Source organism: Arsenicicoccus bolidensis DSM 15745 (assembly GCF_000426385.1).
GTDB lineage: Bacteria > Actinomycetota > Actinomycetes > Actinomycetales > Dermatophilaceae > Arsenicicoccus > Arsenicicoccus bolidensis.
The window spans coordinates 1-49,274 of the sequence record NZ_AUFG01000028.1 but is presented as its reverse complement, the minus strand read 5'-3'; the positions used below and the strand labels follow the sequence as shown (position 1 = coordinate 49,274).

The 49,274-nt window shown below is 72.6% G+C and carries 40 protein-coding genes and 1 riboswitch; of the genes, 21 read left to right on the top strand and 19 right to left on the bottom strand.

The genetic code is table 11. The features are described from left to right. Positions 1 to 330 precede the first annotated feature (330 nt). The gene (locus tag K313_RS0114205; protein WP_029212166.1) at positions 331 to 912 is read right to left on the bottom strand and encodes an LOG family protein; all 582 of its coding nucleotides are present in this window, start codon (positions 910 to 912) and stop codon (positions 331 to 333) included. A gap of 118 nt (positions 913 to 1,030) precedes the next feature. Here K313_RS0114205 and K313_RS0114200 point away from each other — a divergent pair, with 118 nt between their 5' ends. Continuing rightward, the gene (locus K313_RS0114200; RefSeq protein ID WP_029212165.1) at positions 1,031 to 2,491 is read left to right on the top strand and encodes a cation:dicarboxylate symporter family transporter; all 1,461 of its coding nucleotides are present in this window, start codon (positions 1,031 to 1,033) and stop codon (positions 2,489 to 2,491) included. 103 nt (positions 2,492 to 2,594) lie between these two features. Next, positions 2,595 to 3,653 (top strand): Glu/Leu/Phe/Val dehydrogenase dimerization domain-containing protein, encoded by a 1,059-nt coding sequence (locus K313_RS0114195; protein ID WP_051274152.1) that lies wholly within the window; start codon positions 2,595 to 2,597, stop codon positions 3,651 to 3,653. A gap of 87 nt (positions 3,654 to 3,740) precedes the next feature. On the opposite strand, the gene K313_RS0114190 is transcribed toward K313_RS0114195, so the two are convergent. Beyond that, entirely contained in the window at positions 3,741 to 4,154 is a 414-nt protein-coding gene (locus K313_RS0114190; protein ID WP_019286662.1) for a cupin domain-containing protein, read from the bottom strand. Positions 4,155 to 4,232: 78 nt separating this feature from the next. On the opposite strand from K313_RS0114190, the gene K313_RS0114185 reads away from it, so the two are divergent. Beyond that, on the top strand, positions 4,233 to 4,838 hold the full coding sequence (locus K313_RS0114185; protein WP_019286661.1) for a class I SAM-dependent methyltransferase: 606 nt from the start codon (positions 4,233 to 4,235) through the stop codon (positions 4,836 to 4,838). Here the strand turns inward: K313_RS0114185 and K313_RS23630 are convergent. Further along, a complete protein-coding gene (locus K313_RS23630) occupies positions 4,799 to 6,007 on the bottom strand; it encodes a DUF3592 domain-containing protein (protein WP_029212163.1) in 1,209 nt (402 codons plus the stop codon). The two genes, K313_RS0114185 and K313_RS23630, sit on opposite strands and share 40 nt — an antisense overlap. Before the next feature lie 237 nt (positions 6,008 to 6,244). On the opposite strand from K313_RS23630, the gene K313_RS23625 reads away from it, so the two are divergent. Together K313_RS23625 and K313_RS0114170 are read left to right on the top strand one after the other, a co-directional pair. Beyond that, positions 6,245 to 7,264 carry an ANTAR domain-containing protein gene (locus K313_RS23625; RefSeq protein WP_029212162.1) on the top strand — a complete coding sequence of 340 codons (1,020 nt, stop codon included), beginning with the start codon at positions 6,245 to 6,247 and terminating at the stop codon, positions 7,262 to 7,264. A 68-nt stretch (positions 7,265 to 7,332) separates the two neighbouring features. Continuing rightward, positions 7,333 to 8,130 (top strand): D-hexose-6-phosphate mutarotase, encoded by a 798-nt coding sequence (locus K313_RS0114170; RefSeq protein WP_029212161.1) that lies wholly within the window; start codon positions 7,333 to 7,335, stop codon positions 8,128 to 8,130. Between the two features lie 21 nt (positions 8,131 to 8,151). On the opposite strand, the gene yczR is transcribed toward K313_RS0114170, so the two are convergent. Then, positions 8,152 to 9,561 carry a MocR-like transcription factor YczR gene (gene yczR / locus K313_RS0114165; protein WP_029212160.1) on the bottom strand — a complete coding sequence of 470 codons (1,410 nt, stop codon included), beginning with the start codon at positions 9,559 to 9,561 and terminating at the stop codon, positions 8,152 to 8,154. A gap of 62 nt (positions 9,562 to 9,623) precedes the next feature. On the opposite strand from yczR, the gene yczE reads away from it, so the two are divergent. Further along, positions 9,624 to 10,319 carry a membrane protein YczE gene (yczE, locus tag K313_RS0114160; RefSeq protein WP_029212159.1) on the top strand — a complete coding sequence of 232 codons (696 nt, stop codon included), beginning with the start codon at positions 9,624 to 9,626 and terminating at the stop codon, positions 10,317 to 10,319. 76 nt (positions 10,320 to 10,395) lie between these two features. Here the strand turns inward: yczE and K313_RS0114155 are convergent, their stop codons facing one another. The 4 genes from K313_RS0114155 to K313_RS0114140 all read right to left on the bottom strand — a co-directional run bounded on the left by K313_RS0114155 (position 10,396) and on the right by K313_RS0114140 (position 13,684). Next, positions 10,396 to 11,268 carry an amino acid ABC transporter permease gene (locus K313_RS0114155; protein WP_029212158.1) on the bottom strand — a complete coding sequence of 291 codons (873 nt, stop codon included), beginning with the start codon at positions 11,266 to 11,268 and terminating at the stop codon, positions 10,396 to 10,398. Then, positions 11,265 to 11,945, bottom strand: coding sequence for an amino acid ABC transporter permease (locus K313_RS21225; protein WP_019286656.1), 681 nt, complete (start codon positions 11,943 to 11,945; stop codon positions 11,265 to 11,267). Before K313_RS21225 ends, K313_RS0114155 begins: the two co-directional genes overlap by 4 nt. Before the next feature lie 131 nt (positions 11,946 to 12,076). Beyond that, the gene (locus tag K313_RS0114145) at positions 12,077 to 12,931 is read right to left on the bottom strand and encodes a glutamate ABC transporter substrate-binding protein (protein WP_029212157.1); all 855 of its coding nucleotides are present in this window, start codon (positions 12,929 to 12,931) and stop codon (positions 12,077 to 12,079) included. Between the two features lie 33 nt (positions 12,932 to 12,964). Next, on the bottom strand, positions 12,965 to 13,684 hold the full coding sequence (locus tag K313_RS0114140; RefSeq protein WP_420804914.1) for an amino acid ABC transporter ATP-binding protein: 720 nt from the start codon (positions 13,682 to 13,684) through the stop codon (positions 12,965 to 12,967). Positions 13,685 to 13,888: 204 nt separating this feature from the next. Between K313_RS0114140 and K313_RS0114135 the strand changes: the two genes are divergently transcribed. From K313_RS0114135 to K313_RS0114125, 3 genes are all read left to right on the top strand, one after another. Next, positions 13,889 to 14,407, top strand: a complete 519-nt coding sequence (locus tag K313_RS0114135) for a SigE family RNA polymerase sigma factor (RefSeq protein WP_029212155.1) — start codon at positions 13,889 to 13,891, stop codon at positions 14,405 to 14,407. Further along, a complete protein-coding gene (locus K313_RS22520; protein WP_029212154.1) occupies positions 14,397 to 15,347 on the top strand; it encodes a hypothetical protein in 951 nt (316 codons plus the stop codon). Before K313_RS0114135 ends, K313_RS22520 begins: the two co-directional genes overlap by 11 nt. Positions 15,348 to 15,445: 98 nt before the next feature. Further along, on the top strand, positions 15,446 to 16,252 hold the full coding sequence (locus K313_RS0114125; protein WP_029212153.1) for an alpha/beta fold hydrolase: 807 nt from the start codon (positions 15,446 to 15,448) through the stop codon (positions 16,250 to 16,252). Here the strand turns inward: K313_RS0114125 and K313_RS0114120 are convergent. From K313_RS0114120 to K313_RS0114110, 3 genes are all read right to left on the bottom strand, one after another. Next, a complete protein-coding gene (locus tag K313_RS0114120) occupies positions 16,243 to 17,478 on the bottom strand; it encodes a GNAT family N-acetyltransferase (RefSeq protein WP_029212152.1) in 1,236 nt (411 codons plus the stop codon). The genes K313_RS0114125 and K313_RS0114120 overlap by 10 nt on opposite strands. After that, positions 17,475 to 17,657 carry a hypothetical protein gene (locus K313_RS23620; protein ID WP_029212151.1) on the bottom strand — a complete coding sequence of 61 codons (183 nt, stop codon included), beginning with the start codon at positions 17,655 to 17,657 and terminating at the stop codon, positions 17,475 to 17,477. The genes K313_RS0114120 and K313_RS23620 overlap by 4 nt, the downstream gene beginning before the upstream one ends. Before the next feature lie 86 nt (positions 17,658 to 17,743). After that, the gene (locus K313_RS0114110) at positions 17,744 to 21,322 is read right to left on the bottom strand and encodes a proline dehydrogenase family protein (protein ID WP_029212150.1); all 3,579 of its coding nucleotides are present in this window, start codon (positions 21,320 to 21,322) and stop codon (positions 17,744 to 17,746) included. Between the two features lie 116 nt (positions 21,323 to 21,438). Between K313_RS0114110 and K313_RS0114105 the strand changes: the two genes are divergently transcribed. The 5 genes from K313_RS0114105 to K313_RS21215 all read left to right on the top strand — a co-directional run bounded on the left by K313_RS0114105 (position 21,439) and on the right by K313_RS21215 (position 27,560). Then, positions 21,439 to 22,281 carry a PhzF family phenazine biosynthesis protein gene (locus K313_RS0114105; RefSeq protein ID WP_029212149.1) on the top strand — a complete coding sequence of 281 codons (843 nt, stop codon included), beginning with the start codon at positions 21,439 to 21,441 and terminating at the stop codon, positions 22,279 to 22,281. A 107-nt stretch (positions 22,282 to 22,388) separates the two neighbouring features. Next, complete coding sequence (locus K313_RS0114100; protein ID WP_029212148.1) at positions 22,389 to 23,291, top strand: oxidoreductase; 903 nt, start codon at positions 22,389 to 22,391, stop codon at positions 23,289 to 23,291. A 73-nt stretch (positions 23,292 to 23,364) separates the two neighbouring features. Next, positions 23,365 to 24,303: a DMT family transporter gene (locus K313_RS0114095; RefSeq protein ID WP_019286643.1), complete on the top strand. Its 939-nt coding sequence runs from the start codon at positions 23,365 to 23,367 to the stop codon at positions 24,301 to 24,303. A gap of 104 nt (positions 24,304 to 24,407) precedes the next feature. After that, positions 24,408 to 26,021 carry a phospholipase D family protein gene (locus tag K313_RS0114090; protein ID WP_029212147.1) on the top strand — a complete coding sequence of 538 codons (1,614 nt, stop codon included), beginning with the start codon at positions 24,408 to 24,410 and terminating at the stop codon, positions 26,019 to 26,021. A 189-nt stretch (positions 26,022 to 26,210) separates the two neighbouring features. Then, positions 26,211 to 27,560 (top strand): AI-2E family transporter, encoded by a 1,350-nt coding sequence (locus K313_RS21215; protein WP_029212146.1) that lies wholly within the window; start codon positions 26,211 to 26,213, stop codon positions 27,558 to 27,560. Here K313_RS21215 and K313_RS0114080 read toward each other — a convergent pair whose 3' ends face one another. From K313_RS0114080 to K313_RS24725, 4 genes are all read right to left on the bottom strand, one after another. Further along, positions 27,561 to 27,995, bottom strand: coding sequence for an SRPBCC family protein (locus tag K313_RS0114080; RefSeq protein WP_029212145.1), 435 nt, complete (start codon positions 27,993 to 27,995; stop codon positions 27,561 to 27,563). A gap of 131 nt (positions 27,996 to 28,126) precedes the next feature. Further along, positions 28,127 to 29,287: an ATP-binding protein gene (locus K313_RS21210; protein ID WP_240483991.1), complete on the bottom strand. Its 1,161-nt coding sequence runs from the start codon at positions 29,285 to 29,287 to the stop codon at positions 28,127 to 28,129. A 119-nt stretch (positions 29,288 to 29,406) separates the two neighbouring features. Further along, positions 29,407 to 30,243, bottom strand: coding sequence for a sulfite exporter TauE/SafE family protein (locus K313_RS0114070; protein ID WP_029212144.1), 837 nt, complete (start codon positions 30,241 to 30,243; stop codon positions 29,407 to 29,409). Positions 30,244 to 30,248: 5 nt separating this feature from the next. Next, on the bottom strand, positions 30,249 to 31,817 hold the full coding sequence (locus K313_RS24725) for a CYTH and CHAD domain-containing protein (RefSeq protein WP_029212143.1): 1,569 nt from the start codon (positions 31,815 to 31,817) through the stop codon (positions 30,249 to 30,251). A 101-nt stretch (positions 31,818 to 31,918) separates the two neighbouring features. On the opposite strand from K313_RS24725, the gene K313_RS0114060 reads away from it, so the two are divergent. The 3 genes from K313_RS0114060 to K313_RS22515 all read left to right on the top strand — a co-directional run bounded on the left by K313_RS0114060 (position 31,919) and on the right by K313_RS22515 (position 35,879). Beyond that, on the top strand, positions 31,919 to 33,850 hold the full coding sequence (locus K313_RS0114060) for an amylosucrase (protein WP_029212142.1): 1,932 nt from the start codon (positions 31,919 to 31,921) through the stop codon (positions 33,848 to 33,850). A 255-nt stretch (positions 33,851 to 34,105) separates the two neighbouring features. Continuing rightward, positions 34,106 to 35,107 (top strand): type IV toxin-antitoxin system AbiEi family antitoxin, encoded by a 1,002-nt coding sequence (locus K313_RS0114055; protein ID WP_019286632.1) that lies wholly within the window; start codon positions 34,106 to 34,108, stop codon positions 35,105 to 35,107. Beyond that, positions 35,082 to 35,879 (top strand): hypothetical protein, encoded by a 798-nt coding sequence (locus tag K313_RS22515; RefSeq protein ID WP_029212141.1) that lies wholly within the window; start codon positions 35,082 to 35,084, stop codon positions 35,877 to 35,879. Before K313_RS0114055 ends, K313_RS22515 begins: the two co-directional genes overlap by 26 nt. Positions 35,880 to 35,996: 117 nt before the next feature. Here the strand turns inward: K313_RS22515 and K313_RS0114045 are convergent, their stop codons facing one another. After that, a complete protein-coding gene (locus tag K313_RS0114045; protein ID WP_029212140.1) occupies positions 35,997 to 37,745 on the bottom strand; it encodes a metallophosphoesterase family protein in 1,749 nt (582 codons plus the stop codon). Between the two features lie 141 nt (positions 37,746 to 37,886). Here K313_RS0114045 and lhgO point away from each other — a divergent pair, with 141 nt between their 5' ends. Then, positions 37,887 to 39,101, top strand: a complete 1,215-nt coding sequence (gene lhgO / locus K313_RS0114040) for an L-2-hydroxyglutarate oxidase (RefSeq protein ID WP_029212139.1) — start codon at positions 37,887 to 37,889, stop codon at positions 39,099 to 39,101. A gap of 276 nt (positions 39,102 to 39,377) precedes the next feature. Beyond that, a riboswitch (cobalamin riboswitch) is annotated at positions 39,378 to 39,602 on the top strand. 118 nt (positions 39,603 to 39,720) lie between these two features. After that, positions 39,721 to 40,161 carry a hypothetical protein gene (locus K313_RS0114035; RefSeq protein WP_029212138.1) on the top strand — a complete coding sequence of 147 codons (441 nt, stop codon included), beginning with the start codon at positions 39,721 to 39,723 and terminating at the stop codon, positions 40,159 to 40,161. A gap of 283 nt (positions 40,162 to 40,444) precedes the next feature. On the opposite strand, the gene K313_RS24820 is transcribed toward K313_RS0114035, so the two are convergent. The 3 genes from K313_RS24820 to K313_RS0114020 are packed head-to-tail and all read right to left on the bottom strand — an operon-like array spanning position 40,445 to position 46,008. Then, positions 40,445 to 42,352 carry a helix-turn-helix transcriptional regulator gene (locus K313_RS24820; RefSeq protein ID WP_029212137.1) on the bottom strand — a complete coding sequence of 636 codons (1,908 nt, stop codon included), beginning with the start codon at positions 42,350 to 42,352 and terminating at the stop codon, positions 40,445 to 40,447. Positions 42,353 to 42,382: 30 nt separating this feature from the next. Beyond that, on the bottom strand, positions 42,383 to 45,283 hold the full coding sequence (locus tag K313_RS0114025; protein WP_034253300.1) for an FtsX-like permease family protein: 2,901 nt from the start codon (positions 45,281 to 45,283) through the stop codon (positions 42,383 to 42,385). A gap of 5 nt (positions 45,284 to 45,288) precedes the next feature. Then, entirely contained in the window at positions 45,289 to 46,008 is a 720-nt protein-coding gene (locus K313_RS0114020; protein ID WP_029212135.1) for an ABC transporter ATP-binding protein, read from the bottom strand. Positions 46,009 to 46,203: 195 nt separating this feature from the next. Between K313_RS0114020 and K313_RS0114015 the strand changes: the two genes are divergently transcribed. Next, entirely contained in the window at positions 46,204 to 47,058 is an 855-nt protein-coding gene (locus K313_RS0114015) for an HAD-IIA family hydrolase (RefSeq protein ID WP_029212134.1), read from the top strand. Positions 47,059 to 47,631: 573 nt separating this feature from the next. Continuing rightward, positions 47,632 to 48,936: a M18 family aminopeptidase gene (locus K313_RS0114010; RefSeq protein ID WP_029212133.1), complete on the top strand. Its 1,305-nt coding sequence runs from the start codon at positions 47,632 to 47,634 to the stop codon at positions 48,934 to 48,936. Positions 48,937 to 49,274 lie beyond the last annotated feature (338 nt).

The window sequence follows — 49,274 nt, the reverse complement described above, 5'->3', positions numbered from 1 at the left end:
CCAACCCGCGATACTGAGACCGTCGCCCTCGAAAAGAGCGACCGGTAGGCAACGAGCATCACCTCAAAGCCCACCACTCAACGGGGCTCTATCCCGGAAGGCGTTTCGAGGGCTGTGGGCGGCGCGTCGTGAGCTGGGAGCTCAGTTCGGGTCGTCTGGCGGACGAATGGCGGGCGTGTCGCCATACGACCGGCTCGCTCCGACGGGCTCCCAGGCCCAGCGCCCCCTGACCCCAAGATCGTGAGTGCTTTCTCCAACATTCTTGGACCAAACACTCACGATGTCGGAGGTGGAGGGGCGCTTCCGGCGTCGCGGCGTCGCGGGGTGGGGTCAGTGGTCGACCCACTTGTCCGTCGCGTCGCCGTCGGCGGGCGTGTGCGCGTCCAGGGCGTCGAGCAGCTCCTCCGCCGTGGGGCGCGCGATCAGCAGCTCGCGATGGGACGGGCGCAGGAACTCCTCGTCGCGCGCGTGGTCGAGGAAGGTCAGCAGCGGCTGCCAGTAGCCGTCCACGTCGAGAGTGCCGACGGGCTTGCGGTGCAGCCCGAGCTGGGCCCACGTCAAGATCTCGGCGAGCTCCTCGAGCGTGCCCATCCCGCCGGGCAGGGCCACGAAACCGTCCGCCAGGTCGGCCATCAGCGCCTTGCGCTCGTGCATCGAGCCCACGACGTGCAGCTCGGTCAGCCCGTCGTGGCCGACCTCGTAGTCCATGAGGTGCTGCGGGATGACGCCCACCACCTCACCACCTGCCGCGAGGGTGGCCTCGGCCAGCATCCCCATGGTGCCCACGCGGGCCCCGCCATAGACGACGCGGGTCCCGCGCGCGGCGAGGGTGGCCCCGAGCTGGGCCACCGCGGCGGCATACGACGGGGACCGGCCGGGCGAGGAGCCGCAGAAGACGCACAGGGAACGCATGCCCGCAACTGTGCCACTCGATCTCGATCAGGTGACGTTCAGACATCTGATGTCGTATGCCGCCCCGCCTCCTTGCATACTGTTGCGCGCTGCCCAACGACGTGACAGGAACGCTGACATGGCCTACACCACGAGCCCGACCATCCCCGAGCCCAAGGAACGACCGCGGGATCGGTCCCACTGGCTCTACATCGCGGTGATCATCGCGGTGCTCGCCGGCATCACCTTCGGCATCGTCGCGCCCGACGCGGCCAAGGGCTGGAAGTGGGTCGGCGATGCGTTCGTCGACCTCATCAAGATGATGATCAGCCCCGTCATCTTCTGCACGATCGTCCTCGGCATCGGGTCCGTGCGGGCCGCAGCGACCGTCGGCAAGGCCGGCTCGATGGCGCTCGTCTACTTCCTCACCATGTCGACCTTCGCCCTGGCGATCGGCCTCGTCGTCGGCAACCTCATCCAGCCCGGTCACGGCATCACGGTGATCCCCGGCTCCGGAGCCAAGCTCGCCGCGGACGCCGAGCACGCCGGTGGAACCGTCGAGTTCATCCGCGGGATCATCCCCGAGACCCTCTTCAGCTCGCTGATCTCGGGCTCCGTGCTGCAGACGCTCTTCGTGGCGCTGCTCGTCGGCTTCGCGATCCAGAAGATGGGCAAGCAGGGCGAGCCTGCCCTCGCCGCCATCGCCCTCCTGCAGAAGGTCGTCTTCCGCATCCTGACGATGGTCCTGTGGCTCGCCCCGATCGGCGCGTTCGGCGCCATCGCCGCCGTCGTCGGCACCTCTGGCCCCAAGGCCGTGGGCGAGATGCTCAAGCTGATGTTCGGCTTCTACGTCACCTGCCTGCTCTTCGTCGTCGTCATCCTGGGCACCGTCCTGTGGCTGGTCGCCCGGGTCAACATCTTCAAGCTGCTGAAGTACCTCGGCCGCGAGTTCCTGCTCATCGTCGCCACCTCGTCCTCGGAGTCGGCGCTGCCGCACCTCATGGCCAAGATGACGCACGCAGGCGTCGACCGCTCCACCGTCGGCGTGGTCGTCCCCACCGGCTACTCGTTCAACCTCGACGGCACGGCGATCTACCTCACCATGGCGTCGATCTTCATCGCCGACGCGATGGGCAAGCCCATGAGCATGGGCGAGCAGATCGGTCTCCTGGTGTTCATGATCATCGCGTCCAAGGGCGCCGCCGGCGTCACGGGCGCCGGCCTCGCTACCCTCGCCGGGGGCCTGCAGGCCCACCGCCCCGAGCTGCTCGACGGCGTCGGCGTGATCGTCGGCATCGACCGCTTCATGTCGGAGGCGCGCGCCGTCACCAACTTCGCTGGCAACGCCGTCGCGACCATGGTCATCGGTCGGTGGACCGGCACGCTCGACAAGGCGCAGGCCGACGCCGTCCTCGGGGGCCACGACCCCTTCGACTACGCCACGCTGGACGAGGACCCGCACGCCACCGAGGTGCGACCGGGCCGGGTGCCCCACCCCGTCAACCCCGCCGACCGCCTGCAGCCGACGCCGCAGGTCAACCTGGACGAGTATGCCGCGCACGCGCGTCACGCCGACGGGTCGACCCGCACCGACGACTGACGGCACCCGACGGCACCCTGCAACGCCGAGTGGTCAGTTCCCGACGTCGGGAACTGACCACTCGGCGTTGGAGACGGGCGTCGCTGGTGGCAGAGTCGGGGCCATGAGCGACAGCGACGCCGCGGGCCGACGTGACCTCGTGGACCCGGTGGACCCCTGGACCAGCGAGCAGGTCATCACCTATGCCGACGAGACCACGGGGCTACGGGCGGTCATCGCGATCGACGACACGACACTCGGTCCGGGCTTCGGCGGCGTGCGGTGGCGGCCCTATCCCTCGACCGCGGCGGCCATCCGCGAGGCGCAGCGGCTCGCCCGGGCCATGACCTTCAAGCACGCCCTGGCCGAGCTGCCGTACGGCGGAGCCAAGTCCGTGATCATGGCGGACGGGGTCACGCGCGACGAGCCGGCGCGGCGGGCGTTGTTCGAGGCGTTCGGGGACGCCGTGGCCCGCACGCACGGTCTCTACATCCCCGGGGTCGACATGGGCACCACGCTCGCGGACATGGACGTCATCCGCTCCCGCGGCGCCCGCGTCTACTGCGCGGACGCCGACCCCTCGCCGTGGACCGCGCGCGGTGCCTACGTCGCCATGCGGGCCGGGGTGCAGCGGGCGTATGACGTCCCGACGCTGGCCGGCCTCACCGTGGCCGTCCAGGGTGCGGGCAACGTCGGGGGCGAGCTCGCCCGGCTGGCGGCACGCGACGGCGCCCGGGTGCTCGTGGCCGACGTGGACGCCGAGCGCGCGGCGTCGGTCGCCGCTGAGTGCGGTGGCGAGGTCGTGGACGTCGCGGAGGTCGTGACCTGCGAGTGCGACGTGCTCGCCCCGTCCGCCGTCGCGCGGGTGGTGACGATGGACGTCGTGCCGCGGCTGCGGTGCCGGGTCATCGCCGGCGCCGCCAACGACATCCTCGACGAGCCGTCCTGCGAGCAGGCGCTGTCGGAGCGGGGGATCACCTTCGTCCCCGACTTCGTCGCCAACGCCGGGGGAGTGATCCACGAGCACGCCCGCGCCCAAGGGTGGGACGACGCGCGGCTCACCGCCGCGGTGGACGCGATCGGGCCGCGCGTCACCGACCTGCTCGAGCAGGCCGGTGACGGTAGCGCGGTCGAGGCCGCCCTGTCGCGCGGGCGCGCCCGCCTGGCGGCGGCCCGGCGCTGACGCCGCTGATCCCGGTCGCCCACGTACGCCCGACCGGCGACCGGCGACCGGCGCCCGGCATACGACCCCGGCTCGATCAGGCCGCCCTCAGTGCTGCTCGTTGGGGTCCTCGTCGGCGTCCTGCTTGGTCGCGTGACGCGTGCCGTGCACGTGGTCCGGCGGGCCGTAGAGCGAGTAGACCTTGAGCACCGTGTCGCCGATGTTGACGACGTTGTGCCAGGAGCCGGCGGGGACCATCACGATGTCGTCGTCCGACACGACCTCCTGGAACTGCAGGTCGTTGCTGGCCTTGCCCATCATCACGCGGCCCCGGCCGGCCTCGACCCGCAGGAACTGGTCGGTGTCGTCGTGCATCTCGAGGCCGATCTCGCCCCCCGGCGGGATGGCCATGACCGTCAGCTGCAGGTGCTGCCCGGTCCACAGGGTGTCGCGAAACATGGTGTTGTCGAGCGTCGCTCGCTCGATGTCGGTCACGAACGGTGCAGGGCCCTGGTCGGCCATGTCCACTCCTCTGGCTCGGGTGCTGTGGTCCCTCCACCCTAGACTCAGGCTCTGACACACCCCACCCGAGGAGGCCCCGTGGCCCGCGTGCCCAGCGACTGGGAGCAGATCGTCGCCGCCGACCCCACCCACTCCGAGCGCTACGTCGAGCGGTTCCGTCGGATGGCGCGCGAGGGGCACGACCTGGCCGGCGAGGCGCGGATGGTCGACGCCATGCTCGGGCGCGGCTCGCGGATCCTCGACGCCGGGTGCGGACCCGGCCGGGTCGGGGCCTTCCTGCACGAGCTCGGGCACACGGTCGTCGGGGTCGACGTCGACCCGGTGCTGATCGAGGCCGCCGAGGCCGACCACCCCGGCCCGACCTGGCTGGTGGGTGACCTCGCCGAGCTGGACCTGCCGGCGCGGGGGATCGACGAAGGGTTCGACGTCGTGGTGTGCGGCGGCAACGTCATGACCTTCCTGGCCGCGAGCACGCGGGTGGAGGTGCTGCGCCGGATGGGGTCGCACCTGGCCGACGGCGGACGCCTGGTCGTGGGGTTCGGCAGCGGGCGCGGCTACGACTTCGGGGCGTTCCGGATGGACGCGCGCGTGGCGGGGCTCACCGAGTCGCTGATGCTGTCGTCGTGGGATCTGCGGCCGTTCCGTCAGGGCAGCGGGTTCCTCGTGGCGGTGCTCGAGCGCTGACGCAGGCGCGTCTCCTCGGCCACGGTCCGGGGGAGCGTGGCCTCCACGACCCCGGCGGACGTGCCGACGAGCAGTCGCCGACCGAGCAGCGGATGACCCGGCGGCCCGGGCAGCACGGCCACCTCGTCGGAACCCTCGTCGGACCCCTCGACCTCGACGTCGTCATCGGGCGGTGGCAGACCAGCGCCGCTCGATCGCGCCACGACCGACACCTCGCCGGTCCAGTCCTGCAGCTCCAGCACGGTGTCGCGACCTCGGCCTCCACCGAGATCGAGCCCGCGGCCGCTGCCGGGACCGCGAGCATGACCATGACCGTATGGCGAGTCGCCCACCAGGCGCCACGGCTGCCAGGGCGCGCGCCGCAGCGCCGACCGCCACGCGAGCATGCGACCGCCGGTCACGAGCGCCCAGCCGGCACCGACCAGCAGGGCGAGGCGCAGGAGGTTCTGCCACCGCTGCGTGGCGGCGGACGGGGTGGATCCGTCGACCGCGCCCACCGTCTCGGGGTCGTCCGGGTCCACGACCACCGTCAGCTGCGTGCCGACCGGCACCACCTGGGGGTCCACGCCGTGCACGACCGACGCATAGGTCCGGCCGCCCTCCACGTGCGTCACCCGCACCCACGGCGAGTGGCCGAGCCCCGTGAAGGCCCAGCCCGAGCCCGTCACCTGCGCGGGCGTGCGGATCCCGCCGTCGTGCAGCTCCGCGGCCGCCATACGGGTCATCAGTCCCGTGCCCAGCAGGAGCAGGAGGGCCACCGCGGCGAGGGCGAGCGGCGGGACCAGCCGACGGCGACACGCTCGTTGCCAGGCCGGAGCCGTCTCGGGGTCGTCCCAGGCCACGCCGACGGGCTCCGAGCCAGCTGCGCCGTCTGCCCCGTCCACGCCGCCAGGCAGGTCGGCCGTCGCCAGCACGACCCGACGCTCGGGGTGGTGGGCGCGGATGCGCTCGGTGACGCGGTCGCGCGCCCGGCCCAGCAGGGCCCAGCCCGCCAGCAGGGCGGCGGCGACGAGACCGACCACGACGACGGTGGGGTTGACGGCCGGGGGCTGGCCGGGTCCTCGGTGCCGGGCCCACCCGACGAACGCGTGCGCCGCGACGCCCAGCACCAGGATCACGGCACAGGTCAGGGCACCGACCCGGATCCGGTCGGTCGCAGCGGTCCGCATGGGTCCACCTCCACGTGGGCACGCGCCTCCGACGGAGGCGGCTCGCACGGTCACTCTGGCACGGTGGGCAGCCCGTCCGGGGGAGCAGCGCCGTGGGCGCCGGTCGGCAGTTGGGACCAGACCGGAGGAAGGATTAAAATACGTCCGCTGCCCCGCGCGCGGGAGCCAGCGCGTCGTTCAGCCCCAGCGACAGACCGTGCGCCGTCTCGGTGCCCACCCCCATGGTTCTGGAGCGACGTGAGCGACCTGCATGACGACCGAACCACGATCCGCCCGGCGTCGTGGCGGGTCGAGGTGCACAGCCCTCGGGACCTGGACTGGTCGATCTCTCCCGAGCTGTACGCCCTCCACGGTCTCGAGCCCGGTCGCGGGCCGGACGGCCTGGACCTGTTCATCGCTCACATCCATCCGGACGACGCCGATCTGGCCGAGAAGGCCTCGGCGGCTCTCCGGCGGGGCGAGGCCTTCGCCCACCGCCGGCGCCTCGTCCGACCCGACGGCCAGTCGCGCGACGTGCTCGCCGTGGGCCTCGGGGAGTATGACGCCGCCGGCACCCTGGTCGGGGCGTCCGGCTACCTGCTCGACGTGGGACGCATGGTGCAGCGGGCGGTCGCGGAGGAGATGACCGGTCAGCTGGGTGAGGTCGTCGAGGCCCGCGCGATCATCGAGCAGGCCAAGGGGGTCCTCGTCGTGGCCTACGGGATCACCGCGGACCATGCCTTCGCCCTGCTCGGGTGGTACTCCCAGCGCACCAACACCCGGGTGCGGGCCATCGCCGCGCGTCTGGTCGACGGGGCCACCTCCCGCGTCGGCGACCCGGCCGACCTGGACCGGATCCTGTCGGTCTTGCTCGACCCACGCTGCGCGGCGCTGCGTGACGCCCCCGAGGGGGGAGGTGCGCAGAACTGGGCCGCCGCGCGCATGCCGCCGGTCGTGACCGTGCGCCGTCACCGCGGCGTCCCGGTCATCGCGGTGACGGGTGACGTCGACGCCGCGCGGGCCGCCGAGGTGGTCCCGCAGCTGCGGGACGAGCTGGCCGCCCTGTCCCGGCCGACCCAGCCCCACGTCCTCGACCTGTCGGGGGTGGGCTATCTCGGGCCGGCCGCGGTGATGGCGGTGGCGGGTGTCGTGGCCAAGCACCTGGCCACCCCCGCCGACCTGCGCGTCGTCGCCGGGGGCTCCCGGGCCCAGCTCGTCGCGGCCGGCCTGCCGCGGAGCCGGGTCTTGCGCCGCGCCGGCGCGTCCGAGTCGGTCTGACCCGCGAGCCTGCCCCGAAGGGGTCACCCCGGGTGACGTCCGCCGCGGGCACGGCATACGGTCTGGTCATGGGCACTCTCCCCGCACCGCGCGACATCTCCGGCCCCGAGGCGACCGCCGCGATCCACGAGCAGGGCGCGCACCTCGTCACCTGGACCCCCACCGGCGGGCAGCCGGTGCTGTGGGTCAGCCGCGACACCCTCCTCGAGGAGGGGACGGCGATCCGGGGCGGGGTGCCGATCTGCTTCCCGTGGTTCGGCCCCGGCCGCTCCGGCGACCGCAAGCCCTCCCACGGACCCGCGCGCACCACGCGCTGGGAGCCCGTCGTGATCGAGGAGGGACGGGCCGAGCTGACCCTCACCCTGGGTGCGCTCCGCGCGACGTATGCCGTCCGCGCCGGCCGCCACCTCGAGCTCGCGCTGCGCGTCACCAACGTCGGGTCGCAGGAGGAGACCTACGAGGAGGCGCTGCACACCTACCTCGCCGTGGGCGACGTGCGGCAGGTGTCGCTCGAGGGGCTCGACCGTGCGTCCTACGTCGACAAGACCGACAAGGGCGCGACGCGGCGCCAGGAGGGCCCGGTGACCCTGCGGGGCGAGACGGACCGCGTCTATCGGTCGGCCTGCCCCGTCACCGTCGTCGACCCGGTGCTCGGGCGGCGGCTGCGCATCACGACGTCCGGCTCGGCCAGCACCGTGGTGTGGAACCCCTGGGCGGACAAGGCCGCCGGCCTCCCCGACATGGGCGACGACGAGTGGACCGGGATGGTCTGCGTCGAGGGCGGCAACGTGCTCGCCGACGAGATCACCCTGGCGCCGGGGGACTCGCACACGCTGCGCTACGAGATCGAGGTGCTCCCGCTCTAGCGGGCCGGGTGCAGGGCAGCCTCAGGTGATCTCGGCCCACGCCGCGGCGATCGCGGCCACGGCTCGCTCCAGCGTCTCCACCGGCTGCGTGAACGGCGTCCGCAGGTAGCCCTCCAGGCCGCTGCGGTCAGGGCTGAACGCCGCGCCCGGTGCCAGCCGCACTCCGCGCCGCGCAGCGGCCGTGACCAGGGCGGACGATCGTGGCTGCGGCAGGCGCCACCACAGGCTGAGCCCACCGCGGGGGACCTGGGCCTCCCAGCCCGGCAGGGTCGCGGTGACGAGGGCGTGCAGGCTGTCGCGCTGGTGGACCAGGGCGGCGCGCCGCTCGGTGTCCGGCTGGGGGTGGCGCAGCAGGTCGGCCAGGGCGATCTGCTCGAGGACCGGGGCGCCGAGGTCGAGGGAGAGCCGCGCCTGCTGCACGGCCGCCAGGAGCGGCCCCTCGGTGCGGACCCACCCGAGCCGCAGGCCGCCCCAGTGCGACTTGCTGCACGAGCCGACGCTGATGGCCGGGCCGTGGGCTGCCACGGGGCGGGGCAGCACGGGGGCGTCCAGAGCCATGTCGATCGGCGTCTCGTCGACCACCAGCGGCACGCCGGCGCGCGCGAGGCCGCGGACCAGGAGCGCGCGACCGTCGTCGTCCAGCAGGTGACCCGTCGGGTTGTGGAAGTCCGGGATCAGCAGGGCCGCCCTGGCCCGCGAGGCCGCCGCCGCCGTCACGATCCCCTCGACGTCGAACCCGTCCTCGATCATGGGCACCGCCACCGGCCGCGATCCCTGCCGCTGCAGTGCGGCGATCGAGTTGGGATAGCTCGGGGACTCCAGGACCACCCGGTCGCCCGGCGAGGCCAGGGCGCGGAGCACGGCGGCGACCCCGGCCAGCGCGCCGCTGGTGATGATCACCTGGTCAGGCGTGGTCGGCACCCCGCGCGCGGCATAGTGCTCGGCCACCGCCTCCCGGAGCACGGGGAGCCCGGCCGGGTGGTAGCCGCTGCCCGCGAGATATCGGGGCAGCTGGGCGATGGCCCGCTCGAACGCCGCCACGAGCCCGGGCACCGCCGGCGGCACGGTGGCGGTGAGGTCGGCGACGGTGGGCGGCGCGTCCCCGCTCAGGGTCCGCCCCTGCAGCCCGAAGGGCTCCTCGCCGGCAGGAGCGGGCGGTCCCGGCAGGCGCGTGCGGGTGCCGGACCCCTGCCGCGCCTCGGCGTAGCCCCGCTCCACGAGGTCGGCGTAGGCCCGCGCCACGGTCGTCCGGCTAACCCCCAGCTGGGCCGTCAGGGCTCGCTCGCCCGGCAGGGTCGTGTCGGGGAGGACACGTCCGTCGGCGACGAGCAGCCGGATGCCGTCCGCGAGCCAGCGATAGGCCGGGACGCCGGGGCCGGCCGGCCCCAGCTGCTGCGCCAGGCGGTGCGGAGTGAGGCGGCGGGGCGTCATACGGTCCACTATGACTCAAGTGGCTATGTCGGACCAGTCCACTTGTGGGGGATGATGGTCGTATGACGCGCCCCACCCGCTCCCTCCAGCCGATGACCCCGATGCAGCAGCTGCGCGCCGGCCGCCTGCCGCGACGGCTGGTGCAGCTCATGGTGGGGCTCACGCTGTATGGCATCTCGATGAGCATGATCATCCAGGCGGCGCTGGGGCTCGACCCGTGGGACGTGTTCCACGTCGGCGTCGCCCTGCACCTGCCCATGTCGATCGGCGTCACCGTGATCGTCGTCGGGGTGGCCGTGCTGCTGGCGTGGATCCCGTTGCGGCAGTGGCCCGGTCTCGGCACCGTCGCCAACGCCATCTGGATCGGCGTCGCCACCGACTGGACCCTGAGCTGGCTCGACGCGCCCTCCTCGCTGTGGGTGCGGGCGGTCTTCCTCGTCGCGGGGATCGTGCTCAACGGCCTGGCGGGCGCGCTCTACATCGGCGCGCAGCTCGGGCCCGGCCCCCGCGACGGCCTGATGACCGGCCTCGCCCACCGCACCGGCCTGTCGCTGCGGCTCGTGCGGACCTCGCTGGAGGTCGCCGTGCTCGCGATCGGCTGGCTGCTCGGCGGCGGCGTGGGCCTCGGCACCGTGCTGTATGCCGTGGGCATCGGCCCGATCGTGCAGCACCTGATGCCCTGGTGCATCGTGCCGGTCACGGACCCCACCCCCTCGCCGAGCGGTCACCTGCCGACGGCGTCGCGCGTGGGGAAGTGATCGCTCGGCGGGGTCGGGCGCTCGTCGGGAGGTGACCAGTCGGCGGGAAGTGACGGCTCGGCGGAGGTGGCCGGGGCTAGGGGGCGGCGGGCAGGCCCTCGTCCGCGCTGGGCGTCGCCGGGAGGGCTGCGGTGTGGCCGCGTCGACGGGTCCGCCGCTCGATCAGCCCGGCCAGCGTGGTGAGGGTGTAGTTCATCGCGATGTAGAGGACGGCGACGAAGATCAGGGCGGGCACGACGTTGCCCTGCCAGGACCCGATCTGGTCGGCCTTGCGCAGGAGCTCCTCGTAGAGGATGACGTAGCCGAGCGCCGTGTCCTTGAGGACGACGACGAGCTGGCTGACCAGCGACGGAAGCATCGCGGTGAGGGCCTGGGGCAGCTGCACCGAGCGCATCACCTGGCCGGGGCGCAGGCCGATGGACAGCCCGGCCTCGGCCTGTCCCTTGGGCAGGTTGTTGACGCCGGAGCGGATGAGCTCGGCGATGACGGCGCCGTTGTAGAAGGTGAGCCCGGTGACGACGCCCGCGAGGGACTCGTAGCCCGGGAACATCCCGCGGTTGACGAAGAGGGCGTAGCTGCCCAGCATCATGACGAGCACCGGGATCGCGCGGAAGACCTCGACGACCGCGCTGCACAGCCACCGCACCGGCCGCACGGACGACAGGCGCCCGACGCCGAGCAGCAGGCCGATCACGCCGGCCGCGGCGATGGAGATGGCTGCCGCGCGCAGGGTGCCGAGGATGCCGGGCAGGAGGTACTCCGACCAGACGTCGGTCCACAGGAGGGGGCGCCACTTGGCGGCGTCCAGCTGCCCCTTGGCGGCGAACTGCATCAGGATCCAGACCCCGATGGCGATCGCGACCAGCAGCAGGATCCCGGCGACGATGCGCTGGTTGCGCCGGGTCCGCGGCCCGGGGGCGTCGAACAGGACGGACGCGTCGGAGCTCATCGCTTGACCTCCATGCGGGTGGCGAGCCGGGTGAAGAACAGGCCGGTCGGCAGGGTGAGGATCACGAAGCCGAGGGCGACGATCAGGAAGAAGGTCATGATCGCGTCGGGCCGGTCCTCGATGACCTGCGCCTGCAGGTAGGAGATCTCCGCGACGCCGATCACCGACACGACCGTGGTGTTCTTGGTCAGGGCGATGAGGGTGTTGCCCAGCGGCACGATCGCCGCGCGGAAGGCCTGGGGCAGCACGATCTGGGTCAGCGTCTGGCGGAAGCCGAGGCCGAGGGAGCGCGCCGCCTCGGCCTGCCCGACGGGCACGGTGTTGACGCCGGACCGCAGCGCCTCGCAGACGAAGGCCGCGGTGTAGATCGACAGCGCCGCGACGGCGAACCGGAAGTTGTTGTCGCTGATGAAGGTCGGCGACTGCGCGCTGGCGAGGCGCAGGTTGAGCTGCGCGACCAGGCCGAGGGAGCAGAAGACGACGATCAGCGTCAGCGGGGTGTTGCGGACGATGTTGACGTAGAGCGCGCCGAGGAAGCGCAGCATCGGGACGGGGGACAGGCGGAAGATCGCGAGGATCGTCCCGATGACGAGGGCGCCGATGCCGGACAGGACCGTGAGCTTGATGGTCATCCAGAACGCGCCGAGGATGTCGAACTCGCTGAAGAGCTCTTGCATCCGCACTCCTTGGGGGTGAGGGGACCGGCGGGGTGGCGGTGAGCACGTATGCCGGGGCGCTCCCGGCATACGTGCTCACCGTGCGGCGCGCCTCCCCGCCGCGAGGAGGGGAGGGCGCGGACCGGCCGAGGTCAGGCGCAGGCGGCGGGCTTCGGGGGGTTCTTGCTGGTGTCGACCTTGAACCCGCCGGTGCCGAGGTTCTTGTCGACGGCCTTCTGCCACTCGCCGGACGAGATGTACTTGTTGATCGCGTCGGTGACCTTCTGGCAGGTGGCGGTGTCGCCCTTCTTGACGCCGACGCCGTAGTTCTCGGTGCTGAAGGTCTTGCCGACGACCTTGAGCTTGCCTTGGTACTGCGACTGGCCGGCGTAGCCCGCGAGGATCGTGTTGTCGGTGCTCAGGGCGTCGATGGAGCCGCTGGACAGGGCCTCGACGCACTTGGAGTAGGTGTCGTACTCCTGGAGCTGCACGTTGGGGTACTGGTCCTTGATCTTGGTGGCCGAGGTGGAGCCCTTGACCGAGCAGAGCTTCTTGCCGGACAGGGCGTCGGGGCCGGTGATCGAGGTGTCGTCGGCGCGGACCAGCAGGTCCTGGCCGGCGACGAAGTACGGCCCGGCGAAGGAGACCTTCTCCTTGCGCTTGTCGGTGATCGAGTAGGTGCCGACGATGTAGGCGACCTTGCCCGCCTGCAGCGTGGCCTCGCGCTGGGCGCTGACGGCCTCGACGAACTCCGGCGTCTTGCCCATCTCCTTGGCGATGTACTTGGCCAGGTCGACGTCGAAGCCGGAGTAGCTCGAGCCCTCCTTGAGGCCCAGGCCGGGCTGGTCGAACTTGATGCCGACCTTGATGGTCTCCCCGCCGGCCGCACCGGAGGCGGTGCCGGACGAGCCGGAGCCGGAGCTGCCTCCGGAGCTGCCGCAGGCGGCGAGGGACGTGGCGGCGAGCGCGATGGCTGCCGCGGCGGTGGTGGTGCGACGGATCGTCATGAGATCTCCTCGGGTGGTGGCCGGTGGGCCGGCTCAGTGGGTGAGGATCTTGCCGAGGAAGTCCTTGGCGCGATCCGACTGCGGGTTGGTGAAGAACTGCTCGGGGGTGGCCTGCTCGACGATCTGCCCGTCCGACATGAAGACGACGCGGTCCGCGGCCTTGCGGGCGAAGCCCATCTCGTGGGTGACGACGATCATCGTCATGCCGGTGCGGGCGAGCTGGGTCATGACGTCGAGGACCTCGTTGATCATCTCCGGGTCGAGGGCCGACGTCGGCTCGTCGAACAGCATGACCTTGGGGTCCATGGCGAGGGACCGGGCGATCGCGACGCGCTGCTGCTGGCCGCCGGAGAGCTGGGCGGGGTACTTGTCGGCCTGGTGGCCGACGCCGACGCGGTCGAGGAGCTGGCGGGCACGAGCCTCGGCGTCCTTCTTGCCGAGCCCGCGGACCTTCATCGGGCCCAGGGTGACGTTGTCGAGGATCGTCTTGTGGGCGAAGAGGTTGAACGACTGGAAGACCATGCCCACGTCGGACCGCAGCTGGGCCAGCGCCTTGCCCTCCTCGGGGAGGGGTCGGCCGTCGATGGAGATGGAGCCGGACTCGATGGTCTCGAGCCGGTTGATGGTGCGGCACAGGGTCGACTTGCCCGAGCCGGAGGGGCCGATCAGGACGACGACCTCCCCCTCGTGGACCGTCAGGTCGATGTCGCGGAGGACGTGGAGGTCTCCGAAGTGCTTGTTGACCTCCTCCATCACCACGAGGGGACGGCGGTCGCCCGAGGGCGGGGTGGCGGCGGTGCTCATGGAGGGGAGAGTAGCCCCAGCGTCCGACAGGGTCTCCCCCCGAGCACCTTAGGTACGCGAACGGTTGGCAGATCGTGACCATGACGTGCAACCTGAGAGACGGCGCCCGCGTCATTCGGGTGTCAGCACCTCTTGGGGAGGGAAGGGAACCGCATGGACGAGCGCGACGAGGAGTTCACTGCTTTCGTGGCAACACGCTCCGGACCGTTGCTCCGCTACGCGTACCTGCTGACGGGTGATCACGCCTCGGCGGAGGACCTGCTCCAGAGCACTCTGGTCAAGGTCTACCTGTCGTGGCACAAGATCGCGGACCACCGGTCCGTCGATGCCTACACCCGCACGGCCATGACGCGCACCAACATCTCGGTGTGGCGCAAGGTGGGGCGGCGTGAGTACGCAACGGAGACGACACCCGACGAGGCCGTCGAGGATCGGCACGACATCGACGAGCGGGACGGGATGTGGGCGCTGCTGCAGACGCTCGGGTCCCGTCAGCGCACGGCGCTCGTGCTCCGGTTCTACGAGGACCTCCCGGAGGCGGAGATAGCAGACATCATGGGGTGCTCCTTGGGCACGGTGAAGAGCCAGATCTCACGCGGCCTGGCCAACCTTCGCAAGGTCGTGCCTGCCCGTGACCAGGTGTGGGAGAGGGGGTTGGGTCATGCGGGATGACGAGCTCGGACGCCTGGTGAGGCGTTCGCTGGAGGGGCACGCCGACGACGTGCGGCCCTCGCCCAACCTCGGCGAGTGGGTCGTCGAGCGCGGCAAGGTCGTGCGCCGTCGCCGCCGGGTGACCGCCATGGCCGGGGCCGGCACGACGCTGGCGCTGGTGGTGGGGGCGGCGGTCCTCGTGCCGCGGCTCGCGGACGGCCAGGATCCCGAGGACAAGGTCGTCCCTGCGACACCCCCGACGTCGCAGGTCACGACGGCGCCCGCGATCCCCTCGCCCACGCCCACCAGCACGGGCACCAGCGCGCCCGAGCCCACCTCGGAGCCGCCGTCGGTCCCCCGGTCGACGGCGACGTCCCCGACGGACGTCCCGTCGGCCACGGCCACGGCGACGCGCACCGCCCCGACGAGCACGCCCACCGCGAGCGGGACCCTCGCGCCCGAGCCCGGGTCGTCCTTCGAGACACCCTTCGGCCCGGTCGCGTTCCCCACCGGCACCAGCGTCAAGATCGCGGGCACGCGTGCCGGGGACCGCTATCTCGCGCTCGTGGGCTCCAACGACGACCAGACCGACTCGGCGCCGCCCAACCGGGCTCGCCTCATGAGCGTGGCGAGCGACGGCACCGCGATCGTCCTCGCCTCGGCCGGCAACGGGTCCGCCCACAGCTTCGCCACCAGCCCCAACGGCCGGTTCGTCGTCGTCGCGATCCACGACGACGGCGGCGAGCGCCTCGAGGCCTATCGCGTCGGACAGCTCGGCGAGCGGGCGTCATACATCGTCCCGGAGGAGTGGCAGGGCGAGATCGTCGGCTGGGCCACCGAGGGCGTCACCATCAAGGGGACGCAGTCGGCGCACGAGCTCACCTGGCAGATGGACTCCGGACGGGTCACCGTGCGGCCTGCTCCCGAGGCCCCGCCGACCACGCTGGTCACCGGGCGCTAGGTTGGCGGGGACGACCGTCGTGGGTCGTCCCCGCCGGTCGTCGGTCGTCCGTCGGTCGTCCGGCATCAGTCGTGGGTCGCCAGGGAGGATCGGGCCGTATGCCGAAGCAGGTGGTGGAGCTCGCCGACGGGTCGCGTCTCGCGGTGTGGCGGTCAGGCGCCGGCGGGACCCCGGTGCTGCTGCTGCCAGGCATGAGCCAGGACCACTGGCTCTACGACGTGCTCGTGGCCGAGCTCGCGGCGCGCGGCGTGCTGGACGGCCAGGTGGAGACGATCGCGATCGACCAGCGGGGCACCGGCGACAGCGACGACATGGATCGCCGGGACCCGCCGACCACAGGATCCTTCGCCGACGACGCGGCCTGGGTGCTCGAGCGGCTCGAGGTCGAGCGGGCGCACGTGGTCGGCCACTCCATGGGCGGCCGAATCGCGCAGTGGCTCGCGATCCGACACCCGGAGCGCGTCGCGAGCCTGACCCTGCTGTGCACCTCGCCCGGTGACCGGCACCGCGTCCCGCGCGCCGACGACGTCGACGCCACGATCGCGCGCTGCGACCCGATGGAGATGGCGCTGCTGAGCTACACGCCCGCGTGGCTGGGCTCGCACCACGAGCTGGCCGAGACGGCCGACGCCGCGACCACGACGCGGTCCGCGCAGCGCGGCCTGCACTACCGCGCCTCGCACGGGCACGACGCGTGGGACTCGCTGCCCCGCATCGTCGCGCCCACGGTCGTGGTCCACGGCGACGCCGATCGCGTCAACCCGCTGCGCAACGGCGAGCTGCTGGCCGAGCGCATCCCGGGCGCCGAGCTCGTCGTGCTGCGCGGCGCCCGCCACGGCCTGCCGGTCGAGCACGCGGCCGAGATCGCCGACGTCGTCCTGCGCCAGGTCGCCACTCAGAAGTAGTCGCGCACGTGCACCTGACGCCCGCCGGTGAGGGTGTCCCACACCGCGTCGTCATCGGCGGGACCCGTCAGCAGGCCCGCCTGGCGCTGCGCGCTGCTCGGCTGGGCGCCGGCATACGCGAGGCTCAGTGCGCGCGGGTGCAGGAGCCGTATGCCGGGGGCCGGGTCGTCGGCGAGCCGCTCGCAGGTGGCCCTCCCCGCCGTCACGCGCAGGCGGTAGGTGCCGGCCACCGGGTCGCCGCCGTGGCCGGGGGAGACGGCGAACGTCAGGTCGGCGTCGAGGTGGCCGGGGTAGCCGCGGGCCTCGAACGCCGCGGGGACGTCGAGCACCGCGAGGGCGTAGGGGCGCTGGTCGACCGGGCGCCAGGCGTTGCCGGGCAGGTGCAGGCGCAGGGGATCGGCGCCGCTGGTCCACAGCGTGGTGGTGGGGGCGACGGCGTGGCTGGTGCCGAGCTGGTGGAGCAGGGCGCGCGCGGCCGACGGGGTGGTCACGACGAGGTCGTCCACCGCCGTGACGCCCTGGTGGTAGCCGTCGGTGCGCCGCCAGGTGGCGTAGCCCGTGACCGCGCCGTCCTCCTCGACGAGGGTGACGTGCGCGCCGTCCAGCGCCTGCAGGAAGGCCGTCACGTCGGGCGGGAACTGCGGTCCGGACCGGGTGAGCGGTCCGTCGTGCTCGCGGGCCCAGCGGGTGTAGGCGGCCTGCATGGCGTCCAGGTCGTCGGCCGTGCCCCGGCGCAGCCGCACCTCGCGCGTGCCGTCCTGCGCATCGGCGGGCTCGTCGACCGGGACGTCGAGGAGCAGCCGCGTCGGCAGCTCGACCTGGTCGAAGGACGTCACCGTCTCGTAGCCGAACCGCCGGTAGATGCCCTGCGCCGTGGCGTAGAGCGTGGCGAGGACGTCCCCGCGCTCGCGGGCGCGGTCGTGCAGGGCGGGCATCAGCAGGCCGAGGCTCCCCGAGCCGCGCTCCTCGAGGCGCACGGCGACGCTGGCGATGCCCGCGGTGGGCACCTCGCGCCCGCCCCACCAGGACGACAGCGACAGGGCGCCGACCCGACCGACGAGGGTGTCGTCGACGAAGGCGCCCAGCATGACCCGACCACGCCGGGTGGGGTCGGGCAGCGGGTCCGGGGCGGGCTCGGCGTGGCCGAAGGACTCGACGCCGAGGTCCCAGGAGGCGCGGGCGTCGTCGACGGTGAGCGCGCGGACGACGGGGCGACCGCCCGTCACCGGCGCTCGCCCCGTCGACGCTCGCCCTGTCGACGCCGCCAGACGTCCCACGCCAGGCCCACCAGCACCCAGAACACGCCGAACAGCAACGCGGCCGAGGCGGTCGCCAGGAACGGCTCGCCGTGGAACAGCCCGAGCCGGATCATTACCAGCCGAAAGATCAGGAAGGTGACGGTCATGACCAGGCCCTCGCCGAGGCGCGACCCCCACGATCTTGCCCTTGCCCCCGCCGCAGGCTCGGGCGCCGGGGCGGGGGTGCGTCCCGTCATCGGGCGAGGTCCGGCGCCACGTGGCCGAAGCGGTGCAGGGTGCGGCTGATCGCCTGCTCGCGCAGGAAGGTCAGCAGCTCGCGACGGCCGTTGGCCAGCACGGGGTCGGCGAGGACGGTCGCGGACGAGCCCGAGAGGGCGTGGACCAGGTCCCTGACCTCGGACTCCTGACCGATCGCGCGCACCCGCGTCGACGTCTCGGCGTCACGCAGCCGCTGGGCGAAGGTCGCGAGGTCCTCGATCGTCAGCAGGCCGCGCAGGTCGTCGGCGGCCTGGCGGGCCTCGCCGTCACCTGTGCGCAGGGCCTCGAGCGGGCCGGTGGCCTGCGGGTCGGCGCTGATGCGCACGGCCGACCCGGCGAGCTCGGCCGCCGCCAGCAGGCGCACCAGCTCGACCGGACGGGCACCGGGCTCGAGCCGGACGGTCACCTCGGGGTGAGGGCGGTAGCGGAACACGTTGGCCTCGACCGCGAGACCGGTCTCGTCGATCTCCACGCCGAGCTCGTCGCGCCAGGCCTTGGCGTCGGAGCGCAGGGCCGCGTCGAGCCAGCCGCGGGCGTCCTGCAGGTCCCCGTCGTCGCCCGCGCCACCGGCGCCCACGACCAGCGGCGAGAGGCGGTCGACCAGCCGGCGCACGCGGGGTGACGGCTCGGCGCCGCGCTGCGGCAGCCCGTCCTCGCTCCACGACCCGAGCAGGGCGACGTAGTTGGGGCCGCCGGCCTTGGCACCGGGGCCGACCACCGAGTCCTTCCACCCGCCGAAGCTCTGCCGCTGCACGATCGCCCCGGTGATGTGGCGGTTGACGTAGGCATTGCCCACGTCGACGTGCTCCGTCCACCAGGCGATCTCGTCCGGGTCGAGGCTGTGCAGGCCACCGGTGAGGCCGAAGGCCGTGGCGTTCTGCAGCTCGACGGCCTCCTCGAGCGTGCGGGCGGTCATGAGGCCGAGGACCGGGCCGAACACCTCGGTGAGGTGGAAGAACGACCCGGGACGGACGCCCTCCTTGAGGCCGGGCGACCAGAGGCGGCCCGAGTCGTCGAGCTGCTCGGGCTCGACCAGCCAGGACTCGCCGGGCTCCAGGGTCGTGAGGGCGCGGCGGAGCTTGTCCTCGGGCACCTCGATGATCGGGCCCATCGTGGTGCCGAGGTCGTGCGGCCAGCCGACGCGCAGCGAGCGCACGGCGTCGACGAGCTGGCGCCGGAAGCGCTCGGAGCGCGCGACCGAGCCCACGAGGATGCCGAGGGAGGCGGCCGAGCACTTCTGGCCGGCGTGGCCGAAGGCGCTGCGGACCAGGTCGGCGGCGGCCAGGTCGAGGTCCGCGGCCGGGGTGACGACCAGGGCGTTCTTGCCGGAGGTCTCGCCGTAGACGCGGGGCCCGGCGGGGTGCTCGGTCCGCCAGCCGGCGAACATGCGGGCGGTCTCGGAGGCGCCGGTCAGCACGACGGTGTCGACGTCGCGGTGCGAGACCAGGGCGCGTCCGGCCTCGCGCTCGTCGGTGCGGACGACCTGCAGCACCTCGCGGGGGACACCGGCCTCCCACAGCGCCTCGGCGGCGACCTCGACGCAGCCTGGCGTGGGGTGCGCGGGCTTGATGACGACGGCCGACCCCGCGGCGAGCGCGGCGAGCACGCCGCCGATCGGGATGGCGACGGGGAAGTTCCACGGCGGGGTGACCAGCACGACGCGGTCGGGCGTGAAGCGCGACCCGTCGGTGTGCGCGCTCGCGCCGGCCTCGAGCTCGAGCCCGCGCTCGGCGTAGTAGCGCGCGAAGTCGATCGCCTCGGAGATCTCGGGGTCGGCCTCGGCGACGGTCTTGCCGCCCTCGGCGGCCATGATCGTGACCAGTTCGCCGCGCCGGGCCTCCAGCTCACGGGCGGCGTCGCGCAGCACCTGCGCCCGGTCGTATGCCGACCGCCCGGCCCAGCCCGGGGCCGCCGACACGGCGCGGGCGACCACCTCGTCGACGTCGTCCGGGGTCGACAGGACGGGGGAGGAGAGGCGGTGGGGGTCGGCCGCGAGCGCCTCCCGGGCCCAGACACGGGTGGCGGGCAGGGACGGGTCGGAGTCGGGGGTGTTGGCGAAGCGGTCGCCGATGCGGGCGCGCTCGGACGAGCGGCGCGGTCCTACGGGCGTCGTCGGCATGGCGGCGACCGACTCGCGGAAGCGGCGCTCCTGGTCGGCCATCGCGTCGTGCGGACGGGCCGCGGCGCCGGGGCGGCCGTCCGGCGAGGCTCCGGACCCCGGGTCCGCGGAGAACATGGCGTGCAGGAAGTTCTGCTTCTGGGCGTTCTCCTCCAGGCGGCGGATGAGATAACTCACCGCGACGTCGAAGTCCTTGGGGGCGACGACGGGGGTGTAGAGCAGGACCGACCCCACGTCAGCCTTGACGGCGCGGGCCTGGCTGGGCGCCATACCCTGCAGCATCTCGATGTCCAGGGCGTCCAGGCAGCCGCGCTGCTGGGCCAGGAGATAGGCCACGGCCGTGTCGAAGAGGTTGTGCGAGGCGACGCCGATGCGCATGACCTCGGTGGCGTCGGGCCGCAGCGCGCGCTCCACGAAGGCGAGGTAGTTGGCGTCGACGTCCTCCTTGGTCGGGTAGGGGGCCTGCACCCAGTCGTGCAGCTCGGCCTCGACCTGCTCCATCGCTAGGTTGGCGCCCTTGACGACGCGGACCTTGATGCTGGCGTGCCCGGCGGCTCGGCGGCGGCGGGCCAGCTCGAGCATGCGCTCCAGGGCGGGCAGTGCGTCGGGGAGGTAGGCCTGCAGCACGATCCCGGCCTCGAGGTCGTGGAACTCCTCCTCGGCCAGCAGCCGCTCGAAGACCGCCATCGTGAGGTCGAGGTCCTTGTACTCCTCCATGTCGAGGTTGACGAAGGCGTGCGGGCTCTTGGCCACGGCGGTGCGGTAGAGCGGGCGCAGGCGCTCGAGGACCCGCTCGACCGTGCCCTCCTCGTCCCACGTCGAGATCTGGCTGACCAGGGACGACACCTTGATCGAGACGTAGTCCACGTCGGGGCGGGCCAGGATCTGGCGGGTGCGCTCGGCCCGGCTCGCGGCCTCGTGCTCGCCGAGGACGGCCTCGCCCAGGAGGTTGACGTTGAGCCGGAAGCCCTCGGCCCGGGCCTTGGCCAGGTGGCGGCCCAGGGCCGGGTCGTTCGCGTCCACGACGAGGTGGCCGACGATCTGGCGCAGCCGGGCGCGGGCGATCGGCACGACGACCGGAGGAGCGAGCTTGGCGACCTTGGCGCCGAGCCCCAGCAGCGAGCGGTCGACCCGGCCGAGGAACGCGCCGGCGTCACCGGCGGTCAGCGTCGAGAGCACCTTGGCGGCGACGTAGGGGTCCTCCGGGCGGGCCACCTCGTCGACGAAGGTCACCGCCAGGTCCAGCCCCGTCTCGTCGCGGAGCAGGGCGCCCAGCTGGTCGGACGTGGCGCGCTCGGACCGCGTCGCGCCCTCCGCCGTGGCGCGTTCCCACCGGCGGGCGACCTGGACGGCCTCCTCGGCGACGGCGGCGACGGCCGCCGGTCCGGTGAGGTCGCTGGGCTGGGGCGCGAGGGGTCGGCTCTGATCCGTCATACGGTCGATTGTGGACCACGGGACCGACAGGGGGTGAACGGGGGTGCGACCCGTCTCACAACGGCTCCTCCCGTCCTCCCGAGGACGGGCGCGGGCTCGGCCTATACCCTGAGCCCATGCCTTCCGACTACCGAATCCTCAACGTGTTCACGACGCCGGACGACCTGTTCTCCGGCAACGCGGTCGCCGTGTTCACCGACGCCAAGGGTCTCGACGAGGAGACCATGCGGCGCACCGCTCGGCAGCTGGGGACCGAGTGCTCGTTCATCACCGGCCGTGACGACGAGGGTCACGCCACGGTCCGCTTCTTCCAGCCCGAGGGCGCCTCGGGCTTCGCCGGCAGCGCGTCGATGGCGACCGCGCACGTCGTGCGCGAGCTCGACGGCGGCGAGGGCGACATCCACCTCGCCGGCAGGAAGCAGCTGATCCACGTGATCGACTCCGGCAACCGGTGGACCATGCTCGGCCGCAGCTCGGTCATCGAGGAGATCCGCACCGAGAAGCGGTTCCTCGCCGGTCTGGTCGGTCGCAAGATCCCCGCGATCGTCGACCCCACCGTCAAGGTCACGTTCACCCGCGCGACCATCGTGCTCCAGCTGGCCACCGAGCAGGACGTGCGCGAGGCCAAGATCGACGCCCGGCTGCTCCACCAGTACGCCATGCTCCTGCACGTCGAGCCGCAGATCTACGTCTGGGCCTGGCGCGAGGACGGCGACGTCGCCTCCCGCATGTTCTACGGCCCGCAGGGCGGTGTCCTCGAGGTCGCCGCGACCGCGTCCGGCGCCGGACGGCTCGGCGAGGTCCTCGTCTCCCGGGGCGAGCGCGACAAGCACTACCGCGTCTACCAGGGCGAGGACATCGAGCGCCCCTCGATGATCCACCTCGACATCGACGCCGACGGCCAGGTCTCGCTCGGCGGCATCGTCAAGGAGGTCGCGCGCGGTCAGATGGCCATCTGACCGCCCGGATCCCCGCGGTCACTCGGATCACCTCAAAGGGTCTGCCGAGGGCGAGAGGTTCACGTGCGGGACGGCACAGCGTCATACCCATCCCGCAGACTGGTGCCATGAGCACCTGGACCACCAAGGACATCCCCGACCAGACCGGCCGCGTCTTCGTCGTCACCGGAGCCAACTCGGGGCTGGGCCTCGAGACCACGCGAGCGCTCGTCGACAAGGGCGCGTACGTCGTCATGGCCTGCCGTGACACCGACAAGGGCGAGGCGGCCCGGTCCTCCCTCGACCTCGCCGGACCCGGCGGGGCCGAGGTGCGCCGCCTGGACCTCGCGTCGCTGGACTCCGTGCGGGAGTTCGCCGAGGGCGTCTCGGACTGGCGCATCGAGACCCTGATCAACAACGCCGGCCTGATGGCCGTGCCGTTCTCGCGCACCGCCGACGGCTTCGAGACGCAATTCGGCACCAACGTGCTGGGTCACTTCGCGCTGACCGCCCAGCTCCTGCCGCGCCTGACTGACCGCGTCGTGTGGCTGTCCTCGCTGATGCACCGCATGGGCCGGATCGACCTCGCCGACCCGAACTTCGAGCGGCGCCGCTACAACGCCTGGGTCGCCTACGGCCAGAGCAAGCTCGCCGACCTGATGCTGGCCTACGAGCTGGAGCGTCGGCTGACGGGCGCCCGCTCGCCGCTGCGGTCGGTGGCCGCGCACCCGGGCTACTCCTCGACCAACCTGCAGGGCCGCACCGGCTCGGCGTGGTCCGACCGGGCGATGCTGCAGCTCAACAAGGTCAGCACGGTCGCGCAGCCGGCCGCGATGGGCGCGCTGCCGTCCCTCTACGCGGCGACGGTCGACGACCTGCCGGGCGGCTCGTTCGTCGGGCCCGACGGGTTCATGGAGGCTCACGGGCACCCGCGCACCGTCGGCTCGACCGCGGCGTCGCACGACCGTCGCAAGGCCGCGCAGCTGTGGCAGCTGTGCGAGGAGCTGACGGGCGTCCCCTTCCGCGTCTGACCCGCCGGGGGCAGAGGCATCGACCGGCCTTCGTTCGCCAGGCTGATGATCCTGCCCCCGGTAGGTTCAAGGGGTGCTCGCCATCCCGCTCGCCCTCGCGTCGGCCGTCCTCTACGGCGTCTCTGACTTCCTGTCCGGCGTGCAGTCGCGGCGGCGGCACTTCCTGATCGTCGGTGCGGTGGCGCAGACCTTCTCCGCGACGGGGATCACGCTCGTCGCCCTCGCCCAGCGTCAGCCGCTCACCCAGGACGCCCTCCTCTGGGGCGCCGCCGCGTCGATCGGGCACTGCTCGGGCACCCTCATGCTCATGCGCGGGCTGGCCCGTGGCTCGATGCACGTCGCCGGCCCGCTGTCGGCCGTGTGCGCGGCGGGTCTGCCGGTGATCCTCGGGGTCGCCCTGGGCGAGCGGCCCTCGCCCCTCGCGGTCGTCGGCATCGTCCTGGCCCTCCCGGCCGTGTGGGCGGTGGCCGCGGGTGAGAGCGACCCTGGGTCGGCCCCCGGCGAGACCCACCTGGTCGAGCCCGACCATGGCCGTATGCCGTCCGCGCCGCCCCCGGCGAGGCGGGCCGGGGTGCGCGACGGGCTGCTGGCGGGGGTCGGCTTCGCGGTGTTCTTCATCGCGCTGGCGCAGGCCGCTCCGGGGTCGGGGTCCTGGCCGGTGGCGGTGTGCCAGCTGGTGTCGCTGGTCGTGATGTGGGGGATCGTGGCGCAGCAGCGGCCGGAGGGGTCGGTGCGGGCGGCGCTGCCCGCGTGGATCGTCGGGGTCACCGGCGCCCTGGGGTCGTTGACCTACTTCCTGGCCGGGCAGTCCGGTGGCGAGGCTTCCGGCCAGGCCGCCGGGCAGGCAGGCGAGGCTGCCGGGCAGCTCACCGTCGTCCCCGTCGTGGCCTCCCTCTACCCGGCGTTCACGGTGCTGCTGGCGATGGCCCTGCTCGGTGAGCGGGCCTCGCGGGCCCAGGTCGCGGGTCTGGTCGCGTGCGCGGTCGCCGTGGCCCTCATCGCGGCCGGCTGAGGTCTCCGGACCACCTGGGCGGCGGCTGCGCATCTGCCCGGAGACCACGGCAGATGTGGTCGGTCGGTGGCCCGGAGGGCGTCATGCGCGTCAGTATGGGGGCCATGTCGATCCGTGAATGGTTGATCACCCGGTCCGAGCGCGCCAACCCGCGCACCACGATCGACGACCAGCACCCCGGCGACCAGGCGTGGAGCGACGGCAACGTGGCGACGCCGCTGATCCACGGGCGGCAGTACTTCGCGGACCTGTATCCCCGGATCGAGGCGGCCGGGCCGGGCGACCTGCTGTGGTTCACCGACTGGCGCGGGGACCCCGACGAGCGGCTGGTGGCCGACGACCCCAACTCCGAGATCGCCTCGGTGCTGTCGCGCGCGGCCCGTCGCGGCGTGGACGTGCGCGGTCTCGTGTGGCGTTCGCACTGGGACAAGCTGGCGTTCTCCGGCGCCGAGAACCGCCGCTTCGGCGAGCAGCTGCAGAGCGCCGGGGCCGAGGTGCTGCTCGACATGCGGGTGCGCACCGGCGGCAGCCACCACCAGAAGTTCGTCGTCATCCGGCACCGCGACGACCCGACGCGGGACGTCGCCTACGTCGGCGGCATCGACCTGTGCCACTCGCGGCGCGACGACGACGACCACCACGGCGACCCGCAGGCGCAGAGCATGGCCGAGGAGTTCGGCGACAGCCCGCCCTGGCACGACGTGCAGGTGCGCCTGGAGGGGCCGGCCGTGCACGACGTCGAGACGGTGTTCCGCGAGCGCTGGAACGATCCGACCCCCTTGTCTCGCAGCCCGATCCGCATGATGGGCGACAAGCTGCGCGGCGACGACACGGACCCGGACCCGCTCCCCGAGCAGACGCCCCCACCGCCCGCCATCTCCGGCGCGACCCACCACGTCCAGCTGTTGCGCACCTATCCCGACCTGCGGCACGGCCGCGACTACCCCTATGCGCGGGGCGGCGAGCGCAGCGTGGCCCGCGGCTACTCCAAGGCGCTGGAGCGCGCCGAGCACCTCATCTACATCGAGGACCAGTACCTCTGGTCCAAGGACGTCGCCGAGCAGTTCATCGAGACCCTGCAGTCCAGCCCGGGCCTGCACGTGATCGCGATCCTGCCGCAGGTGCCCGACCAGAGCAGCCCGATGTCGCGCACGCCGCAGCTCTACGGCCGCGACCAGGCGGTGCGGCTGATCGAGGAGGCCGGCGGCGACCGGTTCGCGCTCTACGGCATCGAGAACCTCGCCGGCACACCCGTCTACGTCCACGCCAAGGTCTGCGTCATGGACGACCGCTGGGCCACGATCGGGTCCGACAACTTCAACCGGCGCTCGTGGACGCACGACTCCGAGCTGTCCGCGGTGGTGTGGGACGACGAGGGCGAGGACCACAACGCCTATGCCCGGCGCCTGCGGCTGCGGCTCGCGGCGGAGCACCTGGGTCGCGAGCTGCCGACGGACGCGACCGACGCCGAGATCGCCGCGGTGATGGCGGACTGCCTCACCGCCGAGGGGATGTTCGCCGCGTATGCCGACTGCGCCCGGCGCCTCGAGGACTGGCACGGCGGCGGGCGCGTCGGTGAGCGGCCTCCGGGTCGGTTGCGCCGCATCCCCCCGGTGGAGCAGTCGTCGTTCACCAAGGCGTGGGCCCGGGTGGTCTACGAGCTCGTGCACGACCCGGACGGCCGGCCCAAGCCGTTGCGCCTCGCCGGCCGCTTCTAGACCTACCTCAGGTCGTCACATCGGCCTGGGTTAGCACGCCAGGCTGATGTGACCACCTGAGGTAGGCACATCGGCCTGGGTTCGCCCGCCAGGCGCCTGTGACGACCTCAGGTAGATCCGGCAGGGGACTCACAGGCTGGGCCGGGCACAATGACTGGCGAAGGCCAGGCGGGGGACGAGAGGACTGACATGGAGCACGACGACGCGCAGCCGCGCGACGGTGGCCGCGAGGCCGATGGCGGAGGCACCCCTCCGAGCGGCGAGGCGGGCCGGTTGCGCGGCGCGGTGGGCTCGATCACGCGCACCGTCCGAGCCCGGCTCGACGCGCCGCCACCCTCGCAGTGGGGGAGCACGGCCGCCGGCCAGCACGAGCCGATGTCCACGACCGTGCACGTCACCATGCCCGAGCCCACGCGCCCCGAGTCCGACCCGGTCCCCCGTGGGGTGCGGGTCGCGGCGGCCTGGAGCTGGCGGCTGCTGCTGATCGTCGCGGCGGTCTATCTCGTCGCCCAGGCGCTGGCGGCCGTCCCCATCGTCACGATCCCCTTCGTCGTCGCCCTGCTGCTCACGGCCGTGCTCGGCCCCGTCCAGCGGCGGCTGCACCGCGGGGCGCACGTCCCACACTCGCTGGCGGCCTTCCTGGCGCTGCTGCTCGGCATCGCGGTGATCGGGGCGATCGGGACGTTCGTGGCGCTGCAGATCTCCGCCAACGCGCCTCGTATGACGGAGCAGTTCACCCAGTTCCTCGACGACGCGAGCCGGTGGCTGCGCGAGGGGCCGCTGCGCCTGAGCGACTCCCAGGTCGAGAAGTACATCCAGGAGCTCTCGGACACCATCTCCAAGAACCAGGGCACGCTCGTGACCGGCGCGATCACCACCTTGTCCACGCTCTCGCACGTCATCGCGGGCGGGTTGCTGCTCCTGCTGAGCACGTTCTTCCTGCTGCGTGACGGCGAGGTCATCTGGCGCTGGGTGCTCGGCCTGCTGCCGACGAGCTCGCGCCGCCGCATCGACCAGGTCGGTCGCGTCGGGTGGCACACGCTCGGCGGCTACATGCGCGGCGTGACGATCATCGCGACGCTGCACGCGACCACGATCTACGTCGTCCTGCACGTCCTCGAGGTGCCCCTGGCGCTGGCGCTGTCGGTCCTGATCTTCGTCGGGTCGTTCATCCCGCTGATCGGCATGACGGTGACCGGGATCTTCTGCATCATCGTCAGCCTCATCGAGCACGGACCTGCCGCGGCCACGGTCGTCGCCATCACGATCGTCGTCCTCGTGCAGCTCGAGGCGCACCTGCTGCAGCCGCTCATCATGAGCCGCAACGTCGAGGTCCACCCGCTCGGGGTGGCCCTGGCCGTCCTCGCGGGGACGTCGGTCGCGGGGGTGGCCGGCGCGTTGTTCGCCGTGCCGATCGTGGCCTTCGCCAACGCCACGCTGCGGGCGGTGCACCTGCCCCTCCCGCCCACCGAGGAGGAACGCGAGGAACAGGCCAAGGTGACCGCGGGGCAGCTCCCGCTCGAGGGCTACCCCGAGTAGTCAGGCGCGCGCCTCGATGCGCGCGGCGATCGCCTCGAGCGCCCGGTCCAGCCCGGCGTCGATGGTGGCGGGGTCGCCGTGCTCGGTGCTCAGGCTGATCTCGACCGTCGACTCCGCGTCGCCCTCGATGTCGCCCTCGACGTCGCTCTCCACGTCGCCCTCGACGGTCAGGGAGCCGCGATAGCTGTGCCGCTCCGAGCCCCAGCGCATCGCCCGCGCCTCCTGGTCGACCTCGAGCCAGGCCGTCCCCTGCACCTCGAGCTCGCGCGTGCCGTCGGGGGTCACGACCGCGGTGACCGTCACGGTGCCGTCGTCGTGCGGCTCCACGCGACGCATCCGCGGCATGAAGTCCGGCAGGTGCCGTGCGTCGCTGAGGTACCCGAAGGTGACGTCGGCGGGCGCGTGGACGGTGATGGTGCGACTGTGCTCGGACATGGCGTCTCCTCCTGAGGGGTGGTCTCCAGTCCTATCACCCACGTTCAAGACGCTCATGGCCGGGCCACGTCTGAGACTCCTGCGCCAACGGGCCTGGGATCCAACGCCGAGTCCTTCGCGCGACTCGGCCACTAGCGCCTGCTGTGCCGCCGCAACGGCGGAACATCGAGAACTGGCACCGCGCGCATGATGAATCGATCGAAGTGAGGAACCGTGAAGGCCGCATAGCCGTGCTCGGGGGTGTACAGCAGACCCATGTTGATGAGCTCGGCGCGTGTCGGTGCGAGGTTCTGCGACGTTCTCCGCATGACCTCAGCAACATCGGACGCCTTGTGGGGCTGAGGCCCGAGCTGGGCCATCGCCCGCAAGTAAGAGCGCTGCAAGGCTGTAGCGCGGTCGAGTCTGACGCGAAAGAAGGACTCGTCCAGTTTTGCTTCGTAGCCGGGCACGGCTGCCAGGACGTCGTCTCGGCTGATGACGGGACCTTCGGCCACCGTCCACACTGCGTAGCCCAGCTCCTGCAGGAAGTACGGATAGCCGCCGGTGATGGTGACGGCTTCGCTCAACGCCTCATCCGTGTATCGCGCTCCTTCGTCCTGCGCAGGGCGGGATAGAGCAGTGCGAGCGTCCTCTGGCGCAAGGACGTCGATGGCAGGGAACGTGAACAACCGCTCCGCATAGGACTTCGCGTCACCCGCCAGCTCGGCGATCTGCGGCAGGCCGGCGCCGACCAGCGTGATAGGCAGTTTGCGCTGAACCATCTTGTGGAGTGCCTCGATGACCGCCTCGAGCTGTTGCTTGTTGAGGAACTGGATCTCGTCGAACAGCAGTACGACGCCCCGCCCACCCTCTGACGCGGCCTGACCGATGGCGAGGAAGACGTCCGTAAGATCCAGGGCCAGGTTCTGGTGGTCCGCAAATCCCTCGACCGCGTCCACGTCAAGGCCCGCGGACCACGTGCCCTTGGCATCCACGCTGAGGGTGAAGGACTGCAGAACAGCAGCAGCGTGACGAAATCGCTCGGTCCACCTCGCCCTCGGGGAGAGTTCGAAGAGCGCAGTGCGTAGGCGTGAGGCCATGTCTCGCCGGAACTCGGACTCATCGTTCTTGCTGACCTCGAGCTCCACCACGACCCAGTCCCGCTCGAGTGCCTTCGTCCTGAACTGACCGAGGAGTACCGTCTTCCCGACGCCGCGGAGCCCGGTGATGATCATGGATTGTTCGGTCCGACCGGCCTCGATGCGGGCCAGCAGCAAGGTGAACGACTCCAGCTGGTCGTCGCGGCCGACCACAGCCTGCGCTTAGCCCCAGCATTGGGTGTGTAAGGGTTCGTGAGCGCCTTCATCGACGTACTTTACAAGAGTTATAGCGGTTTATCCAGATCAAATAAACCGACCTAAACCTCATAACGCTAGGTGCGCAGGGTCTGCACCAGGGTGACCGCGGCGACGAGCACGAGGAGTATGCCGAACGCCAGCTGCAGCCGGGGTGCGGGCACGCGGCGTCCCACCCGCCCACCGAGCAGGCCGCCCACGACCATCGACACCGTCAGCGCGACGGTCAGCGGCCAGTCCAGCCGCGCGAGGGTGGGCCACCGCCAGACCAGGGACGTGAGGCAGTTCCCCGCGATGACCAGCAGGGACGTGCCCACCGCCACGCGCATCGGCACCCGCAGCAGCAGCGTCAGCGCCGGCACGATCGCGAAGCCTCCGCCCACGCCGAAGAACCCGGTCAGCAGGCTCACCCCGGTCGCCGCGCCCACCAGACGCCCCCACCGGGTGCGGTGCGCCACCCGGTGCGACCCCGCCGGAGCAGCCGCGCCGACCAGCATCACGTCAGGCTGGCCCCGGTGGACGGGTACCCCCGGGTCGGAGGCCCCGGCGTCCCGCCCGCGGCGCACCATCAGCGCCGCGATGACCAGCAGCAGCCCGCCGAACATCGCCAGCAGCAGGTCCCCGTCCACCAGGTGCGACAGCCGGGTCCCCAGGGCCGATCCGAGCACCCCGCACAGGACGAAGGCCCCCGCCATACGGGCATCGACCAGGCTCCGGCGGCCGGAGGACCAGGCCGAGACGAGGGAGGAGAGGCCGACGGCCACCAGCGACATCGTGGTGGCCGGGACCGCGTCGACGCCGAAGCCGAAGGCCAGCACGGGCACCAGCAGCACGGCGCCGCCACCCCCGAGGGCACCCATGACGACACCGATGAGCACCCCGGCCAGCACGGCTGCCGGGAGCGCGGTCAGCACGGCCGCTAGACCTGCTTCCAGCCCTTGAGGCGACGCTTGGCGACCTTGCCGACCGCCTTGCGGTAGTCCTTGGACGCGAGCTCGCCCTGCAGCGCCTCCTCGATGCCCTGCAGGCGGCCGTAGGTGAAGGCGTTCTCGCCGTGCCGCTGGGCCCGCAGGCCGAGGTCGCGCAGCGCCTCCTGCGTGATGGCGCTGTCCTGGTGCTCACCGAGCACCTCGGCGAGGTTCTCGCTGGACTTCCCGAGCTGCTTGCCGCGCAGACCCAGGACCACGGTGGTCGACTCGGCGGCGTAGCGCAGCCGCTTGGCCGCCTTGCGCACCTCGTGCAGCGCGGTCTCGGCGCGGGCCGGGTCGTCGATCGCCGAGGCCTGACGGACGGCGCGGCGCATCCGGCGCCAGTCGCGGCCGAGCAGGCGGGGCACGACCAGGCGGGCCGGGTCGTCGGCGAGCGGCGTCGTCTGGGGAGCGGTGACCAGGGCGTCGAGCTCGTCGAGCAGCGCGTAGTAGCGCTCGTGCTCCAGCCCTCGGCGCAGCCGCGTCATGGCGCGCTCGTAGTCCTTGCCGAGCTCGGTGTCGATGCGGTCGGCGACCGGGCCGAGCACCGCCTGGGACGGCTGGGTCTCGACCAGGGCGAGCAGCCGCTCGCGCAGCACCTCGGCGTCGCGGGCGCCACCGAGGGTGTCGGCCAGCACCTTGAGCTCGGTGCGCAGGTGGGTGGTCAGCTCGTCGTCGAGCAGGGGGCCGTATGTCGACAGCAGCGTGCGCAGCCGCCTGGTCGCGACGCGCATCTGGTGGACGGCGTCAGGCGCGCCGGTGCGGGCACCCGCGTCCTCGGCCTTGAGCCGCTCGACGGTGGTCTGCAGGGCCGCCATCATGACCTGGCCGGCGGTGGGCTTCTTGGGGACGGTGTGCACGGCCGGCGGCGGCGGGGCGAGGGGGCCGAGGGCGCGGGCCAGCTTGGAGGGGCCCGCGGCGGGGTGGGCGCCGCCCGCCAGCAGGACCCGCTCCACGGCGTCCAGCAGCGGCACGGGCCCGTCGACCAGCTCGACCTCCCACTCGCTCCACGCGGACGGGTCGACGCCCGCGCGCAGGGGCGTGGCGGTGACGGTGTCGGAGCACACCTCGGCGAGGAAGGTCCGCGCCTCGTCTCCGGCATACAGCTCGGTGGTGACTCTCTGGTTGGTGAGCCGCACGACCGGGGTGAGGGCTCGTCCCCGGGTGTGGGCCAGGACGTGGGGGAGCAGGTCGGCGGGGACCTCGAGGCGGGTGAGGTCCTCCTGACCGTCCTCGCCGGTCGGCGGGTCGCCGAGCGGGGCGTGCAGCTCGCGGCGCACGTCCTTGCGCGCGGGGAGCTTGAGGTGCCAGCCCTCGTCGCCACCACCGGTGCGGCGGCGCAGCGTGATGCGGGCCCGCGCCAGCGCCAGGTCGTCGGTGTCGAGATAGATCGCGTCGAGCTCGACCGGTGGCCGTTGCTCGACCCGGTCCACGCCCGGCAGGGTCACGAGCGAGGGCAGCGCCGCCCCCGCCTCGACGTCGTACTTGCGCTCGATCTCACGATGCTCCGTCGCACTCACCCGCCCATCATCGCCGACCCGGACCCCTGGTGCGCCACCCGCCCCCTCGTGGAACGATGCCCCTTGGTCCCCCGCTCGACCGCCCGTCACCCGGAGTTCACGTGCCTGCCATCCCCCGCGCCCACCACGACCTGCCCGAGTGGCTCGACCTGAGCCCGCTGGAGCAGCAGATCTTCGACGTGCGCCTGGAGGCGCTGTGGGCGGACGTGCTGCGACCCGTCGCCGAGCTGTACGGCGAGCACGACCTCGGCCAGGTGCTCGAGCGGCTGGTGACGGTCGCCGCGCGGGCCTACGCGACGCGCTCGCAGGAGCTGCGGGTGCTCGACGAGCGGCGCCTCTCGCAGCCCGACTGGTTCCAGCGCTCCGAGCTCGTGGGCTACGTCTGCTACACCGACCGGTTCAGCGGGTCCTTCGCGACGCTGCCCGGGCGGCTGGACTACCTCGGTGAGCTCGGGGTCGGCTACCTGCACCTGATGCCGGTGCTCGAGCCCCGCGAGGGTGCCAACGACGGGGGGTATGCCGTCCGCGACTACCGCGCGACCGACCCCCGTCTCGGCTCGATGGACGAGCTCCGCGCGCTCGCCACCACCCTGCGCGGTCGCGGCGTCTCGCTGGTCGTGGACCTGGTCTGCAACCACACGGCGCGGGAGCACGAGTGGGCCCGCCGGGCCGTGACGGGCACGACGCCCGAGGACCTGGCCTACCGCGACTACTACTTCTTCTACCCCGACCGCGAGCAGCCCGACCGGTGGGAGGCGTCGCTGCCCGAGGTCTTCCCCGACTTCGCGCCCGGCAACTTCACCTGGGTCCCCGAGATCCGCCAGTGGGTCTGGACCACCTTCAACGACTACCAGTGGGACCTCAACTACGCGAACCCCCGGGTGCTCGAGGAGATGCTCGACGTCATCTGCTACCTCGGCAACGCGGGCGTCGAGGTCGTCCGCCTCGACGCCGTGGCGTTCATGTGGAAGCGGCTCGGCACCACCTGCCAGAACCAGCCCGAGGCGCACCTGATCCTGCAGGCGTTCCGCGCCCTCACGCGCCTCGCCATGCCCGGCGTCATCCTGCTCGCCGAGGCGATCGTGTCGCCCGAGGACCTCGTCCCCTACCTCGGGCAGGGCGCCGCCACCGCCAAGGAGTGCGAGCTCGCCTACCACAACGTCTACATGGTCGCCCTGTGGTCGGCGCTCGCCGAGGGCGACGCCCGGCTGCTCACCCACACCCTGCGGGCCATGCCCCAGATCCCGCCCAGCGTCGCCTGGCTGACCTATGCCCGCCTGCACGACGACATCGGTTGGGCCGTCACCGACGACAACGCCGCCGCCGTGGGGCTCGACGGCTTCTGGCACCGGTCCTTCCTGTCCGACTTCTACTCCGGCGCGCACCCCGGCTCGTGGGCGGTCGGCGAGGTATTCCAGGAGAACCCCGTCACCCGCGACCGCCGGATCTCCGGCACGCTCGCGTCGCTGTGCGGGCTGGAGCGAGCCCAGGCGGAGGGGGACGAGGCGGCGGTCGAGCTCGCCATACGACGCATCCTGCTGGTGCAGGGGCTGGTGCTCGTGCTCGGCGGCGTCCCGCTGATCTACATGGGCGACGAGATCGGCCTGCTCAACGACCACTCCTACCTCGCGGACCCCGCTCTGGCCGAGGACAACCGGTGGATCCACCGGCCCGCGATGGACTGGGTCGCGGCCGAGCGGCGCCACGACCCGACCACCGTCGAGGGGCAGGTGTTCGGTGGGCTGCAGCGGCTCGTCCGCACCCGTCAGGCGCTGCCCCAGCTGCACGCCCAGACCTCCACCGAGGCGCTCTCGCTCGGCAACGACGCGGTGTTCGCGCTGCTGCGGACCGGCCCGCGCGGGCACGTGCTGGCGCTCGCCAACCTCACGGCGTCGCCGCAGCACGTGTCGTTGCACGGCTTCGACCGGTTCGGGCCCCTGTCGGGGCTGCGCGACGCGATCACGGGCGACGACCTGTGGTGGGAGCTGACGCTCGAGCCCTACCAGCAGCGCTGGGTCACCCCCACCCCCTGACGCGGCGTTGGTGCGTCGCGCCCGCAGATTGTGCCCGTGGATGGGGTGTGGGCGTGCGGTTGCTGCTTCGACCCCGCAGATTGTGCCCGTGATGGGCGCGCGACGGCTCTGCGGACGGCAGCCGACCCTCGCCACTCGGAACTGGCACGCACAACGCCCCCTCTGGCGCGCCCCGCCTGCGGATACGGCCTGTTGTGCGTGCGAGTTCGCAGCAGATTCGTTCACTTTGGCCGATCGTTCATTTATCGTGAACGTATGACGAGCGTGAACGGGCCCGATGAGGTCATCGACGCCGTAGCCGATCGTCTGCGGGAGCTCGGCCTCGGTGTGGCGAACCCTTCTGCGGATGGTGCGGCGGCCGACCTCGAGGTGACCGCTGAGAGCGGGGCCCGATGGTTGGTGCGCCACGTCCCCGGACCGCCGGCGACAGCGAACCAGCTCGAGACGACGTCGCCGTCCGAGGGCTTTGTCCGGGCCCAGGCCTACGTATCGCGGGCGGCGGGGGAGCGCTACCGGGCCATGGGGGTCTCGTACGTCGACGCCTCGGGCAACTGCTGGATCACTGGGCCGGGGGTGCATCTGCTGGTCGAGGGACGACCCCGACGCCTGACCGAGCACGCCGGGCGTGACCGAGCGTCGCACGCGTTCCGACCCTCGGGGCTGCGTGCTGTCTTCGCGATCCTGGTCCGCCCGGACCTGGCGGACGCGCCGCTGCGGACGTTGGCCGAGGCCAGTCACATCTCCCTGGGGGCGGCGCAGCAGGCCCGTGCCGACCTGCTCGCGGAGGGCCACCTGCTCCAGGGGCCGCGAGGGCTGCACCTGTCCGGCGCGCAAGGGCTCGCCTCGCTCTGGGTCGGCGGATATGCCACCCGGCTGAGGCCCAAGCTCAAGAGCGTGGACCTCGCGGGGCCCGGGCCGCAGTGGTGGCGCGACCAGGCGCTCGGTGGGCTCCCGGCCCAGTGGGGTGGCGACGCGGGGCTCGTGGAGGCCGGGCTCGGGCTGCGCAATCCCCTCACCACGATCGTCTACGCCGACCAGCCGTGGGGTGACCTGCGACGGCTGGCCCGTCTGACCTCGGACGGCGAGCCCAATGTCACGCTGCGGGAGCGCTTCTGGGAGCCGGCTCTGGTCTGGGAGGGCCCTGCGGTTCCACCCCTCCTGCTGTATGCCGATGCCGCAACGGCCGAGGACCCCCGTCTGCGCGAGCTGGCCACCGACATGAGGGAGAAGCATGCGGACCTTCGACGCCTGTTCTGACGCCGGCGAGCACGCCTTCCCCGTCGAGGTCAGGGTCGCTCTGGCGACGCTGAGCCGACGTCTGGGTGACGTGATGCTCGTCGGGTCCTGGGCGCGTGACGTCTGCCTGGTGCTGGACGTCTGGCTGGATCCCGGACGCATGACGGATGACCTCGACGTCGCCGTGGCCACCTCGTCGCTGAGGGAGCTCGACGAACGGCTCGGGGAGCTCGGCCCTCGGGGAGGTCACGGTGTGCGGATCTACGTCGAGGGAGTCGGCGTCGATGTCCTCCCCTATGGCGGGCTCGCCAGTGACGGCATCGTGCAGACGTCGGCGGACTCGCAGCTGGACGTGACGTGCATGGCGGAGGCCTGGAGGCACGCCGACCGGCTGCACGTCGGGGACGACGTCGTCATCCGCACGGCGTCCTTGCCCCTGATGGTGGCGCTCAAGCTCGTTGCCTGGGACGTCCGGTCCCCAGGCACGGACAAGGATGCCCAGGACTTCAGCAGGCTCCTTCAGGCGACGCACCAGCAGGGTCACTACCTCGATGCCTGCTATGCCGACCCCGCTGGGGAGCGATTCGACTGGGACCCGCACCAGGTCGGGCCCTTCAGGGTCGGACGCCACCTAGCCGAGGCGCTCGAACCAGGGAGTCGGGATCGCCTGGTCCGCGTCCTGGGCGGGGATGCCGAGGGCGACCGTCTCCGCGCGGTGTCGGAGCGGTTCGCCCGAGGCTCCGCGATGCGGCTGGACGCGCTGCTCGAAGGGCTCACGACGATCCCGAGCTGACCGTGCAAGGTGTGCGCGGGGAGCGCGGGGGACGCACGCTCGAGGAGTCGTCACCGTGCGAAGTGTGCGCTGGGAGCGCGGGCCGAGCCCGCGTCCGGTCCTGGACGAGCGTGGTGGCTACGGGGTGGGCGTCGCCGAGGTGTCCGGGGTGGTCGCCCTGACGTCCTGCAGCGTGACGGGGGCGTCGGCCCGGCATACGCGCCCTGTCGACGGGAGGGGTGACTGGATCGCGCGACCGTTGATCGCGCGTACGTCGTCATAGACGGGCCGCCCCTCGAGCAGGTCGCGGTAGCTGTAGCGGGTGAGCGTCTGCAGGCGGCAGTCGCCGCCGAAGCTGAGCACGTCGAAGGCGTAGGGCTGGCCGGCGAGCTCGGCACCGTCGGCGCCCTGGATGTAGTGCGAGACGACCCCGCCGCCGGTGAAGGTCCCGATCTGGATCCGGTTGCCCTGCAAGGCGGTCGAGTGCATGTGGCCGTGGAGCCGGATGCCGGCGTCGCCCGACACCTCGGCCGCCGCGGGCTCGTGGGTGACGAGGACGTCCAGGCCGCGCTCGGCGTCCGCGGCGGCGGCCGAGGAGGCCGCAGCGGCCACCGACGACGAGTCCGGCGGCGCCCCCGACGAGGAGGCACCGGTGCTCCCCGGCACGGCGCTCGAGGTCGACGGCGCCGGCGTGCCACCGCTGGGCGAGGCCGTCGCCCCACGCGTCGAGGACTCCTGGGCGGTGGTGGCGCGCCCGGCGCGCAGCTCACGCATCGCCTCGCCGAACGCCTCGGCCGCGGGCACCTGCGTGGCCGGTCCGCCACCGGTGTCGCCGAACCATCGCGGGTCGTTGAAGCCGCCGATCCGCAGCCCGCCGACGGTCGCGAGGGTGTAGGCGTGGCGGCGGGGCTCGAGCACGACGACGCCGGGCACCTGCGTCATCCGCTCGACCAGGGCGTCGTCCGTGGGGGAGGCCGCGTCGTGGTTGCCCCGCACGAAGAGATAGGGCACGCCGAGCGACCGGATGCCGGTGAACAGCCCCGCCGCCTCGGCCTCCTGCACGCGCCCGAAGTTGACGAGGTCCCCGGTGTCGACGACGGCGGTGATGCCCTCGGTCTCGACGATCTGCTTCATCAGGGGATAGGCGTTGGCGCCGTGGATGTCCGAGACGAGCAGGATCTTGACCGAGGCGGGGGTGGCCAGCTCCGCTGGGACGAACTTGTCCTGCAGGGCCGCCGAGAGCGCCAGCATGTTCTTGACATAGGGCTGGGCCTGCGCGGACCGCGCCTCGACGTCGGCGAGGATCGCGGTGTTGGAGCGCACATAGCCGAGCAGGCCGTCCGCCCCCACGGACTCGAGCCGGTCGGGTCGGAAGGTCGACCAGGCGGCGCCTGCCGTGCCGGTGAGCGCGAGCAGGAGGGACAGGGCCGGTATGGCGACCGCCCGCCGCCACGGGCGCAACGGCTCGTCGCGCGAGCGCCAGTGGCGCGTGGCGAACGCCACGAGCACGCAGGTGAGGAGCACGCCGCCGGCGAACTTGCCACCCACCTGGGTGATGGTCGTGGCGACGGCGTCGTCGATCTCGGCGGGCGTCGGCTTGAGCGCCGACACCGACAGGTCGCGGGTGGCGAGGACGGAGGTGATGCGGTCCTGGACGCGGGCCACCGCGTTGACGCCGGGCGCCGGCAGCACCCCGTCGAAGCGCAGGTCGAGGTCGCCGAAGAGCGTCGGCGCGTGCAGCGTCGACAGCTGGTCGGGCTCCGCGGAGAGACGGACCGTGGCGGCATACGACTGGGTGCTGACCTGGGTGGGCCAGACGCTGGTGACCGCGATCCCGACCAGGCCGGACGCGAGGGTGAGCGTCGCAAGACCCAGCAGGACGACCACGCTCCGCCAGGCTCCCGTCACCCAGCGTGGCCAGGAGCGCCGACTCGGGCGGGCAAAGCGGACACCACCGGACGACTCCCGGGACTCGTCTGACGTGGCAGGGGTCACGGGGCCAGACTAGAGGGGTCGAAAGGGGAATTCATGAAGACCGAGGCTGACGTCCTCGTCGTCGGTGGGGGCATCGTGGGGCTGGCGACGGCCCGTGCCCTGCAGCTGCGCAAGCCCGGTGCCCACGTGGTGGTCATCGACAAGGAAGCCGACATCGCGCGGCACCAGACCGGCAACAACTCCGGCGTGATCCACGCCGGCGTCTACTACAAGCCGGGGTCCTACAAGGCCCGGCTGTGCTTCGACGGGCGCGTGCGCCTGGTGGAGTACCTGCAGGACAAGGGGATCCCGCACCGGATCGACGGCAAGCTCGTCGTGGCGACCAACGCCGACGAGGTCGACAAGATGAAGGAGATCCAGCGGCGCTGCGAGGCCAACGACGTGCCGACCCAGTGGATGACCCGCGAGGAGTTCCGCGAGGTCGAGCCGCACGCCGAGGGCGTCGCCGCGCTGCAGGTCAAGGTCACCGGCGTCGTCGACTACAAGGCCGTCTGCCAGAGCTATGCGGACGACATCCGCGCCGCCGGCGGCGAGATCCGCACCGGCACCGCGCTCGTGTCGGGACGTCCGGGCCTCAACGACGTCACCGTGGAGACGACCCAGGGCACGATCGTCGCCAAGCAGGTCGTCACCTGCGGCGGCCTCAACGCCGACCTCGTCGCCCGCGCCATGGGCGCCCGCCCCGAGACCCGCATCGTCGGGTTCCGCGGCGAGTACTACGAGCTCACGCCCGAGAAGTCCTACCTGTGCAACGCGCTCATCTATCCCGTCCCGGACCCGCGCTTCCCGTTCCTCGGGGTGCACGCCACCAAGGGCATCGACGGGCACGTCCACCTCGGGCCCAACGCCGTCATCGCGCTGGCTCGAGAGGGCTACTCCTGGACCCAGATCAACCCCAAGGACATGGCCCAGCTCGCGGCCTTCCCGGGGATCTGGCGCCTCGCGCAGAAGTACTGGAAGTACTCCATCGGCGAGGTCCAGCGGTCCTTCTCCAAGGAGGCCTTCGTCAAGGCGACGCAGAAGATGATGCCCGAGGTGCAGGTCGAGGACGTCGTCCGCGCCGGCGCCGGCGTCCGCGCCCAGGCCATGCGCCCGGACGGGACGCTCGTCGAGGACTTCGACTTCCTGCACGAGCACCCGCGCGTGCTCCACGTGCTCAACGCGCCCTCGCCCGCGGCTACCGCGTCGCTCGCGATCGCGGAGGTCATCGCCGACAAGCTCGCGGAGGCGGAGCGGGTCGCGATCTGAGCCGTATGGCGTCACCTGTGGTCGCTACGCTGCCGCCGGGCCGGGCCTACCATCCGGCCTCGCAAGCTCGGCCTCCCGCCAGGCCCCCCACGGCCCGGTCCGGCGGCAGCCTCTGCGACATCCCGCGTCGTCCTCGCTCCTGGGCAGCAGGGACGGTCCGGCCCTCCACCTCTCCGCGCTGTCACGCATCGCCCTCGCCCGGCGGCAGCTTTCGCGACATCCCGCGTCGTCCTCGCTGTCACGCATCCCCTCCCCGCCGGGCAGCGGGCGGGGATCGGCTAGGTTGGGGGTGCTGGTCCTCCCGCCTCGGTGGGAGGGGCAAGAGGGAACCCGGTGAGAGTCCGGGACTGCCCCGCAGCGGTGAGTGGGAACGACATCGTCATACGCACTGGGTCCGACCACCTGGGAAGCGACGGTGAAGGAGCGCGCGACGCGAGTCGCGCTGAGCCGCAAGGCTCCACGCCCACGAGTCCGAAGACCTGCCAGTGCACCGCAGCAGCGGTGCGCCCGTGTCCATCGCCTCGAGGGAAGGCGGGGTCACCCCGCCTGGCAGGCCTGGACCCGTCGGTGGTGGCGTCCCCGGTGCACCCTCGGGTTTCCTTCACCGGGAGGTCGATCCATGAACGCCCAGCCCCTGCCCACCACCCGACCTGGCCTGCGCCTCACGCTCTATCCGGACCACGAGGCCCTCCACATCACCGACGTCTTGCAGCAGCTTGAGCTGGTGGGCGCCCGCGTGCCCTTCGGCGCAGATGCCCACGGCGCCGCCGGCGGCGCCTCGCGCTGGATCGAGAGCTGCGCGGTCGAGGAAGGATTCCGGCTCGTCACGCTGAGCATGGATGGTCTGCTCGTCGGCTTCGTCGCCGGCGTCGTGACGCCGGGCCGCGTCGAGCTGCGCCACCTGACCATGGCGTCGTCGGTGCGGACGCGCCACCCCGAGCTGCTGGACCTGCTGGGAGAGGCGTTCGTGGACGCCAGCCAGATGCCGTGGGCCGAGGTCGTCGTCGCGCCCGGCTGCCCGGCGCTCGCCCATCTCGCCAGCGAGACGGTCACGGTCTAGCTGCACGGACCTGCTGACGGCGGTCGACCGCACGAGGGCGGCTGGATGCGCCCACACGCGGCACAAAGTGACCCGGCGGGGCACGGTGAACGATCAAGAGCCGCGCAGGCCGGCGTTCGCTGCCCCGCCCGGTCACTTTCGGTCGGATGAGCGGACAATCCCTTAGGCCGCTCGCGCTGCTCGACATCCCACCTCGGCGCCACCAGGATCGTGAGGGTCTGGTCCAAGAAAGGTGGACCAGACCCTCACGATCTTGGGGACTGGGAGCGGGGGAGGGGTGCGGTCAGCGGCGGGGCGCCACGACCTTGGCCTTGCTCGCCGCCGGCAGCACGGCCCGCTGGATCGTCGTGGTCGCGCCCGTGCGGGTGATGGCCCACGTGACTGTCGAGCGGGCCGCAAGGTCCACGACGGCGTCACCGGGGTTGCCGGCCACCGGCACGGGGGTGGACTGTCCGCTCACGACCGCGAAGCCGCCCTGGACGACCGGGCCCGAGCCGGTCCCGCTCACCCACGAGGTCGTGTCCTCGCCACCGATGATTTGGCGTCCGTCGGGCAGGGCGGTGGCGGCCGTCACGCCCCAGGCTGGTGCGGCGCAGGTGGTGCGGACCGCGTCCACCAGGTGCCGGCAGCTGCCCGTGATCGCCTGCCGCGTGTAGGTCGCGTCGGTGAAGAAGCGCTGCGTCCCCCAGGTCGTGATGTCACGGGCGGACCGGACCACCCAGTCGTTGATCCACCAGCCCTCGCCCGTCGGCCCGGCGAGGCTGGTCGTGCCGAGGAACCGTGAGGGCGTGACGGTCACGTCGAAGGCCTCGGTGGCGCGGGCCAGGCCGGCGCGGCCCAGGTTGCCCACGATCCGGCCCTGGGCGACCGCGACCAGGGGGACGGGTGCGGGCCCGGTGAGCTCGCGCTGGGGGGAGGTGTAGGGCAGGACCGTCCAGCACCCGCCGACGAGGCGTGCGGCCGTGGCGGAAGCCCCACCGTCTGCGCTCCGCGTGCTGCCCCACAGGGCCACGGTGCCGCCCTCGGCGGCCAGGCTGCGCGGGTTCCACTGCCCGAGGCCCGCGGGCATCGCGGGCTGGGCGACCTTGACGTAGTGGTTGCCCTGGCTGCGCCACAAGGTCGGCGTCGCCCCGGTGGTGAGGATCCACTGCTGCTTGTCGGTCGCGTTCACGACCTGGGCGTCCGTCGCGGTGACGCCCGGGAGGGTCTGCGTGGTCCAGCGCCCGTTGCGCTGCTCCTCCACCACGACCGCGCCGGCGGCGCCGGGGGTGCTGCGGCGGATGCCGACGACGACCACGCCGTCCTTGGCCGTGGCCGCCAGGGTGGTGGCGGCGTAGGACGTGGTGCGGACCGGGGTGAATCCGGAGGCGGCAGGTGTCTTGGCCGCCGGGGCCGTCGGCCCGGTGGGTCGGGCGTGGGCGACTGCCGGGGCGGCGACGGTGGCGGCCGCCAGCGCGGAGGCGGCGATCAGACGGATGGTGCGGGACATGGCTCCCCCTGGCGAGACGTGGGTCGTGCAGACGTCGTTGCCTGCGCTTCCCTCCAATACGCCATTCAGGGGTCGCGCCACCGCCCGAAATGACTGTCTTCGGGCTGATTCGTGCGCATTCGCGCGCGGATCCCGGTGCGACGAGCGCCCAGGTGACGTCGAGGGTCCGGACGTCCCCCGCGCCGCCCGGGCCACCCGCGCCTCCACGTGGTCGAGCCAGCGGACCTCCGACTCGGCGCCGAAGATGAGGTTCTCGACGACGAGCAGCCAGGCCAGCTGGGTGCGGTCGGGATCGCCCGTGGTCGACGACTTGATGCGGGTGAGGTCGCGCAGCTGGCGCATGGTCGCCGTGCGCTGGGCCTGCACGATGCGGGTGACGTCGACGCCGGGCACGGTGACGGCCAGCGCGAGCTTGATGGCCAGCTCGTTGCGCGGCGTGGACTCCCGGTCGACGGGCTGCGTCCACCACCGGTCGACCTCGGCGCGGCCGGCGTCGGTGAGGCCGTAGGTCGTGCGCCCCTCGTCGTCGTCACCGAGCTCGACGACCAGGCCGTCGCGGTCGAGGCGGGCGAGGGTCTGATAGACCTGGCCCACGTTGAGCGGCCAGGTGCCGCCGGTGCGGGCCTCGAACTCGGAGCGCAGCTGCGCGCCATACATGGGCTGGTCGGCGAGGAGGGCGAGCAGCCCTTGGCGGATCGACATGAGGTCTCCAGTCTCTCCCGGGTCGGGGCATCAGGTGGTGCGGCGGGTCAGGGTCGGGTTGCCGCGCACGACGAGCGCGGCGAGCAGGGCGGCCAGGATCGGTATGCCGACCGCGGCCACCGCGAGGACGTCCCACGGGACGACGACGGTGGGGGCCTTGACGAGGGCGCCGCCGTCGTCGTACCCGCCGGTGGCGGCCCGGGCGAAGGCGATGCCGGGCACGGCTCCCACGGCGAGGCCGACGAGGGTGCCGACCACGGCCAGGGCGCCGGACTGCGCGGCGGCGATGGCTCGCCGCAGGCGCCCCGTCGACCCGATGGCGGCCAGCGTCGCGAGGTCGCGCTGCGCCTCGCCCATCGACAGGGCGGTCGCGGTGAGGGTGGCCACGAGGATCAGCAGCGCGACGGTGTCGACCATGAGCCAGCGCAGCCGGGCATAGGTGTCGACGAATCCCCGTTCCACGTGGACGACCTCGCCAGAGATCTCCTCGGCCATGGAGGGGTCGGCCACCGCCTTGGCGAAGGCGTCGCGCTGGGCGTCGGTGATGGTCGTCCCGTCGGCGGGCCGCACCAGGACGTGCTGCGGATGGGTCGTCGCGCCGATGCGGGTGATCCCGGACGGGCCGAGGACGGCCGTGTCGACGTTGTTGCCGGCGTCGGCGAGCCTCGCCTGCCCGGGGGTCAGCAGAGCCACCGGGATCGACCCCAGCGTGGTCACGGGCCCGGGGGTCTGGGTGCCGTCGGGCTGGGTCGTGAGGTCCGTCGACAGCCACGTGAGACGCCCGGCCCGGGCGATCTCGGGCTGAGACGTGAGCAGCCCACCCTGGTCGAGGACGCGTCGTTGCTCGGGCGTCGGCCGGAGCAGGTCGCGCAGCCCGACCTCGTCGAAGGACTGCAGGTTGGCCGAGGAGTACATCAGGCCCAAGCCGAGGGACGGGCACCGTGGAGGCTGGGTCTGGTCGGAGGAGATCTCGGCGAGCGTGCAGCCGGGGGTCGCCGCGGCGATCGCGCGGGTCGGGGCGTTCGGCGAGCTCGGGGAGCCCGGAGAGTCACGCGGGCGCTCGGGCGGCGCGACCGAGCTGATCGTGTAGGCCCGGCTGCCGGGGATCGTCTGCGCGGCGGCGACGCCGGGGTCGGCCTCGTCGCCGAAGACCTGGCCGTAGAGCCAGCCGGCCGGCGCGGAGGGCACGTAGTCGATCCGCTGGCGCTCGGTGATGGACGCGAACGCGATGGTCGTGGCACCGAGCAGGATCGTGCCCGCCATGATGGCGGCGACGGTGGGGGTGGCGCGTCCCCGCTGCCGGGAGGCGTCGCGCGTCGCCATACGGACCGGGACCGGGAAGGCTCCGCCCAGGCGACCGACGAGGACCAGGACCGCGGGCACCGTCAGGAGGGCGCCGACCACCAGCACGACGGCCGAGGCGACCACGGCGCCGGCCACGACCCGGGGCTGCTGGAGGAGGGTCGTGCGGCTGAGGGCGATCGTGACGAAGATGCCGGCCCCGCCCAGCGCCGCGAGCGCGACACCGACGACGGGCACCCAGCGGCGGGCCCGCTTGGGCGCCACCTCGCCGCGCAGGGCCGAGACCACATCGATGCGTCCGAGGCCGCGGGCCGGGCGCAGCGCGGCGACCACCGCGGCGAGGATCGCGCACCCCACGACGATGGCGAGCTGCCACCACGGGACGTCGAAGGGGCCGACGATCGTCAGGGGGTTCCAGCGCAGGTAGGCGCGCAGCCCGGCCCAGCCGAGCCCGATGCCGACCACGGTCGCGACGAGCGTGGACACGACGCCGAGGACGAGGGCCTGGGCGAGGACGGTGCGGCCCAGCTGGGCGCGGGTGGCGCCGTTGGCCGCGGCGAGGGCCAGGGTGCGCCGCTGCCGCTGGGCGATCACGGCGAACGCCGGACCGGCGAGCAGCGTCGACTCGATCAACAGCCCCGCCGCGAGCAGGGCGATGGCGAGCAGGGTGTCCTGCTGCCCGCCCGAGTCGCTCTCGAAGCTGCCGTCCGCCCCGCCCTGCAGGACGGAGCGGCTGACCACGCCGATGCCGTGGCGGCCGAGCAGGGCGACGTCGTCCCACGTGATCGGGGTGGCGCGGTCGATCAGGGCGATCGGCCGGCCGGCCGCCAGGGTGCCGGGCAGGCGCACGAGGTCCGGCAGGCCTAGGTTGGGTGCGCCCGGTGCGTCGGCCACGCCGACGACGGCGAGCCGCGCTGAGGTGACGGTCTCGTCGCCGCGGTCGTCATAGGTCACGACCCGGCCCTCGAGGGTCCCGCTGGTGGGCAGCCCGCGGGCCACGGCCGTCTGCGTGACGACGACCTCGTCGCGGTTCTGCGGCCAGCGTCCGGAGACCAGGTCGGCCTTGCCGCGGACGAGAGGATCGCGGGCGTCGACGAGCACGGTCCCGAGGAGCACCCGGCGCCCGTCCAGGGTGACGTGGAGCTGCTCGTCGCCCATCGGCAGGAGGCGCGCGCCGAGGAGCGTGGCGATGCCGGCGTGGACCTGCGCGACGGGCGCCGTGGTGACGGGACCGGAGACGCCCGGCAGCAGCAGGGGCTTCGGCGGGGTGCAGGGGCCGTTGCCGGTGCAGGTCACGACCTGCTCGCCGAGCGGGCTCGGTGGGTACTGCCCGTCCTGGGCCGCGACCACCGCGCCCGCCGCCGAGCCCATCTGCGCGGGGATGGCCTCGGCGCCGTGGACGTCCTTGGTGGCGTAGCCCGTCAGCGCCGCGACCATCAGGGCGACCGGCAGGGCGATCATCACGAGCACGAGGGCGCTGCGGCCGCCGTGCGCGCGGGTGTCCCGGCGGGCCAGGCGCAGCGCGACGCGCCAGCCGGCCCACCACTCGCCGAGGCGGCTGCGGCGGGTCGCGCCGGGTGGCTGCGGCGTGCGTGCGGCGGTGCGGGGATGGTCGGCCAGGGTCGTCATCCGGCTCACGCGCCCGACGTCTCGAGCAGGGACTCGGGCGTGGCCGCCGGCCCGGTCGTGTCGACGACCACCCCGTCACGCAGGAAGACGACCCGGTCGGCCCAGGCCGCGTGCCGGGCCTCGTGGGTGACGAGCAGGCCGGCCGCGCCCTGGTCGCAGCGGCGCCGCAGGACCTGCAGGATCGCCTCGCCGGTGACCGAGTCCAGGGCGCCCGTGGGCTCGTCGGCGAGGACCAGGCGGCGCTCGCCGACCAGCGCGCGGCAGATGGCCACCCGCTGCTGCTGGCCGCCGGACATCTGGTCGGGGAAGCGGTCGGCGAGGTCGCGGATGCCGACCTCCTCCAGCGCCGCGTGCGCCTGCCGGCGAGCGGCGCGGGGACGGGCGCCGTCGAGCTCGAGCGGCAGCGCGACGTTCTCGGCGGCGGTGAGCGACGAGATGAGGTTGAAGTCCTGGAAGACGAAGCCGACGCTGCGGCGACGCAGCCGGGCCAGGGCGTCGGGCCGCAGGGCGGTGACCTCCTGCCCCTCGATGACCACGCGCCCGGTCGTCGGGCGGTCCAGGGCGCCGGCGAGGTTGAGCAGGGTCGACTTGCCGGACCCCGAGGGGCCCATGACGGCCACCAGCTCACCGGGCTCGATCGTCAGCGTCACCCCCTGCAGGGCGTGGACGGCGGTGTCGCCGGTGCCGTGGGTGCGGTGGACGTCGTCGAGCTCGAGGACCGGCATCGCGTCTCCTGTCGAGGTGGGGCCGGCCGGTCATCCCCCTGGTGACCGGCCGACCGCAGACGACATACTCAGTATGTCCCCTGGCTAGGACAGGTATACCGAGTATGTCCGCGGCCCGTCAACCCCCTGGGAGCCCTTGCTTGACGAGGCTCCTGCGGGGGCGACGGGTCGTGGGCGGGTCGCCATACTGGCCGTATGACGACCCACGCCCACATCGAGTCCTGGCTCACCGACATGGACGGGGTGCTCGTCCACGAGGAGCAGGCCATCCCCGGCGCCGCCGAGTTCCTCGCCGCGCTGCAGGAGCGCGGGCTGCGCTTCCAGGTGCTGACCAACAACTCGATCTACACCCCGCGCGACCTGCGGGCGCGGTTGCTCGCCAGCGGCATCGACGTCCCTGAGGACTGCATCTGGACCTCCGCCCTCGCCACCGCCAGCTTCCTCGCCGAGCAACGGCCGGGCGGCTCGGCCTACGTGATCGGCGAGGCCGGCCTGACGACCGCGCTCTCCGAGGCGGGCTACACGATGACCCAGCGCGACCCCGACTACGTGGTGCTGGGGGAGACGCGGACCTACTCCTTCGAGGCCATCACGCGGGCCATCCGGCTGCTCGAGGGCGGCGCGAGGTTCATCGCGACCAACCCCGACGTCAGCGGCCCGTCGGTCGAGGGCACCCTGCCCGCCACCGGCTCGGTGGCCGCGCTGGTCACCGCCGCCACCGGGCGCACGCCGTACTACGTCGGCAAGCCCAACCCGCTGATGATGCGCACCGCCCTCAACCGGATCGAGGCGCACTCCGAGCACACCGTCATGATCGGCGACCGCATGGACACCGACGTGGTGTCCGGGCTCGAGGCGGGGCTGCGCACGATCCTCGTCATGACCGGGTCGACGCGCCCGCACCAGGTCGAGCTGTTCCCCTACCGCCCCACGCGGGTCGTCGACTCGATCGCCGACGTCGTCCCGCTGGTCGCGGAGCGCGCGCCCGACGTCGGACGTGACGACGGTTCGGCCTCGGCGATCAGCCGGGTCGAGGGCGGCACGGGCTGACCCTGAGCCGCGGCTCAGTCTGCCATCCAGCGGGCGGCGTCGCGCTGCGTACGCGTCACCGCGATGTACTTCGTCATGGTGCCTCCTCCATCGCCAGGGTAGTCCGTGCACCGACGGGCGTGACGGGGCTCCAGGGCCATCCGTCCGGGGGCCCGAGCCCTCTGGAGACGGGCGAAGCACGACGACCACCCCTTCGCCCCGCTCCTCGGCATCCTCGACCTTCGACGTGGTCTCGCGAAGGACCGCCGAGCCCTGCGGTCATCGTCGGAAACTGCCAGCTCCGCCGCCCACTTGAGGTGGCGCATCGACTCCTCTCGGCGGGAGCGTCGCTCAAGCTCGACGGCACCTTTGCGGGACACGGCGTTGGCCAGCAGCGCCGCTACGAAGGTCAAGAGGGGTGTACCCACGTACCCACGGACAGCAGGACCACGAGCCACGTCGGGACCACGGCGGTGGGACTCGTGTTCCTGATCCTAGGGAAGCGCGCGACGTGCGGTGAGAGGGCTGTGGGCAACTTTCGGAGCGCGCGCGCCCGACGTCGGACGTGACGACGGCTGACGGCATACTGGCCGCATGAGCCACTCGTTCGACCCCGAGGTCGAGGCCCGCGGTCTGTGCCAGTTCGTCGACTCGTCCCCGTCCCCCTTCCACGCGGTGCAGTCGGCCGGCGCCCTGCTCGACGCCGCCGGGTTCGTGGAGCTCGCCGAGGGTGACGCCTGGCCGCAGCAGGCCGGGCGCTTCTACACCATCCGTGCCGGGTCCCTGGCCGCCTGGTCCACCGAGCACGCGGACGGGGCGGCCACGCCGTTCCGGGTGGTGGGCGCGCACACCGACTCGCCCAACCTGCGCATCCGCCCCAACCCCGACCTGCACCGGCACGGCTGGGACCAGCTGGTCTGCGAGGTCTACGGCGGGCCGCTGCTCAACTCCTGGCTCGACCGTGACCTGGGCCTGTCCGGGCGGGTGTCCGTGCGCGGACGGGCGGGCGTCGAGACGCACCTGGTGCTCGTCGACACCCCCACCCTGCGCGTGCCGCAGCTCGCCGTGCACCTCGACCGCGGCGTCAACGACGGGCTCACCCTCAACCCGCAGACCCACCTCGTCCCCGTCTGGGGGTATGGCGGAACCGCCCCCTCCATGCGCGAGTTCCTGTCCCGCGAGGTCGGCTGCGACGTCGACGACGTCCTCGCCTGGGACCTGATGACGCACGACCTCACCCCCTCGACCCTGCTCGGCCACGACAGCTCGCTGCTCGCGGCCCCGCGCCTGGACAACCTCGGCACGAGCTACTGCGGCACGCGGGCGTTCGTCGACGCGGTGGACGGCGACGGGCCGTCGACGCCGTTCGTGCAGGTCCTGGTCCTGTTCGACCACGAGGAGATCGGGTCGATGACCGACCGCGGCGGCTTCTCCTCGATGCTGCCGCAGATCATGGAGCGCATCACCCGGTCGCTCGGGGGCGACCGTGACGACTACCAGCGGGCGCTCGCCTCGACGGTCGTCGCGTCGGGCGACATGGCCCACGCCACGCACCCCAACTATCCCGAGAAGCACGAGCCCAACCACCAGGTCGCCCTCAACGGCGGACCGGTGCTCAAGGTCAACGTCAAGGGCCGCTACGCCACGGACGCCGTCTCGGCCGGCTGGTTCCGGCTGGCGTGCGACCAGGCGGGGGTGCCGATGCAGGAGTTCGGGGCGCGGGGGGACATGCCGTGCGGCTCGACCATCGGCCCGATGACCTCGGCCCAGCTCGGCGTCTCCACCATCGACTTCGGGGCGCCGATGCTGTCGATGCACTCGGCGCGCGAGCTGATGGGTGCCGAGGACCCGGCGATGTATGCCGGAGCCCTCGCGGCCTTCCTCTCCCCCCAGCTCTAGACCTACCGCGGGTAAAGGCATCGACCGGCCTTCGTTCGCCAGGCTGATGCCTCGGCCCCCGGTAAAGGCATCGACCGGCCTTCGTTCGCCAGGCTGATGCCTCTGCCCCCGGTAAAGGCATCGACCGGCCTTCGTTCGCCAGGCTGATGCCTCTGCCCCCGGCGGGTCTGGTCCGTGGCCGCCCAGACCGCAGCTCCGCCGCCTCGCGCCGTTGGGCGTGGAGGCGGCGGAGCGACATGCGGTCTGTATGCCGGACGGTCAGGCGGCCTCGTCCAGCCGGGCGAAGCTCACGTCCATGCCGTCCGCCATGCCCGAGGCGTAGGCGCCGTCCCGGGCCT

What these genes read in the sequence shown, in the direction of transcription:
- K313_RS0114190 (WP_019286662.1), bottom strand. Translation starts at nt 4,154, where the DNA reads ATGGCCGACCAGGGCCCTGCACCGTTCGTGACCGACATCGAGCGAGCG.
- K313_RS0114155 (WP_029212158.1), bottom strand. Translation starts at nt 11,268, where the DNA reads ATGAGCTCCGACGCGTCCGTCCTGTTCGACGCCCCCGGGCCGCGGACC.
- K313_RS0114145 (WP_029212157.1), bottom strand. Translation starts at nt 12,931, where the DNA reads ATGACGATCCGTCGCACCACCACCGCCGCGGCAGCCATCGCGCTCGCC.
- K313_RS0114055 (WP_019286632.1), top strand. Translation starts at nt 34,106, where the DNA reads ATGACGAGCGTGAACGGGCCCGATGAGGTCATCGACGCCGTAGCCGAT.
- K313_RS0114025 (WP_034253300.1), bottom strand. Translation starts at nt 45,283, where the DNA reads ATGACGACCCTGGCCGACCATCCCCGCACCGCCGCACGCACGCCGCAG.
- K313_RS22520 (WP_029212154.1), top strand. Translation starts at nt 14,397, where the DNA reads ATGCGGGATGACGAGCTCGGACGCCTGGTGAGGCGTTCGCTGGAGGGG.
- K313_RS24820 (WP_029212137.1), bottom strand. Translation starts at nt 42,352, where the DNA reads ATGTCGATCCGCCAAGGGCTGCTCGCCCTCCTCGCCGACCAGCCCATG.
- K313_RS0114105 (WP_029212149.1), top strand. Translation starts at nt 21,439, where the DNA reads ATGCCTTCCGACTACCGAATCCTCAACGTGTTCACGACGCCGGACGAC.
- K313_RS0114135 (WP_029212155.1), top strand. Translation starts at nt 13,889, where the DNA reads ATGGACGAGCGCGACGAGGAGTTCACTGCTTTCGTGGCAACACGCTCC.
- K313_RS0114080 (WP_029212145.1), bottom strand. Translation starts at nt 27,995, where the DNA reads ATGTCCGAGCACAGTCGCACCATCACCGTCCACGCGCCCGCCGACGTC.
- K313_RS0114170 (WP_029212161.1), top strand. Translation starts at nt 7,333, where the DNA reads ATGGGCACTCTCCCCGCACCGCGCGACATCTCCGGCCCCGAGGCGACC.
- K313_RS0114090 (WP_029212147.1), top strand. Translation starts at nt 24,408, where the DNA reads ATGTCGATCCGTGAATGGTTGATCACCCGGTCCGAGCGCGCCAACCCG.
- K313_RS0114200 (WP_029212165.1), top strand. Translation starts at nt 1,031, where the DNA reads ATGGCCTACACCACGAGCCCGACCATCCCCGAGCCCAAGGAACGACCG.
- K313_RS21225 (WP_019286656.1), bottom strand. Translation starts at nt 11,945, where the DNA reads ATGCAAGAGCTCTTCAGCGAGTTCGACATCCTCGGCGCGTTCTGGATG.
- K313_RS0114035 (WP_029212138.1), top strand. Translation starts at nt 39,721, where the DNA reads ATGAACGCCCAGCCCCTGCCCACCACCCGACCTGGCCTGCGCCTCACG.
- K313_RS0114125 (WP_029212153.1), top strand. Translation starts at nt 15,446, where the DNA reads ATGCCGAAGCAGGTGGTGGAGCTCGCCGACGGGTCGCGTCTCGCGGTG.
- K313_RS0114195 (WP_051274152.1), top strand. Translation starts at nt 2,595, where the DNA reads ATGAGCGACAGCGACGCCGCGGGCCGACGTGACCTCGTGGACCCGGTG.
- K313_RS21215 (WP_029212146.1), top strand. Translation starts at nt 26,211, where the DNA reads ATGGAGCACGACGACGCGCAGCCGCGCGACGGTGGCCGCGAGGCCGAT.
- K313_RS23630 (WP_029212163.1), bottom strand. Translation starts at nt 6,007, where the DNA reads ATGCGGACCGCTGCGACCGACCGGATCCGGGTCGGTGCCCTGACCTGT.
- K313_RS0114110 (WP_029212150.1), bottom strand. Translation starts at nt 21,322, where the DNA reads ATGACGGATCAGAGCCGACCCCTCGCGCCCCAGCCCAGCGACCTCACC.
- K313_RS0114140 (WP_420804914.1), bottom strand. Translation starts at nt 13,684, where the DNA reads ATGGAGGAGGTCAACAAGCACTTCGGAGACCTCCACGTCCTCCGCGAC.
- K313_RS0114020 (WP_029212135.1), bottom strand. Translation starts at nt 46,008, where the DNA reads ATGCCGGTCCTCGAGCTCGACGACGTCCACCGCACCCACGGCACCGGC.
- K313_RS22515 (WP_029212141.1), top strand. Translation starts at nt 35,082, where the DNA reads ATGCGGACCTTCGACGCCTGTTCTGACGCCGGCGAGCACGCCTTCCCC.
- yczE (WP_029212159.1), top strand. Translation starts at nt 9,624, where the DNA reads ATGACGCGCCCCACCCGCTCCCTCCAGCCGATGACCCCGATGCAGCAG.
- K313_RS0114010 (WP_029212133.1), top strand. Translation starts at nt 47,632, where the DNA reads ATGAGCCACTCGTTCGACCCCGAGGTCGAGGCCCGCGGTCTGTGCCAG.
- yczR (WP_029212160.1), bottom strand. Translation starts at nt 9,561, where the DNA reads ATGACGCCCCGCCGCCTCACTCCGCACCGCCTGGCGCAGCAGCTGGGG.
- lhgO (WP_029212139.1), top strand. Translation starts at nt 37,887, where the DNA reads ATGAAGACCGAGGCTGACGTCCTCGTCGTCGGTGGGGGCATCGTGGGG.
- K313_RS0114205 (WP_029212166.1), bottom strand. Translation starts at nt 912, where the DNA reads ATGCGTTCCCTGTGCGTCTTCTGCGGCTCCTCGCCCGGCCGGTCCCCG.
- K313_RS0114100 (WP_029212148.1), top strand. Translation starts at nt 22,389, where the DNA reads ATGAGCACCTGGACCACCAAGGACATCCCCGACCAGACCGGCCGCGTC.
- K313_RS23620 (WP_029212151.1), bottom strand. Translation starts at nt 17,657, where the DNA reads ATGACCGTCACCTTCCTGATCTTTCGGCTGGTAATGATCCGGCTCGGG.
- K313_RS0114015 (WP_029212134.1), top strand. Translation starts at nt 46,204, where the DNA reads ATGACGACCCACGCCCACATCGAGTCCTGGCTCACCGACATGGACGGG.